This window comes from Streptomyces sp. NPDC044063 (assembly GCF_056434285.1).
Genome location: NZ_JBWKFM010000008.1, coordinates 172,938 through 230,608 on the forward strand (window position 1 = coordinate 172,938; position 57,671 = coordinate 230,608).

The 57,671-nt window shown below is 73.1% G+C and carries 43 protein-coding genes (1 of these 43 only partly in view); 18 read left to right on the forward strand and 25 right to left on the reverse strand.

Annotation, left to right across the window (positions count from 1 at the left end):
• Positions 1-315: 315 nt before the first annotated feature.
• Positions 316-1,446, forward strand: a complete 1,131-nt coding sequence (locus AC07BS_RS13170; RefSeq protein WP_478932034.1) for an acyltransferase family protein — start codon at positions 316-318, stop codon at positions 1,444-1,446.
• Positions 1,447-1,467: 21 nt separating this feature from the next.
• Here the strand turns inward: AC07BS_RS13170 and AC07BS_RS13175 are convergent, their stop codons facing one another.
• Genes AC07BS_RS13175 through ngcE form a run of 3 tightly spaced genes read right to left on the reverse strand, consistent with a single transcriptional unit; the run spans position 1,468 to position 4,827 of the window.
• Entirely contained in the window at positions 1,468-2,463 is a 996-nt protein-coding gene (locus tag AC07BS_RS13175) for a carbohydrate ABC transporter permease (RefSeq protein ID WP_478640651.1), read from the reverse strand.
• Positions 2,463-3,380: a carbohydrate ABC transporter permease gene (locus AC07BS_RS13180; RefSeq protein WP_478640654.1), complete on the reverse strand. Its 918-nt coding sequence runs from the start codon at positions 3,378-3,380 to the stop codon at positions 2,463-2,465. The genes AC07BS_RS13175 and AC07BS_RS13180 overlap by 1 nt, the downstream gene beginning before the upstream one ends.
• Positions 3,381-3,393: 13 nt before the next feature.
• Complete coding sequence (ngcE, locus tag AC07BS_RS13185) at positions 3,394-4,827, reverse strand: N-acetylglucosamine/diacetylchitobiose ABC transporter substrate-binding protein (protein WP_478640657.1); 1,434 nt, start codon at positions 4,825-4,827, stop codon at positions 3,394-3,396.
• A gap of 434 nt (positions 4,828-5,261) precedes the next feature.
• Between ngcE and AC07BS_RS13190 the strand changes: the two genes are divergently transcribed.
• The 4 genes from AC07BS_RS13190 to AC07BS_RS13205 all read left to right on the forward strand — a co-directional run bounded on the left by AC07BS_RS13190 (position 5,262) and on the right by AC07BS_RS13205 (position 11,569).
• The gene (locus AC07BS_RS13190) at positions 5,262-9,146 is read left to right on the forward strand and encodes a GH92 family glycosyl hydrolase (protein ID WP_478932037.1); all 3,885 of its coding nucleotides are present in this window, start codon (positions 5,262-5,264) and stop codon (positions 9,144-9,146) included.
• A 108-nt stretch (positions 9,147-9,254) separates the two neighbouring features.
• Positions 9,255-10,241 (forward strand): FG-GAP repeat domain-containing protein, encoded by a 987-nt coding sequence (locus AC07BS_RS13195; RefSeq protein WP_478932038.1) that lies wholly within the window; start codon positions 9,255-9,257, stop codon positions 10,239-10,241.
• A gap of 153 nt (positions 10,242-10,394) precedes the next feature.
• The gene (locus AC07BS_RS13200) at positions 10,395-11,228 is read left to right on the forward strand and encodes a helix-turn-helix domain-containing protein (protein WP_478932040.1); all 834 of its coding nucleotides are present in this window, start codon (positions 10,395-10,397) and stop codon (positions 11,226-11,228) included.
• Complete coding sequence (locus tag AC07BS_RS13205; protein WP_478932042.1) at positions 11,225-11,569, forward strand: DUF397 domain-containing protein; 345 nt, start codon at positions 11,225-11,227, stop codon at positions 11,567-11,569. Before AC07BS_RS13200 ends, AC07BS_RS13205 begins: the two co-directional genes overlap by 4 nt.
• On the opposite strand, the gene AC07BS_RS13210 is transcribed toward AC07BS_RS13205, so the two are convergent.
• The 4 genes from AC07BS_RS13210 to acnA form a co-directional block, all read right to left on the reverse strand.
• A complete protein-coding gene (locus AC07BS_RS13210) occupies positions 11,529-12,863 on the reverse strand; it encodes a hypothetical protein (RefSeq protein ID WP_478932044.1) in 1,335 nt (444 codons plus the stop codon). The genes AC07BS_RS13205 and AC07BS_RS13210 overlap by 41 nt on opposite strands.
• Positions 12,864-12,963: 100 nt before the next feature.
• Positions 12,964-13,296 carry a hypothetical protein gene (locus tag AC07BS_RS13215; protein WP_478640674.1) on the reverse strand — a complete coding sequence of 111 codons (333 nt, stop codon included), beginning with the start codon at positions 13,294-13,296 and terminating at the stop codon, positions 12,964-12,966.
• Between the two features lie 46 nt (positions 13,297-13,342).
• Positions 13,343-13,624, reverse strand: coding sequence for a hypothetical protein (locus tag AC07BS_RS13220; RefSeq protein WP_478640675.1), 282 nt, complete (start codon positions 13,622-13,624; stop codon positions 13,343-13,345).
• A gap of 252 nt (positions 13,625-13,876) precedes the next feature.
• Complete coding sequence (acnA, locus tag AC07BS_RS13225) at positions 13,877-16,591, reverse strand: aconitate hydratase AcnA (protein ID WP_478932047.1); 2,715 nt, start codon at positions 16,589-16,591, stop codon at positions 13,877-13,879.
• A gap of 344 nt (positions 16,592-16,935) precedes the next feature.
• On the opposite strand from acnA, the gene AC07BS_RS13230 reads away from it, so the two are divergent.
• Positions 16,936-18,054: a PP2C family protein-serine/threonine phosphatase gene (locus AC07BS_RS13230; protein WP_478932049.1), complete on the forward strand. Its 1,119-nt coding sequence runs from the start codon at positions 16,936-16,938 to the stop codon at positions 18,052-18,054.
• An 8-nt stretch (positions 18,055-18,062) separates the two neighbouring features.
• Here AC07BS_RS13230 and AC07BS_RS13235 read toward each other — a convergent pair whose 3' ends face one another.
• A complete protein-coding gene (locus AC07BS_RS13235) occupies positions 18,063-18,950 on the reverse strand; it encodes an alpha/beta fold hydrolase (protein ID WP_478640684.1) in 888 nt (295 codons plus the stop codon).
• 198 nt (positions 18,951-19,148) lie between these two features.
• Here AC07BS_RS13235 and AC07BS_RS13240 point away from each other — a divergent pair, with 198 nt between their 5' ends.
• The 3 genes from AC07BS_RS13240 to AC07BS_RS13250 all read left to right on the forward strand — a co-directional run bounded on the left by AC07BS_RS13240 (position 19,149) and on the right by AC07BS_RS13250 (position 22,710).
• Complete coding sequence (locus tag AC07BS_RS13240) at positions 19,149-19,703, forward strand: Uma2 family endonuclease (RefSeq protein WP_478932052.1); 555 nt, start codon at positions 19,149-19,151, stop codon at positions 19,701-19,703.
• Between the two features lie 100 nt (positions 19,704-19,803).
• A complete protein-coding gene (locus AC07BS_RS13245) occupies positions 19,804-21,333 on the forward strand; it encodes a helix-turn-helix domain-containing protein (RefSeq protein ID WP_478640689.1) in 1,530 nt (509 codons plus the stop codon).
• 150 nt (positions 21,334-21,483) lie between these two features.
• A complete protein-coding gene (locus AC07BS_RS13250; protein WP_478640692.1) occupies positions 21,484-22,710 on the forward strand; it encodes an FAD-dependent oxidoreductase in 1,227 nt (408 codons plus the stop codon).
• Positions 22,711-22,716: 6 nt separating this feature from the next.
• Here the strand turns inward: AC07BS_RS13250 and AC07BS_RS13255 are convergent, their stop codons facing one another.
• From AC07BS_RS13255 to AC07BS_RS13265, 3 genes are read right to left on the reverse strand one after another with little or no spacing between them, the layout of a single operon-like run.
• On the reverse strand, positions 22,717-23,352 hold the full coding sequence (locus AC07BS_RS13255; RefSeq protein ID WP_478640695.1) for a TetR/AcrR family transcriptional regulator: 636 nt from the start codon (positions 23,350-23,352) through the stop codon (positions 22,717-22,719).
• Between the two features lie 49 nt (positions 23,353-23,401).
• Complete coding sequence (locus tag AC07BS_RS13260) at positions 23,402-23,800, reverse strand: RidA family protein (RefSeq protein ID WP_478640698.1); 399 nt, start codon at positions 23,798-23,800, stop codon at positions 23,402-23,404.
• Positions 23,797-24,927 (reverse strand): acyl-CoA dehydrogenase family protein, encoded by a 1,131-nt coding sequence (locus AC07BS_RS13265; protein WP_478932055.1) that lies wholly within the window; start codon positions 24,925-24,927, stop codon positions 23,797-23,799. The genes AC07BS_RS13260 and AC07BS_RS13265 overlap by 4 nt, the downstream gene beginning before the upstream one ends.
• A gap of 154 nt (positions 24,928-25,081) precedes the next feature.
• Between AC07BS_RS13265 and AC07BS_RS13270 the strand changes: the two genes are divergently transcribed.
• Both AC07BS_RS13270 and AC07BS_RS13275 read left to right on the forward strand, forming a co-directional pair.
• Positions 25,082-26,734 carry an AMP-binding protein gene (locus AC07BS_RS13270; RefSeq protein WP_478932057.1) on the forward strand — a complete coding sequence of 551 codons (1,653 nt, stop codon included), beginning with the start codon at positions 25,082-25,084 and terminating at the stop codon, positions 26,732-26,734.
• Positions 26,727-27,566 carry a PaaX family transcriptional regulator gene (locus AC07BS_RS13275; protein WP_478640706.1) on the forward strand — a complete coding sequence of 280 codons (840 nt, stop codon included), beginning with the start codon at positions 26,727-26,729 and terminating at the stop codon, positions 27,564-27,566. Before AC07BS_RS13270 ends, AC07BS_RS13275 begins: the two co-directional genes overlap by 8 nt.
• Positions 27,567-27,579: 13 nt before the next feature.
• Here AC07BS_RS13275 and AC07BS_RS13280 read toward each other — a convergent pair whose 3' ends face one another.
• The 7 genes from AC07BS_RS13280 to mmuM all read right to left on the reverse strand — a co-directional run bounded on the left by AC07BS_RS13280 (position 27,580) and on the right by mmuM (position 38,475).
• Positions 27,580-29,856, reverse strand: a complete 2,277-nt coding sequence (locus AC07BS_RS13280; protein WP_478932059.1) for a bifunctional salicylyl-CoA 5-hydroxylase/oxidoreductase — start codon at positions 29,854-29,856, stop codon at positions 27,580-27,582.
• Positions 29,853-30,680, reverse strand: coding sequence for an enoyl-CoA hydratase family protein (locus tag AC07BS_RS13285; protein ID WP_478640712.1), 828 nt, complete (start codon positions 30,678-30,680; stop codon positions 29,853-29,855). The genes AC07BS_RS13280 and AC07BS_RS13285 overlap by 4 nt, the downstream gene beginning before the upstream one ends.
• A 211-nt stretch (positions 30,681-30,891) precedes the next feature.
• Positions 30,892-31,905: an ornithine carbamoyltransferase gene (gene argF / locus AC07BS_RS13290; RefSeq protein WP_478640715.1), complete on the reverse strand. Its 1,014-nt coding sequence runs from the start codon at positions 31,903-31,905 to the stop codon at positions 30,892-30,894.
• 83 nt (positions 31,906-31,988) lie between these two features.
• Positions 31,989-33,233: an arginine deiminase gene (locus tag AC07BS_RS13295; RefSeq protein WP_478640718.1), complete on the reverse strand. Its 1,245-nt coding sequence runs from the start codon at positions 33,231-33,233 to the stop codon at positions 31,989-31,991.
• Between the two features lie 109 nt (positions 33,234-33,342).
• Positions 33,343-35,967, reverse strand: coding sequence for a polynucleotide kinase-phosphatase (locus AC07BS_RS13300; RefSeq protein WP_478932062.1), 2,625 nt, complete (start codon positions 35,965-35,967; stop codon positions 33,343-33,345).
• Positions 35,964-37,484: a 3' terminal RNA ribose 2'-O-methyltransferase Hen1 gene (locus tag AC07BS_RS13305; protein WP_478932064.1), complete on the reverse strand. Its 1,521-nt coding sequence runs from the start codon at positions 37,482-37,484 to the stop codon at positions 35,964-35,966. The genes AC07BS_RS13300 and AC07BS_RS13305 overlap by 4 nt, the downstream gene beginning before the upstream one ends.
• A gap of 34 nt (positions 37,485-37,518) precedes the next feature.
• The gene (mmuM, locus tag AC07BS_RS13310; protein ID WP_478932065.1) at positions 37,519-38,475 is read right to left on the reverse strand and encodes a homocysteine S-methyltransferase; all 957 of its coding nucleotides are present in this window, start codon (positions 38,473-38,475) and stop codon (positions 37,519-37,521) included.
• A gap of 319 nt (positions 38,476-38,794) precedes the next feature.
• Here mmuM and AC07BS_RS13315 point away from each other — a divergent pair, with 319 nt between their 5' ends.
• A complete protein-coding gene (locus AC07BS_RS13315) occupies positions 38,795-39,001 on the forward strand; it encodes a hypothetical protein (RefSeq protein WP_478640728.1) in 207 nt (68 codons plus the stop codon).
• Positions 39,002-39,015: 14 nt separating this feature from the next.
• Here the strand turns inward: AC07BS_RS13315 and AC07BS_RS13320 are convergent, their stop codons facing one another.
• From AC07BS_RS13320 to AC07BS_RS13335, 4 genes are all read right to left on the reverse strand, one after another.
• Positions 39,016-39,474, reverse strand: a complete 459-nt coding sequence (locus AC07BS_RS13320; RefSeq protein ID WP_478640730.1) for a DUF6099 family protein — start codon at positions 39,472-39,474, stop codon at positions 39,016-39,018.
• A 120-nt stretch (positions 39,475-39,594) separates the two neighbouring features.
• Entirely contained in the window at positions 39,595-39,972 is a 378-nt protein-coding gene (locus tag AC07BS_RS13325) for a nucleotide pyrophosphohydrolase (protein WP_478640733.1), read from the reverse strand.
• Positions 39,969-41,117 (reverse strand): AAA family ATPase, encoded by a 1,149-nt coding sequence (locus AC07BS_RS13330; RefSeq protein WP_478640736.1) that lies wholly within the window; start codon positions 41,115-41,117, stop codon positions 39,969-39,971. Before AC07BS_RS13330 ends, AC07BS_RS13325 begins: the two co-directional genes overlap by 4 nt.
• 25 nt (positions 41,118-41,142) lie before the next feature.
• Positions 41,143-41,550 carry a cell division protein SepF gene (locus AC07BS_RS13335; RefSeq protein WP_478640738.1) on the reverse strand — a complete coding sequence of 136 codons (408 nt, stop codon included), beginning with the start codon at positions 41,548-41,550 and terminating at the stop codon, positions 41,143-41,145.
• A 236-nt stretch (positions 41,551-41,786) separates the two neighbouring features.
• Between AC07BS_RS13335 and AC07BS_RS13340 the strand changes: the two genes are divergently transcribed.
• The gene (locus AC07BS_RS13340) at positions 41,787-42,845 is read left to right on the forward strand and encodes a methyltransferase (RefSeq protein WP_478640741.1); all 1,059 of its coding nucleotides are present in this window, start codon (positions 41,787-41,789) and stop codon (positions 42,843-42,845) included.
• Between the two features lie 46 nt (positions 42,846-42,891).
• Here AC07BS_RS13340 and AC07BS_RS13345 read toward each other — a convergent pair whose 3' ends face one another.
• Entirely contained in the window at positions 42,892-48,345 is a 5,454-nt protein-coding gene (locus AC07BS_RS13345; protein WP_478932069.1) for a type I polyketide synthase, read from the reverse strand.
• A 309-nt stretch (positions 48,346-48,654) separates the two neighbouring features.
• Between AC07BS_RS13345 and AC07BS_RS13350 the strand changes: the two genes are divergently transcribed.
• From AC07BS_RS13350 to AC07BS_RS13370, 5 genes are all read left to right on the forward strand, one after another.
• The gene (locus tag AC07BS_RS13350; RefSeq protein ID WP_478932071.1) at positions 48,655-50,403 is read left to right on the forward strand and encodes a (2,3-dihydroxybenzoyl)adenylate synthase; all 1,749 of its coding nucleotides are present in this window, start codon (positions 48,655-48,657) and stop codon (positions 50,401-50,403) included.
• 73 nt (positions 50,404-50,476) lie between these two features.
• Positions 50,477-51,859, forward strand: coding sequence for a cation:proton antiporter (locus AC07BS_RS13355; RefSeq protein ID WP_478932073.1), 1,383 nt, complete (start codon positions 50,477-50,479; stop codon positions 51,857-51,859).
• A 77-nt stretch (positions 51,860-51,936) separates the two neighbouring features.
• Positions 51,937-52,494: a carboxymuconolactone decarboxylase family protein gene (locus AC07BS_RS13360; protein ID WP_478640751.1), complete on the forward strand. Its 558-nt coding sequence runs from the start codon at positions 51,937-51,939 to the stop codon at positions 52,492-52,494.
• A gap of 136 nt (positions 52,495-52,630) precedes the next feature.
• Positions 52,631-54,214: a tryptophan halogenase family protein gene (locus AC07BS_RS13365; protein ID WP_478932075.1), complete on the forward strand. Its 1,584-nt coding sequence runs from the start codon at positions 52,631-52,633 to the stop codon at positions 54,212-54,214.
• On the forward strand, positions 54,211-54,981 hold the full coding sequence (locus AC07BS_RS13370) for a class I SAM-dependent methyltransferase (protein WP_478640755.1): 771 nt from the start codon (positions 54,211-54,213) through the stop codon (positions 54,979-54,981). The genes AC07BS_RS13365 and AC07BS_RS13370 overlap by 4 nt, the downstream gene beginning before the upstream one ends.
• Positions 54,982-55,033: 52 nt before the next feature.
• On the opposite strand, the gene AC07BS_RS13375 is transcribed toward AC07BS_RS13370, so the two are convergent.
• Both AC07BS_RS13375 and AC07BS_RS13380 read right to left on the reverse strand, forming a co-directional pair.
• Positions 55,034-56,503, reverse strand: a complete 1,470-nt coding sequence (locus AC07BS_RS13375) for an MFS transporter (protein ID WP_478932078.1) — start codon at positions 56,501-56,503, stop codon at positions 55,034-55,036.
• A protein-coding gene (locus tag AC07BS_RS13380) for an FAD-dependent oxidoreductase (protein WP_478640759.1) crosses the window boundary here: on the reverse strand, positions 56,500-57,671 show its 3' portion. 244 nt of this gene lie beyond the right edge of the window; the window shows 1,172 of its 1,416 coding nt (coding positions 245-1,416); the start codon falls outside the window, past its right edge — the gene reads right to left on this strand; it ends in the stop codon at positions 56,500-56,502. Before AC07BS_RS13380 ends, AC07BS_RS13375 begins: the two co-directional genes overlap by 4 nt.

The window sequence follows — 57,671 nt, forward strand, 5'->3', positions numbered from 1 at the left end:
CATCAACGGCGACGGCAAAGCCGACTACCTCACCGTCCAGGACAACGGAGTAGTCAACGCCTGGATCAACAACGGCGGCAGCGGCCACGGCGGCTGGAGCGACTACGGCACCTTCGCCCCCAGCGTCGGCGAACCCGGAAGCAAGGTCCGGATCTAGCTTCCCCTCCGCTTCACAGTGATGCGGCTCGAAGGATCACCCCGGCGGGCCCTGGACCGCGCGCTCCGGCCCACGGCCCGTCACCGCTCTCTTCCGTAAGCCTCTGCCGACGTAATCGGCGTCGCAGAACTCTCCATGCCTTCCTTGGACAATCGACAGTGAGCCTGACACTCCCTTCCAGCTCCAAGCTGCCCGGAAGACCTTCCGCCGCAGCGGTTCGCCTGGACTCCCTCACAGGTCTCCGGTGGTACGCGGCTCTTTTCGTCGCCTGCTTCCACTTCGCCTACGAGGATTCCGCCTCCGGCACCTCGTTACATGTCAGCAGGCTGAAAGAAGTCGTCTACGCCGGCCCCTCGGCCGTGTCCTTCTTCTTCGTCCTCTCCGGATTCGTCCTCGCCTGGTCGGCACGGCCGCGGGACACCGTCACCGGGTTCTGGCGGCGCCGCTTCGCCCGTATCTATCCGAGCCATGCGGTGACGTTCTGCGTGGCCGCGGTCACGATGGTCTGGATGGGCAAGGCACTCGATCCCCGTATCGCGCTGGCCAACCTCAGCCTGACCCAGGCCTGGGCCCCGAACCGGAGCGAGTGGTGGTTCGGCTACAACGGTGCCTCCTGGTCGCTGAGCTGCGAACTCCTCTTCTATCTGTCGTTCCCCCTGGTGGTGGGGGTTCTCCGGCGTCTTTCCATCGGCGGTCTCCGGGCCGTGCTGGCCCTGGGGGCGCTGTGCGTCGTCCTGGCCCCGCTGGGTGTGGCGTCCCTCGGGCCGGCGACCGGGCTGGACTCCCGGTTCGTCCTCTACATCTTCCCGCCCATGCGACTGATCGAGTTCATGATCGGCATCGCGGTCGCCCTGCTCGTGAAGGCCGGCGCCTGGCGGGGTCCGGGGCTCGTCGCCAGTCTCGCCCTTTCCGTGCTGGTCGCCTTCGGGCCGGTCCACGTCATGCCCTACGACTTCAGCTGGAGCGCCGACACGATCGTCCCGTACACCTTCACCATCGCCGCCGCCGCACGCGCCGACATCCGCGGCGAGCCGTCGCCTTTCCGGAACCGTGCGAGCGTGTATCTGGGTGAGGTCTCCTTCGCCTTCTACCTCGTGCACGAGATCGTCATCTACAGCACGAATCACTTCCTCAAGACGCATCACCTCACCATCCCCCTGACCGTGCACTGGGGACTGGCCATGGCGATTTCGCTCACCGGTGCCGTGCTCCTCCACGAGTACGTGGAGAAGCCCTGCGTGAAGCTGCTGTCCCGGAGCCGGCGGAAGGCAGGGCCGGTCACGCCATGACCGGGTCCCCACCCACTCCTCCTACTTCAGCGCCCCCGCCGTCAGCCCCGCCTGGACCTGGCGCTGGAAGACGATGTACGCGGCCAGCACCGGCAGCATGGCCATCACCAGGCCCGCGAAGAGTCCCGACCAGTCGCCCTTGTAGCCCTGGCTGACCGCCAGGGCCACGAGGCCCTGGGGCAGGAGCTTCTTGTCGTCGTCGCCCACGTTCAGCACCGTCGGCAGCAGGTACTGGTTCCACTGGCCCAGGAAATTGAAGATCCCCACGCTGATCAGCCCTGGCCGGGCCATCGGCAGCATCACCTGGAAGAAAGTGCGGGAGTGCGAGGCCCCGTCGATCAGGGCCGCCTCCGCGACCGACGTCGGCAGGGTCCGGAAGAATCCACTGAGGAAGAAGATGGTGAACGGCAGCGAATAGGCGATGTAGACCAGGATCAGCCCGTGATAGGTGTTCAGCAACTGCATGTTCTCCATCACGAAGAACAGCGGCACGAGCGCCAGAATGATGGGGAAGCTCATTCCGGCGACGAAGAGGTAGTAGATGAAGCGGTTGCCGGGGAAGTCGAAGCGCGCCAGGACGTAGGCCGCCATCGAGCCCAGCAGCATCGTGCCGGCCAGCGAACCCGCCACCACGATCACCGAGTTGAGGAAGTACTGGCTCATGTGCGCCTGGGACCAGGCGCGGCCCCAGGCGTCGGCGTGGAGGCCGCTCGGGGGCGCCCACGGCGAGGTGAAGATCTCCTTGTCCGTCTTGAACGCGCTCATCACCGCCCACAGCAGCGGCAGGGTGACCATCAGCCCCCACAGCAGCAGCACGCCGTGCGAGAAGACGTTGAGGACGCCGCCCTCGCTGCCCATGCGGCTCCCGCGCGGGCCGGCCGCCGGCCCGGCCCCGCGCTGCGCCGGGATGCCGGAGCCGGTGCCGGAACCGGAACCGGTCCCGGAGCCGGTGCCGGAACCGGAGCCCCCGCCCCGCACGGACCGGGAGAACAGAGAACGGGTCGTGCGTACGCGCATCAGTACTCCAGTCGCTCGCGCCGGCCGAGCTTCATGACGATGCCCGCGAACACCAGCGTGACGACGAGCAGGGCGACCCCCAGCGTGGTCGCGTAGCCGGCCTGGCCGTCACGGAACGCCTTGCTGTAGAGGTAGAAGGAGAGCACTTCGGTGGAGTAGTCCGGTCCGCCCGGCCCGATGGTCATGATCTGCACCACGGCGAACGAGTCCAGCGCCATGATCCCCATGTAGACCCAGCCCGTCTGCACGGTGTCCCACAGCAGCGGGAGCGTGATGCGGAAGAAGGTCTGGGCGCGCCCCGCGCCGTCCAGCAGCGCGGCCTCGTAGAAGTCGCGGGGGATGGAGCTCATGCCGGCCGAGAACAGCACCACGTAGAAGCCGACGTTGCTCCAGACCATCACCGCCATCACGCACCACAGCGCCAGGTCCGGGTCGCCGAGCCACGAGGGGCGCACGGAGTCCAGGCCGACGGCGCTCAGGAAGGAGTTCAGGGCACCGCTGTTGGGGTTGTAGGCGAACTGGAAGAGCAGGGCGACGATGGCGATCGAGAGGACCTGCGGGAAGAAGTAGACGACCTTGTAGATGCCGGAGCCGCGTACTCCGGCGATCGCCGCGTTCTTCCTGCGCCGGCCGCCGACGTTGAGCATGAAGGCGAAGAACAGCCCGAGGCCGATCGTCACCAGTGGCAGCACCAGCAGCAGGAGGACGTTGTGCCCGACGGACGTCCAGAAGATGTCGTCGTTCCACAGCCGCCGGTAGTTGGCGAACCCGGTCATCCGGAAGTCCGGGCTCAGTCCGGTCCAGTCGGTGAAGGAGTAGTAGATGGCCTGGACGAACGGCGAGATGACGAAGACGCCGTAGAGCACCAGGGGAACGAGCAGGAACCCCGCGACGAAGCGGTACTTGCCGTGCTGCATGGGCCGCCACCGCTCACTTGTGCTTGTACTTCTTGACCGCGTCGTCCTTGGCGGTCTCGTCGGCGAAGCGCTGGATCTTGGTGATGGCCTCGTCCGGGGTGAGCCGGCCCGCCATCATCTCGCCGATCGCCGCGACGCCGATCTTCTCCTTCTGCAGGGCGACGTACCAGTCCTGGATCCGCGGGTTGACGACGTTCCTGCCGGCCTTGACGAGCGCCTCCTGCGAGGACGCCAGGCCCGGCGGCATGGTGAGGCCCTCGGTGCCGCCGTTGAGGGAGGTCAGCGACGAGACGGACCTGATGAAGTTCTGGGAGGACTTCTTGCCGAGCATGACGCGCAGCAGTTCCATGCCGCCCTGCGGGTTGCGGGCGTTGCGCGGCACGATGAAGGGCTCACCGCCGGAGGCCCAGAGGGTGCCGAACGGCATCTTGTCGTTCTTGTCGAGGCCCGAGGGGGCCCCGACGGCCATGTCGAAGTCCTTCGGCGTGGTTCCCTTCGACTCGTGCTCCACCCAGGAGCCGTTGGGGATGAACAGCGCCTTCCCCTGGTTCCAGGCGGTCTGCGAGTCGATGTGGGTCAGGCCCGGGGAGCCCTGGAGGATGTAGCCCTTGCGGTAGAGCTCGTAGTACGCCTCGAACGCGGCCTTGACGGCGGGGTCCTTCCAGGCGCCCGGCTCCAGGTCGTCGATTCTCCTGAGCACCTCGACACCGCCGATCTTGGCGATGAAGGGGTAGAGGCTGAACGGCACGTAGTACGGGTACTTGCCCGCGTACGTCCAGCCGGCGATGCCCTTCTTCTTGGCCGCCTCGCAGACCTTGAGCATCTCGTCCCAGGTCTCCGGGTACCGAGCGTCCAGCTTGGCGAGGTTGGTGCGCGAGTACCACACGCCGTAGACGGTGTAGGCGTAGTAGAGGATCCAGGTCTCCTTGCCCTCGAACTGCCCCATCTCCACCACGCCGGGGCGCAGGGTGTCGCGCACCTTCTTCGCCGGGTCGTCGTAGGAGGGCGCGTCCAGCAGGGCGTTGAGGTCGGTGAGCTGCTGCTTGCCGACGAGGGTGCCCATGTCCATCTGTTTGGCACCGGAGTTGTCGATGAGGTCCGGTGGGGTGCCGCCGTTGAAGCGGGGCTGGAGCTGGGTCTGGATCTCCTGGGTGGCGGAGTGCTTCACCTGGACCTCCGGGAAGGCCTTCTTGTACTCGGCCTCGGCGTCCTTGGCGTACTGCTGGCCGAAGCCGCCGTCGAAGATGACGACGTCGAGGGGCGCCTTCTCGTTGACGGCCAGCGGGTTCCGCTCGGTCTTCTTCCCCTTGTCCACCTGTTTGCCGCTCCCGCTGTCGCCGCCGCTCGCGCAGGCGCTGAGCGCGCCCACCGAGGGCGCCGCGAGCAGTCCGATCGCCGCCGCCCGCTTGATGAGGTCGCGCCGGCCGTATTCCGAGGTGGATCCCATGCTCAAGTCCTCGCCTTCTCCAGGACTCAGGCGGTGTGACGGTCTCCCCTTGGGCGTTCGCCGTGAACGAAGGTCCCGACACCGCGGGTCGTGTGCATCTGGATGTGCTGGGCGTACGGGACGTGCGGGAGGTGCGCCGGGGGGGAGGGGTGCCGCGGTGTGCTCGGGCCGGTTCCCCCGGGTCCGCGCGGCGGGCGCGGCGGCCCGCCCGGATGCCGACAGGTATAGTCCACTCCGATCAACTGGGCAAGATCGGGAGCGTCTTCCGCCGCGAGTCTTTCCCGAGTTGAGACCTCGCGCCGCCCTGTGCCGCGCCCCCGTCGCCCGGCCGGCGACACCAGCGCCGAGACCCTTGACACCACTGATGTCGCACGCCCTACTTAACACTGCGCGGCTTGTATGACAACGTTGTCGGCTTTCTGGAGAGGCTAGGGATGCGACACAGACTCGGGTACCTCCGATGGCGTACGCTCGCCCGCCCCACCGCTCTGTTCGCAGCCACCGTACTGATGACGACCGCTCAGGTCACGCAAGGCGCCGGGGGCGTGGCGGCGTCGCCCGCCGGCTCCCGGGGCGCCGCCACGGAGAGCTTCGCGTCCTCCTTCGAGGCGGGCGAGCCGCAGCCCGCCTGGCGCGACACCGTCGAGACCGACCGCGCGGGCCACCGCCGCTCCGCCGGGGTGGACGGCGACGACACCAGTGGCATCCCGGGCAATGTGACGGACAAGGTCACCGCCGTCCGCGCCAGCGGCGAGCACGCCGAGGCGGGCGAGGTCAAGGAGAACCTGATCGACGGTGAGAGCACCACCAAGTGGCTCGACTTCGAGCGGACCGCCTGGCTCGAGTTCGACCTGTCCGAGCCCGTCACGGCCGTACGGTACGCGCTGACCTCCGCCAACGACGCCCCCGGCCGTGACCCCCGGGACTGGACCCTCAAGGGCTCCGGCGACGGCAGGAGCTGGACGACCCTGGACACCCGGCACGACGAATCGTTCGAAAAGCGCCTCCAGACACGCGAGTTCGGCTTCGGCGGCACCACGGCCTTCCGGCACTTCCGGCTGGAGATAACCCGCAACAGCGGCGACACCATCCTCCAGCTCGCCGAGGTGCAGCTGGCCGTCGCCGGCACCGGCACTCCCCCGCCCGCCGACATGCGCAGCCGCGTCGACCGGGGCCCGACCGGCTCACCCACGGCCAAGGCCCGGGCGGGCTTCACCGGCGTCCGCGCCCTGCGCTACGGCGGCATGCACCGGGCGACCGGCCGGGGCTACTCGTACAACAAGATCTTCGAGGTGAACACCCGGGTCACCCGGCGCACCCGGCTGGCCTACAAGGTCTTCCCCGCCATGCCCGAGCCGGACGCCCGCTACCCCGCCACCCACGTCTCGCTCGACCTGGCGTTCACCGACGGCACCTATCTGAGCGACCTCGGCGCCGTCGACCAGCACGGCGCCCCCCTGACGCCCCAGGGCCAGGCCGCGTCGAAGACGCTGTACGTCAACCAGTGGAACGACCGGACGTCGGACATCGGCGCGGTGGCGGCCGGCAAGACCGTCGAGCGCGTCCTGATCGCCTACGACTCGCCGGTGGGCCCGGCGCGCTTCCGCGGCTGGGTGGACGACGTCTCCCTCGCCCCGGCCCCCGCCGAGCGGACGCCCGCGCACCCGGCGGACCGCGCGGTCACCACCCGCGGCACGAACTCCAGCTCGAACTTCTCCCGGGGCAACACCTTCCCCGCGACCGCCGTCCCGCACGGCTTCACCTTCTGGACCCCGGTGACCAACGCCGGCTCCACCGACTGGCTCTACCAGTACGCGGCCACCAACAACGCGGCCAACCTCCCCACCGTCCAGGCCTTCTCCGCCGGCCACCAGCCCAGCCCCTGGATGGGCGACCGGCAGACCTTCCAGGTCATGCCCTCGGCCGCCGCCGGCACCCCCGACGCCTCGCGCGGCGCCCGCGCCCTGCCCTTCCGGCACGAGCGCGAGACGGCACGGCCGCATTACTACGGCGTCTCCTTCGAGAACGGCCTCAGGGCCGAGCTGGCCCCCGCCGACCACGCCGCGATGATGCGCTTCACCTTCCCCGGCGACGACGCCTCCGTCGTCCTCGACAACGTCAGGAACCAGGGCGGCCTCACCCTCGACCCCGGCGGCCGGTCCTTCACCGCCTACTCCGACGTCCGCAGCGGCCTGTCGACGGGCGCCGGCCGGCTGTTCGTCTACGGCGTCTTCGACCGGCCGGTCACCGCGAGCGGCCGGCTCAAGGGCGACGGTCCCGGGAACGGCGAGGGCGTCACCGGCTATCTGCGCTTCGACGCCGGCCGGGACCGCACGGTCACCCTCCGCCTGGCGACCTCCCTCATCGGCACCGAGCAGGCCCGCGCCAACCTCGAGCAGGAGATCCCCGAGGACACCTCCTTCGATCGGGTCACGACCCGCGCCCGCGCCGCGTGGGACGAGGTCCTCGGCCGTGTCGAGGTCGAGGGCGCCACCCGCGACCAGCTCACCACGCTCTACTCCAGCCTCTACCGGCTCTACCTCTATCCCAACTCCGGATTCGAGAACACCGGCTCCCGCGGCCGGCCCCGCCCCCGCTACGCCAGCCCCTTCTCCCCGCCCGCCGGCCAGGACACCCCGACCACCACCGGCGCGAAGATCGTCGACGGCGAGGTGTACGTCAACAACGGCTTCTGGGACACCTACCGCACCAGCTGGCCGGCCTACGCCCTGCTCACGCCCCGGCGCGCCGGGCGGCTCGTCGACGGCTTCGTCCAGCAGTACAAGGACGGCGGCTGGATCTCCCGCTGGTCCTCCCCCGGCTACGCCGACCTCATGACCGGCACCAGCTCCGACGTCGCCTTCGCGGACGCCTACGCCAAGGGCGTCCCCTTCGACGCGGAGGCGGCGTACGAGGCCGCGCTGAAGAACGCCACCGTGGCCCCGGACAGCCCCGGCACCGGCCGCAAGGGCATGGACACCTCGGTCTTCCTCGGCTACACCAGCACGGCGACCCGTGAGGGCCTGTCCTGGGCGCTGGAGGGCTACCTCAACGACTTCGGGATCGCCCGCATGGCCCGCGGTCTCTACGAGCGGACACACAAGGCCCGCTACCGGGACGAGGCCGCCTACTTCCTCGACCGGGCCCGGAACTACGTGAAGCTCTTCGACTCCCGGATCGGCTTCTTCCAGGGCCGGGACGCGAGCGGCGCCTGGCGCCTCGCCCCCCATGCCTACGACCCGCGCGTATGGGGTCACGACTACACCGAGACCAACGGCTGGAACTTCGCCTTCACCGCCCCCCAGGACACCCGCGGCCTGGCCGCCCTCCACGGCGGCCGCGACGGCCTGGCGAAGAAGCTCGACGGCTACTTCACCACCCCCGAGACCGGCGCCCCGGAGTTCGCCGGCTCCTACGGCGGCGTCATCCACGAGATGACCGAGGCCCGGGACGTCCGCATGGGGATGTACGGGCACAGCAACCAGGTCTCGCACCACATCGCCTACCTCTACGACGCCGCCGGGCAGCCGTGGAAGACCCAGGAGAAGGTCCGCGAGGTCCTCTCCCGGCTCTACCTCGGCAGCGACATCGGCCAGGGCTACCCGGGCGACGAGGACAACGGCGAGATGTCCGCCTGGTACGTCTTCAGCGCCCTCGGCTTCTACCCGCTGGTGATGGGCCAGGGGGAGTACGCGATCGGCTCGCCCCTCTTCACCCGCGCCACCGTCCACCTGGAGAACGGCCGCGACCTCGTCGTGAAGGCCCCGCGCAACAGCGCCCGCAACGTCTACGTCCAGGACGTACGCGTCAACGGCCGGCCCTGGACCTCCACCGCCCTCCCGCACGCCCTGCTGGCGAAGGGCGGCACCGTGGAGTTCGCCATGGGCCCGCACCCCTCCGCGTGGGGCTCGGGCCCGAACGCCGGCCCCACCTCCATCACCCGCGACGACACGGTCCCCGTGCCCGCCTCCGACCAGACCGTGCCCGGCGCCACCGCCCTCACCGACAACAGCTCCCGCACCTCCGCGTCCTTCACCACCACCCCGCTGGAGGTCACCCCAGGCGCCCGGGTGGAGTCCTACACCCTCACCTCCGCCGACCGCGCCAAGGCCCCGCACGGCTGGGTCCTCGCCGGCTCCGACGACGGCTCCACCTGGCACACGGTCGACCGCCGGGCCGGCGAGTCCTTCGCCTGGGACCGGCAGACCCGCGTCTTCGGCCTGCGCTCCCCCGCCGCCTACCGCCACTACCGGCTGGAGGCTGCGGGCGGCGATTCGGTGCTGTCCGAAGTCGAACTGATGGGCCACCAAACCGGTTGACTTGTAAGGGTTATGTGAAAAGATCACGCTGATCGAGTGGTGTGCCCGTATTTATGCGGGCACACCCCGTTCTTTTCCGCATTTCCCCACATATCGATGGAGCACTACGTGGCCCTTTCCTCCGGCCGTTCGCGCGGGCGCGCCCTGTCGCACCTCGTCACCGCGGCGATAGCCGCAACCCTGGTCGGTACCACTGCCGGGACCGCCATGGCGGCCTCCCCGGCGAGCGGCTCCACCGCCGCCCGCGACGCCGCCCGCGGCCTGGCCAAGGTCGCCGCGGCCCCGGCGGCCCCGCAGAAGTCCGGCATCGCCAAGGCCGCCCCCGGCGTGGCCGCCCCGCGCGCCGTCGCCGCCCCCTCCGCCAAGGCCCCCGTCATGCCGCTCAGCGCGGTCAACGACGCCGGCGAGCTCTACTTCTACGGCCCCGACGGCAAGGGCGGCCTGACCTCCCGCGAGCTGATCGACACCGGCTGGGACAGCCTCCGCGCCGCCGCCCACGTCGACCACGACGGCAACGGCATCCCCGACGGCACGTACGTCCTGAGCAAGTCGGAGGAGGTCTGGTACTCCGACGGCGGCAACGGCAAGCGCGTCGCCGACGACTGGGGCCAGTACGACTCCTTCTTCTCCCCCGGCGACCTCGGCGGCTCGAAGCAGTCCGACATCCTCGTCCGCGACCGCTCCGGCGTGCTGTTCCTCTACACCGCCAACGCCGACGGCTCGCTGTCCGGCCGCAAGAAGGTCGGCCCGGGATGGGGCCAGTTCACCGAGCTCACCGGCCGCGGCGACCTCACGGGTGACGGCAAGACGGACATCGTCGCCCGCGACAAGGACGGCGTCCTCTGGCTCTACAAGGGCACCGGCGACGCCACCAAGCCCTTCGAGGCCCGCACCAAGATCGGCCCCGGCTGGAACCAGTTCAACGACCTGGTCGCCACCGGTGACGTCGACCTCGACGGCCGCGCCGACATGATCGCCCGCCACGAGGACGGCTCGCTGTGGCTGTACAAGGGCACGGGCAAGGCCTCGGCGCCCTTCCAGTCCCGCGTGAAGATCGGCAACTCGGGCTGGAACCAGTTCCGCTGGATGTTCTGATCCGGACTGTGTGACGACGCGAGGGCCGCGCTCCTGGAAGGGGGTGCGGCCCTTGTTCGTTCCCAATTACCTTAATTGCAGCAGGCGTTCGATGGTTCACGATCTCAAGTGATCATGGTTGGCGGGACGGCATCGAGGGCTACGCTTGGCCGGGTGACTCAGCCCAGGAACACGGACCCGTACGCCGACGCCCGCGCGTTCTACGGCTCCGAACTGCGCCGCCTGCGCGAGGAGGCCGGCCTTTCGCAGCGGGAGCTCGGAGATCGGATCTTCTGCTCCGGCACGTATATCGGCCAGTTCGAGGTAGCGCACCGGCGCCCGCAACTGGAGCTTTCAAAACTGTTGGACGAGGTGCTGGGCAGCGGCGAGCATTTGCAGCGCCTCTGCCGATTGAGCCGTGCGGCCAAGGGGGTGGCCAGCTACTTCGCAGACGCCGCAGATCTGGAGCTGCGTGCGAAGACGATCAGCGAGTACGCACCCGTGCTGATGCCGGGGCTGCTCCAGACAGAGGACTATGCTCGCGCCGTCGTCCGCGCGTCCAAGCCGTTCGCCTCGACGGAAACCGTCGAGCAGTACGTCCGGGCCCGCATGGATCGCCAGCAGCTTCTCAGCGACCCGTCACATCCCGTGATGTGGGTGGTCCTCCAGGAGTCGGTCCTGTGGTCGCACATCAGTGGCCCGGCCGGAATGCGGCAGCAGCTCCAGCACGTGATGGAGATGGCGCAACGGTCCCGGATCGTGGTGCAGGTGCTCCCCTTCACCGCCATGGCCGAGGCGTTCATGGACAGCATGGTGATGCTCATGGACTTCTGCGACGGTCCTCCGGTCGTCTACACCGAGGGAGCCAACAGCGGCCAGCTCATCGAGGACACGACGCTGGTGGAGAGCAGCTGGAAGTCCTACGATCTCGTCAGGGCAGCGGCCCTCTCACCGGGGGCGTCCCTCAGCCTTATCGAATCGACAGCGGAGGGGTACGGGTCACGATGAGTGCCTTACTCGACCCGACCGGACGGGCGTGGCGAAGTTCGTCGTACACCAACGGCTCCGGCGGCAACTGTGTCGAAGTCAGCGACTGGCGGAAGTCCTCGTACAGCGATGGCACGGGCGGCAGCTGCGTCGAGGTCGCCGACTGGCGCACGTCCTCCTACAGCAACGGAGACGGTGGCAGTTGCGTCGAAGTCGCTGACGGCATAGCAGACATCATCTCTGTCCGCGACACCAAGACCGCCCCCCACGGAACGGTCATCGTCTTCCCGGCCCCCGCCTGGGCCACCTTCGTCCGAGCCGTCAAGCACGGCTCGGACGCCCACTCGGACGTCGTCGCCTGACCAGCCTGACAAGCGACCGCACCGGCCGCACTAGGGCCACCGCCACGCCCGCCAACGGCAGCACCAGCAGCAGGATCTGGACGCAGGCGGCGGCCATCGCCACAACCTGATGGCCGGAGGTGCCCGCATTCCGGAGAAGCGCGGCGACGCGCTCCCCGTCGGCCGCCAGCAGCTGCGGCAGATTGACGAGCACCAGGCCCAGCTGAAGGCTCAGCACCGGCACCAGGAACAGCACCCACACCGCCACCACGACCTGCGGTCGACGCTTGAGGGCGCGGAGGCGCTCGTCCGGGGGACAGCGGAGGACTACGCGCTTGAGAATCGGGGCGATGTAGGTGAAGAGGTCGGGGATGCCGATGAGGTCGGCGACGATGTAGTAGCCGTCGAACCGCAGCGTGGGCAGGAGCTGCTGGAACATCTCCAGGTGGACGCTGAGGATCGCGACCAGCAGCGGCGCGAACCCCGTCGCCGCGTACAGCGCGCCCAGGCCGAGGACGAAGAGGGCGTTGAAGTAGACGCCGCCCAGGTCGGCTCGGAGGCGCCCGGTGCGGCCGAGCCGGTAGGAGCTGGTGATGTCGGTGTAGAAGGCGGGCCAGACGAGGTAGATGCCGCAGCCCATGGCGCCGGGGCGGACGCCGCCGTAGCGGCATGCGGCCCCGTGGCCGAGTTCGTGGAAGGCGCAGGAGGCGACGGCGAGGAGGACGACGAGGAGGACGTCGGGCGGGGACGTGAGGACGGCCCGGAGCGCGGCGCCGCTGTCGCTCGTCGTCCACAGCCAGGTCTCGCAGGCGACGAACGCGGCGAGGGCCAGCAGTACGAGCAGGGGCCGGAAGAGCCAGGCGAAGAGGCCGGAGAGGAACCAGGTGACGTGTTCCGGGACGACGGCCAGCCGGAAGCGGAAGGCGAGGAAGGGGTCGGGGCGGGGGACGGGCGGCGGTGGGGTGCCGTCGCTGTGGGTGGTGACGCCGAGAGGGGCGAGTTTCTCGTCGAGGAGGAAGGCGACGTGTGCCGCTGTGAACGCGCGGCCGTTCTCGCGGCTCAGCTCGGCGGCGACCGTGTCCAGGACCGGTCCGGGTGGTCGGCCCTGCTCCCGGCGCCCGTTCTCCAGGGCCCGTACGACCTGGTAGAGGAGGGCCGGGAGCCGGACGAGCCGCCCGTCGGGGCGGCAGACCAGGTGCGGCGGCTCACGGTATCCGGAGTCCTCGAACGCGCCGACCAGTTCGATACCGGCCACGAGCCGGGGCTCGCCGGTCCGGTTCGCCGCGTCGGCGCGCTGTGCGGATGGCGGTGACATGGGCGCTGCTCTCCATGGGATGGCCTGCGGGGGTCGCGGGGAGGGGCCGAGGGGCTCCCGGCCCCTCCCCGGCGCGTACGGCGGGCGGGCCGCTACGCGATCAGTGGCTGGAGACGGCCGCGGGGACGCAGGTCATGAACGCGGACGGCTGCCGGCCCAGGCCGACGACCTCGCCGAGCAGGCCCGGCGTGCCCTCGTGGCCGCCGGTCTGGCAGGCGGAGAGCATGGTGGTGCCGTGGTCGTGCGGCACGGGGGCGAAGACGCCGCCGCCCGAGGCCGCGGCGGAGCTGCTGGCGCCGGAGGCGGCGCCGGCACCCGGGTCGCCGGGGCCGGCGAGGCTGAGGGGCGTGGCCACGACGCCCATGACGGTCCGCTCGGGCAGCACCTCACCCGTGATGGCGTCGAGTTCGTCGAAGCTGATGGCGTTGTCCATGTTTCGTCCGTTTCCCTTCGTGTGCCTGGAGACGTGAAGGCGGCGATCAGCGGCTGGAGATGGCCGCGGGAACGCAGGTGGTGCTGTAGCCGGGAGAACTGGAGGCGAGTCCCAGTGCGACGAGGAGCGGGGGGCTGCCCGCGTGCTGCCGGTACTGGCAGGCGTAGGCGACCGTGGTGCCGTGCTCCGTTCTCACCAGGGTGGGAAACACCGGTTGTTCGGTTCCTGTCGTGCCCGCCGGCAGTGGCACGCTCGACAGGGCGATCCGGGGCGGAAGTTCTTCCCCGGACAGCCGGTCGAGTTCCCCGAAGGTGACGGGGGATCCCATCGCTCATTCCCTCCCTCAGGGGCGACGCCGTCGCGTCGTCCCGGGCGGGACACTAACCCGCATGGGCATGCGTAACACCTCATCAATCGCCCCATCACCCAGTCGTGTTGGGAGTTGCCCCGGGAGAGTGCAGGAGGGAACACAGACCCGGCGAACACCATGGAACGGGCGCAGAAACGCCGAAGGGCCGCACCCCGTCGGAACGGGGTGCGGCCCTTCAGTGGCCTACCGGCTCACCGGACCGGGCTGGTGTCAGCCGCGGATCAGGTTGCGCAGCACGTACTGCATGATGCCGCCGTTGCGGTAGTAGTCCGCCTCACCGGGGGTGTCGATGCGGACAACCGCGTCGAACTCGACACCGGTGTCGGTGGTGACCTTGACCGTGCTCGGGGTGGTGCCCTCGTTCAGCTCGGTGATGCCCGCGATGGAGAAGGTCTCCTCGCCGGTCAGGCCGAGCGAGTCGGCCGACTGGCCGGCCGGGAACTGGAGCGGCAGGACGCCCATGCCGATGAGGTTCGAGCGGTGGATGCGCTCGTACGACTCGGTGATGACGGCCTTGACGCCGAGGAGGGCCGTGCCCTTGGCCGCCCAGTCGCGGGACGAGCCGGAGCCGTACTCCTTGCCGCCCAGGATGACCAGCGGGATACCGGCGGCCTGGTAGTTCTGCGAGGCGTCGTAGATGAACGACACCGGCGCGTCGGCCTGGGTGAAGTCGCGGGTGAAGCCGCCCTCGGTGCCCGGCGCGATCTGGTTGCGCAGGCGGATGTTGGCGAACGTACCGCGGATCATGACCTCGTGGTTGCCTCGGCGGGAGCCGTAGGAGTTGAAGTCACGACGCTCGACACCGTGCTCGGTGAGGTACTTGCCGGCCGGGGTGTCGGCCTTGATGGCGCCGGCCGGGGAGATGTGGTCGGTGGTGACCGAGTCGCCCAGCTTGGCCAGGACGCGGGCGCCGGCGATGTCGGCGACCGGGGCCGGCTCCATCTGCATGCCCTCGAAGTACGGGGGCTTACGGACGTAGGTGGACTCGGCGTCCCACTCGAAGGTGTTGCCGGTCGGGATCGACAGGGCCTGCCACTGGGCGTCGCCCGCGAAGACGTCCTGGTAGGACTTGCTGAACATGTCCTCGCCGATGGCGGAGGCCACGACGTCGTTGACCTCGGCCTCGGTCGGCCAGATGTCCTTGAGGTAGACCGGGTTGCCGTCGGTGTCGGTGCCGAGGGCGTCCTTGGTGATGTCCACCTTCATGGAGCCCGCGATGGCGTACGCGACGACCAGCGGCGGGGAGGCCAGGTAGTTCATCTTGACGTCGGGGTTGATGCGGCCCTCGAAGTTGCGGTTGCCCGAGAGGACCGAGGTCACGGCCAGGTCGTGCTCGTTGACGGCCTTGGAGACCTCCTCCGGCAGCGGGCCGGAGTTGCCGATGCAGGTGGTGCAGCCGTAGCCGACGAGGTTGAAGCCGACCTTGTCGAGGTAGGGGGTCAGGCCCGCCTTGTCGAAGTAGTCGGTGACGACCTTGGAGCCCGGGGCGAGGGTGGTCTTGACCCACGGCTTGCGGGTCAGGCCCTTCTCGACCGCCTTCTTGGCCACGAGCGCGGCGGCGACCATGACGTAGGGGTTCGAGGTGTTGGTGCAGGAGGTGATCGCGGCGACGGTGACGGCGCCGTGGTCGATCTCGTAGGTGGAGCCGTCGGGGGCCGTGACCGTGGTCGGGCGGGACGGGACACCGTCGGAGGCGGCCGGGGCGTCGGAGGCCGGGAAGGACTCCACGCCCGCCTCGTCGGCGGTGGAGACGTAGTTGAGGACGTCGCGCTCGAACTGGGCCTTGGCGTCGGCCAGGACGATGCGGTCCTGCGGGCGCTTCGGGCCGGCGATGGAGGGGACGACCGTGGAGAGGTCGAGCTCGAGCTTCTCGGAGAAGTCGGGCTCGGCGGCCGGGTCGAGCCAGAGGCCCTGCTCCTTGGCGTAGGCCTCGACGAGCGCGACCTGCTGCTCGGAGCGGCCGGTGAGCTTGAGGTAGTTCAGGGTCTCGCCGTCGATCGGGAAGATCGCGGCGGTGGAGCCGAACTCGGGCGACATGTTGCCGATGGTGGCGCGGTTGGCCAGCGAGGTGGCGGCGACGCCCTCACCGTAGAACTCGACGAACTTGCCGACGACGCCGTGCTTGCGCAGCATCTCGGTGATCGTGAGGACGAGGTCGGTGGCGGTGGTGCCGGCCGGGAGCTCACCGGTCAGCTTGAAGCCGACGACGCGCGGGATGAGCATGGAGACCGGCTGGCCGAGCATCGCGGCCTCGGCCTCGATGCCGCCGACGCCCCAGCCGAGGACGCCGAGGCCGTTGACCATGGTGGTGTGCGAGTCGGTGCCGACCAGGGTGTCCGGGTAGGCCTGACCGTTGCGGACCATGACCGTACGGGCCAGGTGCTCGATGTTCACCTGGTGGACGATGCCGGTGCCCGGGGGGACGACCTTGAAGTCGTCGAACGCGGTCTGGCCCCAGCGCAGGAACTGGTAGCGCTCCTTGTTGCGGCCGTACTCCAGCTCGACGTTCTGGGCGAACGCGTCGTTGGTGCCGAACTTGTCGGCGATGACGGAGTGGTCGATGACCATCTCGGCCGGCGAGAGCGGGTTGATCTTCGCCGGGTCGCCGCCGAGGGCCGCGACGGCCTCACGCATGGTGGCGAGGTCGACGACACAGGGCACACCGGTGAAGTCCTGCATGATCACGCGGGCCGGCGTGAACTGGATCTCCTGGCTGGGCTGGGCCTGCGAGTCCCAGTTGCCCAGCGCGCGGATGTGGTCGGCGGTGATGTTCGCGCCGTCCTCCGTGCGGAGCAGGTTCTCCAGCAGCACCTTCAGGCTGTAGGGCAGGCGAGCGGAACCCTCGACCTTGTCCAGCCGGAAGATCTCGTACGACTCGTCGCCCACCTGCAGCGTGCTACGGGCGTCGAAGCTGTTCGCCGACACGACAGTCTCCTTCATGCATGAATTCGCGTACTGCGGCAATCCTGCCGCCCCGATGGCGCGCGCGTACGCTAAGGTGTGCCTAAGTTAGGTACGCCTTACTGGCGCGACAGCGGTACGCCTCTCGGCAGATATCTCGATGTCGAGATAACTCTAGTACATGGACGGGGTCCGGTCATGTCCGGATGGGCCGTCCGGTATGAAAAATGTGGCATTGGGTGACGTAACCCCACGGTCCGGCCCGAGTCCCCCCTGACCGGCCGCGATCCTGACCGGCAGCCGCGATCCTGACCGGCAGCCGCGATCCTGACTGGCAGCCGCGATCCCGCCCGAGGATGCTGGAACGCGTGAGGGCACGGAGCGCGGGACGCGGGGCCGTCGACGGCGCCAGGAGCGGATGCCTGAGCCACCTCGCCTGGCTGCCGGTCCTCCTGCTGGCCGGCGGCGCCGCGCTCGACTACAACACACCCCCGCACTTCAGCGCCGAGGCCTTCTACACGGCCGCGCCGATGACGGCCGCCGCCCTGCTGTCGCTGCCCGCGACGGTCCTGGCGGGCATCGGCGCGTGCGTCGCGGACGCGGCCCTGCTCGCCCACTTCGGCTTCCTCGACGACTCGGGCGGACGCAGCGAGCTGGCCACGGTCGCCACCGTCTCGGCCTTCGCCGTCGTCCTCAACCGGCTGATCCGCTACAGCGACGAGCGCCTGCGGTCCGCGCGCCGCGTCGCGCTCGCCGTGCAGCGCGCCGTGCTGCCCGAGCCACCGGCCGCGATCGGCGCCCTGCGGATCGCCGTGCGCTACCAGTCGGCCGTACGGGAGGCGCAGATCGGCGGCGACCTGTACGGCGTGCAGGACACCCCGTACGGCGTGCGGTGTGTCGTCGGGGACGTCCGGGGCAAGGGCATGGAGGCGGTCAAGGCCGTGGACGTGGCGCTGGGCGCGTTCCGGGAGGCGGAGGAGGAGCCGGCGCTCGCCGGCGTCGCCGCGCGGCTGGACCGGTCACTGGTCCGGGAGGCGGAGCGGCGGGCGGGCATCGAGAAGGTGGAGGGCTTCGTCACCGCCGTGCTGGCCGAGTTCCCGCACACCGGCGACGAGCTGCGGCTGATCAACCGCGGCCACCCGCCGCCGCTCGTGCTCCACGGCGGGACCGTGCGGCCGGTGTGGCCGTCCGAACCGGCCCTCCCCCTGGCGCTGGCGGTCCTGGCCGGCGGCGAGGACCGGACGGACACGGTGCCGTTCCCGCCGGGGGCGACCCTGCTGCTCTACACCGACGGCCTCACCGAGGCGCGGGACCACGACGGCGTCTTCTACGACCCCGTCGCCGCCCTGACGGGCCACGTCTTCGGCGGACCGGAGGCGCTGCTGGACAACCTGCTCACGGGGGTGGCCCGCCACACGGACGGGCGCATCACGGACGACATGGCGCTGCTGGCGGTGACGCGGGTGGAGAGCGGCGGCGGGGCCTGACGGGCCCCTCAGGCCCGCGCGTCCACCTCGCGCAGGAACTCCGGCACGCGGCGGTTCACCAGGGCCACCGGCATGCCGTGACCGGCGCCGGGGACGACCTCGACCCGGGCGTCGGGCAGGAGCCGGCGGGCCCGGTCCGCGGCACGCCGGGCGTCGAGCACTCCGCTGGCCCCGCCGAGCAGGACGAGGGCGGGAACGGTGACGGAGCGCAGCTCCTCGTCGCCCACGGGCTGCGGCGGCAGGAGCCGTACGCGGAAGCCGCGCAGGGCCTCCAGCGTGAAGCGGGCCTGGGCGTCCTCCTCGGCCGCCGGGACGCCCGTACCGCCGATCATGCCGTCCAGCAGGCGGCGCCGGAGGCGGGCGGAGGGGGCGAGCAACAGGCCGACGGACGCGAGAGCGAAACCGGGCTTGAGGGGCGCGAGGGCGCGCGGCGGGTCGTACACGGCCACCGACGCGACACGCCCGGGAGCGCGCACGGCCTGATTGAGCGCCACCCAGCCGCCGTACGAGTGCCCCACGAGATGGGCCCGCTCGATCCCGAGCCCGGCGAGGACCTCCTCCAGCCAGGCGGCCATGTCCTCCCCGGTGCGCAGGGGCGCGGTCTGCGGGCTGTACCCCGGCTCCCCCACCCGGTCGACGGCGAACACCGGCCGCCCGTCGGCCAGCGCGGCCACGTGCGGCCCCCACTCGCCGGGCCCGGCGCTCTGCCCGTGGAGGAGGACGACGGGGGTGCCGTCGCCACCGGAGTTGAAGGTGTGGACCCGGGTGGTGCCGAAGCGGGTACGGACATCACGCTGCTCACGCGGTTGCGGCCAGTACGCCATGACGTCGTCGTAGGCGGCGAGTACGCGTATCCGCGCGTCGTCGCCGGTGAACGAACCGATGTGAGTGCCCATGAGGCCCCCTCCCCCGTACGGGCGGCCGGTGCGGCCACCGTCGCGCCGATCCTCGCAGCCGGGCCGGCCTGGCCGGGCAGCGGGGGTGGTTCACCAGTTCGGAGGAACGCTGGGCCGAACGGGCGGGATGCCAGGACGGATTGCTGTAGACCGTGGACAGTCGTCATGCTGCCGTCACCATGTCCCCGGGAGGACCCGATGAGCGCGCAACCTCACACCTACGCAGCCGACGACCCCGAGAAGGCGTTGAAGTATGCGATCCAGCACATCGAGGGGGATCGAGTGCAGATCGTGGAGGGGGTTATCACCATGATGTCACCGAGCTGGGGTCACGAATCGGCCGCCGACTCGATCCGCCGGCAGATCGAACCCACGGTGAGAAAGCTGAGCTGCATCACGGGTTCGGGCGATCTCGATCTGCCCGGTACCCCCAATTGGTACATCCCTGATGTCGCCGTCGTTCCAAAGGACTTGGCGAAGGGGGCGGGGGCCCTGCTCCCCGACCAGACCCTCTTGATCGTCGAAGTCACCTCCGATTCCAACGGCGACACCGACCGGGTGGTGAAGCGCCGCCGCTACGCCGAGTTCGGCGCCCCCCTGTACCTGCTCGTGGATCGCCAGGAACGCACCTGCACGCTCTTCGGTGAGCCGAGTCGCCTCGGCTACACCAGCACGGACGGCCCCCACCCCTTCGGCACGCCACTCCCTCTCCCCACCCCCTTCGACCTGGAGCTCGACACGTCGGACTTCTGAGGTCCATGCCGCCATCCGATTGTTCGGATAGGCGAAAGAGCACGTGGAGAGGCCATGGCGCGCGATGAAGGAATCTCATATCTGAGATACCGTCTATCCCATGACAGACGCGTACCTCGGCCGCATCGGCAAGCTCATCCGTGACGCCCGGCAGCACCGTGGCTGGACACAGTCCCAGCTCGCGGACGCTCTCGGGACGAGCCAGAGCGCGGTCAACCGCATTGAGCGGGGAAATCAGAACATCAGTCTTGATATGATCGCCCGCATCGGGGAGGCGCTCGACAGCGAGATCGTCTCGCTCGGGTACGCCGGGCCCATGCACCTGCGCGTCGTCGGCGGGCGCCGCCTGTCCGGCGCGATCGACGTCAAGACCAGCAAGAACGCCTGTGTCGCGCTGCTGTGTGCCACGCTCCTCAACGCCGGCCGCACGACGCTGCGCAGGGTCGCGCGGATCGAGGAGGTCTACCGCATCCTCGAGGTGCTCGCCAGCATCGGCGTCCGGCACCGCTGGATCAACGACGGCAACGACCTCGAGATCGTGCCGCCCGCCGAACTCGACCTGGCCGCGATGGACACCGAGGCGGCGCGCCGCACCCGCAGCGTCATCATGTTCCTGGGTCCGCTGCTCCACCGCATGGACCACTTCAAGATCCCGTACGCCGGCGGCTGCGACCTCGGCACCCGGACCGTCCAGCCGCACATGACGGCACTGCGCCACTTCGGCCTGGAGATCACGGCCACCGACGGCACATACCACGCCCAGGTGGATCGTTCCGTCTCCCCCACCCGCGCCATCGTCCTGACCGAGCGCGGGGACACGGTCACCGAGAACGCCCTGCTCGCCGCCGCCCGCCACGCCGGTGTCACGGTCATCCGCAACGCCAGCTCCAACTACATGGTCCAGGACCTCTGCTTCTTCCTGGAGGAGCTCGGCGTACGCGTCGAGGGCATCGGCACGACCACCCTCACCGTGCACGGCGTGGCCCGGATCGACCGCGACGTGGACTACGCCCCGTCCGAGGACCCGGTCGAGGCCATGAGCCTGCTGGCCGCCGCGGTCGTCACGGAGTCGGAGCTGACGATCCGCCGGGTCCCGGTGGAGTTCATGGAGATCGAGCTCGCCGTCCTGGAGGAGATGGGCCTCGACCACGAGCGCAGCGCCGAGTACCGCGCCGACAACGGCCGCACCCGCCTGCTCGACCTGACCGTGCGCCCCTCCAAGCTCTGCGCGCCGATCGACAAGATCCACCCGATGCCGTTCCCCGGCCTCAACATCGACAACGTGCCCTTCTTCGCGGCCATCGCCGCGTTCGCCCAGGGCCAGACCCTCATCCACGACTGGGTCTACGACAACCGCGCCATCTACCTCACCGACCTCAATCGCCTCGGCGCGGACGTCAAGCTCCTCGACCCCCACCGCGTCCTGGTCGAGGGCCCCACCCGCTGGCGCTCCGCCGAGATGATGTGCCCCCCGGCCCTGCGCCCCGCCGTGGTCGTCCTCCTCGCCATGATGGCCGCCGAGGGCACCTCGGTCCTCCGCAACGTCTACGTCATCAACCGCGGCTACGAGGACCTGGCCGAGCGCCTCAACTCGATCGGCGCCCAGATCGAGACGTTCCGGGACATCTGACAGGTCGTCCGGCTGCTTCCCGCGGCTGTCGTGAACGGCCCCTTCCGCCGCTGCGGGAGGGGCCGTTCATGCGTTGCGGCCGGGTTCGCTGTAGTCTGACCGCTCGGTCAGGATGCTGACCGCTCGGTCAGACGACGGAGGGGGACCATCATGGAGCGCACCACCTGTTGCATCGTCGGGGGCGGGCCCGCCGGGCTGATGCTGGGGTTGCTGCTGGCGCGGGGCGGGGTCGGGGTGACCGTGCTGGAGAAGCACGGGGACTTCCTGCGGGACTTCCGGGGGGACACCGTGCACCCCTCCACGCTGCGGCTGCTGGACGAGCTCGGACTCGGGGAGCGGTTCGCCGGGCTGCCGGCGCGGCGGCTCGAGGAGGTGCTCATGCACATCGGCGACATCGAGGTGCCGCTCTCCGATCTGCGGCGGATACCCGGGCGCCACAAGTACATCGCCATGGTCCCGCAGTGGGACTTCCTCGACCTGCTGGCCGGCGCGGCGGCCGAGGAGCCCGCCTTCGACCTGCGCATGCGCACCGCCGTCACCGGTCTGATGACCGACGGCGGACGCGTGACGGGAGTGCGGTACAAGGGGCCCGACGGCAAGCGGGGGGAGATCGCCGCCGGGCTCGTCGTCGCCTGCGACGGGCGGGGCTCCGTCGTGCGCGCGGCCGCCGGGATGCGGCCGGAGTACGTCGACGTGCCCATGGACGTGTGGAACGTCCGGGTGCCGGCCCAGGACGACAGTTCCAAGGACGGCCGCGTCTTCATGCGGAGTCTCGGTGACCGGTTCGCCGTGACCATGGACCGCGGCGACTACTACCAGACCTCCTACCTCATCAGGAAGGGCGCGGACGACGAGCTGCGCGCCCAGGGCATCGAGTGGTTCCGCGAGCGGATCGGCGAACTCTTCGGCTGGGGGCAGGAGGTGACGGATGCCATCGGGTCCTGGGACGACGTGAAGCTGCTGGAGGTGACGATGGGGCGGCTGCGGCGCTGGTACCGGCCGGGGCTGCTGTGCATCGGCGACGCGGCGCACATCATGTCGCCGACGGGCGGGGTCGGCGTCAACCTCGCCGTCCAGGACGCCGTGGCGACCGCCCGCCTCCTCGCCGGGCCGCTCCTGCGGGACGGGACCGCGACCGTCCGCGACCTCGCCCGCGTACAGCGCCGGCGCGAGCTGCCCGTGGCCGTGGTGCAGCGGACCCAGCGGAGCGAGCACGAGGCGCTGCTGCGGCCGGCCCTCGCCGGGACGCTCGACCCCGGGCGGCTGCCGCTGCCGTTCCGGCTGCTGCGGCGCGTACCGGCGCTGCGCACCGCCACCGGCTACCTCGGCGGGATCGGGGTGCGGCCGGAGCGGATCCCCGCCTTCGCCCGGGGCTGAGAGGCCTCAGCCCTCGCGGCCGATCGCGCGGAGCGTGAAGGCCACCAGTTCCTCCGCCGCCGCTCCGAGGTCGTACTCGGGGTGGACCAGCCAGTACGCGATCACGTTGTCGATCGCCCCGCCGATGGCCAGGGCCGTGGTGCGGGTGTCCAACGCGCGGAAGGCGCCCGTCTCCTGGCCCTCGGCCAGCAGGCGGGCGAGCTTCTGCCAGCGGTCGTGGGTGTCGTGGGAGCCCGGGGTCTTGAGGCGGGTGCCGCCGTGGTCGTCGAGGAGCATCTCGGTGATCACGCGGACGTGCCGGGGGTTCTCCCCCTGGTAGGAGATCATCGCGCGGACGTAGGCGACGAGCGCCGCCGCCGGGTCCGTCTCCCGCTCGACGCGCTCGGTCACGTACGCGGAGAACCGCTCCAGCACATGGTCCAGCGTGGCGCGGGTGAGGTTGTCCTTGGACGTGAAGTGGTAGAGGACCGCGCCCTTCGAGATGCCGGCCCGCTCGGCGATCGCGGCGAGCGACGTCGCGGGGTGGCCCCGGGTCGCGATCAGGTCGATCGTGCACTCGACGATCTGCCGGCGGCGGGCGCGCTCGGTGAACGTGCCGTCCTCGGGGCCGGCATCCGCACTCCGACGTGGGGTCACGGACACGCCTGCCTTTCCTCGCGCGGACCGGCCTCCCACCGTATCCCGCCCGCGGCTACGGCAGCACGGCGACCCCGTCCAGCTCCACCAGTGCCTGTTCGTCCCAGAGCCGGGTGGTGCCGACGACCGCCATCGCGGGGTAGTCGCGCCCAGCGAGGCGGCGCCAGACGGCGCCGAGCGCGCGGGCGTGCGCGCGGTAGGCGCCGACGTCGGTGGCGTAGACGGTGACCCGGGCCAGGTCGGCCGGGGTGCCCCCGGCGGCGCGCAGGGCGGCCAGGAGGTTGGCCAGGGCCCGCTCGAACTGCTCGGGCAGGCCGCCGGGGACGATCCCGCCGTCCGCGTCGAGCGCGGTCTGGCCGGCGAGGAGGACCAGGCGGCTGCCGGTGGCCGTGACGGCGTGGCTGAAGCCGGTGGGCGGAGAGAGCTCGGGCGGATTGTGGCGGTGCAGGGTCATCGGTAGAGCTCCTTGGCGATGATGGCGCGCTGGACCTCGGTGGCGCCCTCGTAGACGCGCGGGGCCCGGACCTCGCGGTAGAGGTGTTCGAGGAGGTGGCCGCGGCGCAGGGCGCGGGCGCCGTGGATCTGCACGGCGGCGTCGACGACGTACTGCGCGGTCTCGGTCGCGAAGAGCTTGGCCATCGCCGCGCGGCGGGCGATGCCCGGCTCGCCCGCGTCGTGGGCCGCGGCGGCCGCGAGGACGAGCAGGGCCGCGGCCTCGGTGCGGGTGGCCATCTCGGCGAGCTGGTGGGAGACGGCCTGGAGGTTCCGCAGCGGGCCGCCGAAGGCCTGGCGTTCATCCGCGTGGAGCAGAGCCGCGGCCAGGGCGGCGCGGGCCATGCCGACGGCGAAGGCACCGACGCTGGGGCGGAAGAGGTCGAGGGTACGCAGGGCGACGCCGAAGCCGCCGCCCACCTCGCCGAGGACGTCGTCCGGGCCGACGGGGACACCGTCGAAGGCGAGGGTGCCGACGGGGTGGGGGCTCAGCATCTCCAGGGAGGTGCCGGTGAGGCCGGGGCGGTCGCCGGGGACGAGGAAGGCGGTGATGCCGGCGGCGCCGGGGGCCGGGCCGGTCCGGGCGAAGACGGTGTAGAGGTCGGCCTCGGGGGCGTTGGAGATCCAGCACTTCTCGCCGGTGAGCCGCCAGCCGTCCCCTTTTCCGTCCGATTCCGCCCGCAGTCGCAGCGCCGCCGCGTCCGAGCCCGCCTCCGGCTCGCTCAGCGCGAAGGCGGCGATCAGCCGGCCGCCGACGACGCCGGGCAGCCAGCGTGCGCGCTGGGCCTCGGTGCCGGCGCTGAGGACGGGGTGGGCTCCCAGCCCCTGGAGGGCGAGGGCGGTCTCGGCCTCGGTGCACTCCTGGGCGAGCGACTCGCGCAGCAGGCACAGGTCCATGGCGCTCGTGGGGCCCTCGCCCGGCAACACCCGGCCGATCAGGCCGAGTTCGCCGAGCGCCACGACGAGCGGGCGGTTGACGCGGCCGGGGTCGCCCTGCGCCGCCAGAGGGCGCAGGCGCTCGGCGGCGAGCGCGCGGAGCTCGTCGCACCACGCCCGTCGCGCCTTGTCCAGTGTGAACGGAGTGGTCACCGGGTCCACCCTTCTGTCCGCCGCAGCGACGCGGAGAGTTATCGCGCTCTGTTGACTGCCGTCACCAACTCGCTACGCTGACAGCGGATTCGTATCGCTGGCAAGACCCCCGTTCACCTCCATCTTCTTCTCGGCGCGAGGGGGCGCATCCGCGATGGAGCTCAACCCGTCGGCTCACGCCGACACCTTTGCCCGCGACCACCTCCCGCCCGCCGAGCAGTGGCCGGACCTCCGCTTCGACCTCGCGGGGCCGGACGCGCTGTCCTATCCGGACCGCCTCAACTGCGGTGCGGAGCTGCTGGACGCGACGGTGGCCCGGCTGGGCCCGGACCGGCCGGCGGTGCGGGACGCGTCGGGGCTCGTGTGGTCGTACGGCGAACTCGCCGCCCATGTCGCCCGGATCGCCCATGTGCTCACCGAGGACCTGGGGGTGCGACCGGGCGAGCGCGTGCTGCTGCGCGGTCCCACCACCCCCTGGCTGGCGGCCTGCTGGCTCGCGGTGATGAGGGCGGGGGCCGTGGCCGTGACCGTCCTCGCCGCCCAGCGCCGGCACGAACTCGCCACCATCTGCCGCCTGGCACGCGTCCGGTACGCGCTGTGCGACACCCGATCGGCCGACGACCTGCTCGCCGCGAAGGTGCCACACTTACGGATTGCGCTGTACGACGGCGCGGGAGGCGGCACGGGACCCGACGACCTTCTGCGGCTGGCGGCAAATAAACCCACATCCTATGTGGCGTGCGACACTTCCGCCGACGACGTCGCCCTCATCGCCTTCACCTCCGGCACCACCGGCAGCCCCAAGGGCTGCGCCCACTTCCACCGCGACGTCCTCGCCATCGCCGACACCTTCTCCGCCCGCGTACTGCGCCCCCGGCCCGACGACGTCTTCGCGGGCAGCCCGCCCCTCGGCTTCACCTTCGGCCTCGGCGGCCTCGTCGTCTTCCCCCTCCGCGCGGGCGCCCAGACCCTGCTCGCCGACTGGGGCGGCCCCGAGCGCCTGCTCGCCGACGTCCAACGCCACCGCGTCAGCGTGCTGTTCACCGCCCCCACCGCCTACCGCGCCATGCTCGGCCGGCTCGGCGCGTACGACGTCTCCTCGCTGCGCCGCTGCGTCTCGGCGGGCGAGCACCTGCCGGCCGACCTCTGGCACGACTGGCACCGCGCCACCGGCCTGCGCGTCATCAACGGCATCGGGGCCACCGAGATGCTGCACATCTTCATCTCCGCCGCCGACGACCTCATACGCCCCGGCACCACCGGGCTCCCCGTCCCCGGCTACGAGGCACGCGTCGTGGACGCGGCCGGGCACCCCGTGCCCGACGGCGAGCCGGGGCTGCTCGCCGTACGCGGCCCCACCGGCTGCCGCTACCTGGCCGACGAGCGCCAGAGGCGGTACGTGCGCGACGGCTGGAACCTCACCGGCGACACCTACGTCCGCGAGCCGGACGGCCACTTCCGCTACGTGGCCCGCGCCGACGACATGATCGTCTCGGCGGGCTACAACATCGCGGGACCCGAGGTCGAGGAGGCCCTCCTGCGCCACCCCGACGTCGTGGAGGCGGCCGTCACCGGAAGACCGGACGACCGGCGCGGCCAGATCGTCGTCGCCCACGTGGTGCTGCGGCCGGGTGTACCGCGCACCGAGGAAACCGTCGCGGCGCTGCGGGAGTTCACCAAAAAGGAGATCGTGCCGTACAAGTGCCCTCGCGAGATCGAGTTCCTCGACGCCCTCCCCCGCACGCCCACCGGCAAACTGCAGCGATTCCGGCTGCGCACGGGCGCTTTACAGTTTCCCCGTGACTGACCACCAGCAACCGCTCCACACCCCTCGGTCCCTCATCGTCACCTTCTACGGCGCGTACGGACGCGGGAGTGCCGAGGCCCCCGCCGGGCCCGTGCCGATCGCGGCCCTGATCCGGCTGCTGGGCGCGGTGGGCGTGGACTCGCCGTCGGTGCGGTCGGCCGTCTCCCGGCTCAAGCGGCGCGGGCTGCTCGTCGCCGGCCGCTCGGCGGACGGGGCGGCGGGCTACGGGCTGTCGGACGCCGCGCGGCAACTGCTCGACGACGGCGACCGGCGCATCTACGGCCGCCCCACGGCACGGCCCGGCCAGGGCTGGCTGATGGCCGTCTTCTCGGTGCCCGAACACGAGCGGCACAAGCGGCACCTGCTCCGCTCACGGCTGTCCCGGCTGGGCTTCGGCACGGCGGCGCCGGGCGTGTGGATCGCCCCGGCGCATGTGCAGGAGGAGACCCGGCACACCCTGGAACGCCTCCACCTGGTCTCCTACGTCGACCTGTTCAAGGGCTCCCACCTGGGCTTCGAGCCCACCGCCGAGGCCGTGGCCCGCTGGTGGGACCTGGACGCGCTGGCCCGCCAGCACCGGGCGTTCCTCGACACCCACGAACCCGTCCTCCACCGCTGGTCACGCCGCCGGCCCGTACCGGCCGAGGCCGCCTACCGCGACTACCTGCTGGCCCTGGACTCCTGGCGGCGCCTGCCGTACGCCGACCCGGGCCTGCCGGCGGCACTGCTTCCGGCCGACTGGCCGGGCGGGCGGGCGGCCCGGGTCTTCACCGCCCTCCACACCCGGCTGCGCGACGCCGGGGCACGCTTCGTGGCGACGGAGCTGGTCTGATCCCGGGCGGGACCTAAACACTGCGGCCCGTCGGCGGTTTGCGGCTGCCCGCGCGGTAGGGCGCGGGCCAGGGCGCGCCGGGGCCGGTGTAGCCCTGGTCGGCGGCCGCGTGGAGGGTCCAGTTCGGGTCGTAGAGGTGCGGGCGGGCCAGGGCGCACAGGTCGGTACGGCCCGCCAGGATCAGCGAGTTGACGTCGTCCCACGAGGAGATGGCGCCGACGGCGATGACGGGGACGCCCACCTCGTGCCGGATGCGGTCGGCGAACGGCACCTGGTACGAGCGTCCGTAGGCGGGCCGCTCGTGGGGGACGACCTGGCCGGTGGACACGTCGACGGCGTCGGCGCCGTGCTCGGCGAAGGCGCGCGCGACGACGACGGCCTCGTCGGCGCCGTTGCCGCCGTCCGCCCAGTCGGTGGCGGAGATGCGTACGGTCATCGGCTTGTGGGCGGGCCAGACGGCGCGGACGGCGTCGAAGACCTCCAGGGGGTAGCGCAGGCGGCCGGCCAGGTCGCCGCCGTAGGCGTCGTCGCGGTGGTTGGTGAGCGGCGACAGGAAGCCGGAGAGCAGGTAGCCGTGCGCGCAGTGCAGTTCGAGGAGGTCGAAGCCGGCGCGGTCGGCGGCCTCGGCGGAGCGGGTGAAGTCGTCGCGGATCGCGGCGAGCCCGGCGGCGTTCAGGGCCTTTGGCGTCTGGCTGACGCCGGGCAGGTAGGGCAGGGGTGAGGCGGCGACCAGGGGCCAGTTGCCGTCGGGCAGCGGCTGGTCGATGCCCTCCCACATGAGGCGGGTGGAGCCCTTGCGGCCGGAGTGGCCGAGCTGGACGCCGATGGCGGTGCCGGGGGCCCGTTCGTGGACGAAGCCGGTGATCCGGCGCCAGGCCTCCTCGTGACCGGGCGCGTACAGGCCGGCGCAGCCGGGGGTGATGCGGCCCCGGTCGCTGACGCAGACCATCTCGGTCATCACGAGCCCGGCGCCGCCGAGGGCGCGGGCGCCGAGGTGGACGAGGTGGAAGTCGCCGGGGGTGCCGTCGGTGGCGGCGTACATGTCCATCGGGGAGACCACGACGCGGTTGCGCAGGGTCAGGCCGCGCAGCCGGAAGGGGGTGAACATGGGGGGCGTGCCGGGTGGGACGCCCGCCTCGGCCTCGACGGCGGCGACGAAGCCGGCGTCGCGCAGGCGGAGGTTGTCGTGGGTGACGCGGCGGCTGCGGGTGAGCAGGTCGAAGGCGAAACGGTACGGCGGGCGGTCGACGTGGCCCGCCAGGCCCTCGAACCACTCCAGGCTGGCGCGGGCCGCCCGCTGGGTGGACTCGACGACCGGGCGGCGCAGCTCCTCGTAGGTACGCAGGGCGCGGGGCAGGTCCGGGTCGTCGCGCAGGCAGTCGGCCAGGGCGAGGGCGTCCTCGACGGCGAGCTTGGTGCCCGAGCCGATGGAGAAGTGCGCGGTGTGCGCGGCGTCGCCGAGGAGCACCGTGGTCCCGTGCGACCAGCGTTCGTTGACGACGGTACGGAACGCGGTCCACGCCGAGCGGTTGGAGCGCAGCGGGTGGCCGTCGAGGAAGTCGCCGAAGTATTTCGCGCACCGCTCGGCGGTCTCCTTCTCGCCGCCGCGGTCGAAGCCGGCGCGGCGCCACACGTCCTCGCGCATCTCGACGATGACGGTGCACGCGCCGGCCCCGTAGGGGTAGGCGTGCAGCTGCATCACGCCGTGCTCGGTCTCGGCGATCTCGAAGCGGAAGGCGTCGAGGGGGAGGTCGGCGGCGAGCCAGATGTAACGGCAGCGGTGGGTGGTGAGGACGGGCCGGAAGGCGTCGCGATGGCCGTCGCGGGTGCGGCTGTGCACGCCGTCGGCGGCGACGACGAGGTCGTGGGCGCCGGCGAGTTCGGCGGCGGGCGGTGCCTCCGTACGGAAGCGGAGCCGGACGCCGAGGGAGCGGCAGCGTTCGTGGAGGAGGGCGAGGAGCCGGTGGCGGCCGAGGGCGGCGAAGCCGTGGCCGCCGGAGCGCAGGGTGGTGCCGCGGTGGACGACGTCGATGTCGTCCCAGCGGACCAGCTCGCGCCGCAGCGCGGCGTGGACCTCGGGGTCGGCCGTCGCGATGCCGCCGAGGGTCTCGTCGGAGAGGACGACGCCGAAACCGAAGGTGTCGTCGGGGGCGTTGCGCTCCCAGAGGGTGACCTCGCGGGCGGGGTCGTGGCGTTTGAGGAGCGCGGCGGCGTAGAGGCCGCCGGGGCCGCCGCCGATGACGGCGACCCGGCGGAGCGTGGTGGCGGGGGCGGGGGCGGCTGCGGTCATCGTCCCTGCCACCTGGGGGGCCGCCGGGCGGTGAAGGCCGCGTGGAACTCGGCGTAGTCGGCGCTGTTCATGAGCAGGGCCTGGGTGGCGGCGTCGAGTTCGACGGCCGCCGCGAGCGGCATGTCGAGCTCGGCGGTGAGCAGGGCCTTGGTCTGGGCGTGGGCGAGCGCCGGGCCGTCGGCGAGCCGGCGGGCGAGCTCGCTCGCGGCGGCCGGCGCTCCGCCCTCCTCGGTCAACCGGCTGATCAGGCCGATGCGTTCGGCCTCGGCCGCGGGGACGGGATCGCCGAGCATGAGCAGCCGGGTGGCGTGCCCGAGGCCGACGACGCGCGGCAGGAGGTAGGCGGCGCCCATGTCGCCGCCGGACAGGCCGACCCGGGTGAAGAGGAAGGCGAAGCGCGCGGTGGGGTCGGCGACGCGGAAGTCGGCGGCGAGCGCGAGGACGGCGCCGGCGCCCGCCGCGACCCCGTGTACGGCGGCGATCACGGGGAACGGGCACTCGCGGAGCGCGCGGACCACCTGGCCGGTCATGCGGTTGAAGTCCAGCAACCGGCCGGTGTCCATGGCCAGGGTGGCGCCGATGATCTCGTCGACGTCGCCGCCGGAGCAGAAGCCGCGGCCCTCGCCGCCGAGCACCAGGGCCCGTACGGAGCCGTCGCGGGCCAGCTCGGGCAGCAGGTCGCGCAGGTCGGCGTAGGCGCCGAAGGTGAGGGCGTTGAGCTTGCCGGGGCGGTCGAGGGTGACGGTGGCGACGCCGGAGTCGAGGGTCAGGCGCAGGTGCCGCCAGGTCTCGGTGCGGTTCGCGGAGCCGGTGAAGGGACTCATGGAGCACGGCCTCCTACGGCGGGAGGGTCTGGTGCCTGCCCCGTGAAGCTATCACCGTTGCGTGACTGTCGTCACGAGTACGCGATACCGGCATCGCGATACCGGCATCTTCCCTCGGCACGGCGAAGGGGCGGCGGGCCGTGAGCCCGCCGCCCCTTCGCCGCCGGTGGTCGCCGGGGCGTCGCCGGGGGCGTCGCCGGGGGCGTCGCCGCTACTGCCGGCCCCAGCCCGCCAGGGTCGCCACCAGCACGGCCTTGATGGTGTGCATCCGGTTCTCGGCCTCGTCGAAGACGACGGAGTGCGCCGACTCGAAGACCTCGTCGGTGACCTCCAGCGAGGTCAGGCCGTGGCGCTCGTAGATCTCCCGGGCGACCGTGGTGCCCAGGTCGTGGAAGGCCGGCAGGCAGTGGAGGAATTTCACGGCGGGGTTGCCGGTGGCGCGCAGCACGTCCATGGTCACGGCGTAGGGGGAGAGCAGGGCGATACGGGCGTCCCAGACCTCCTTGGGCTCCCCCATCGACACCCAGACGTCCGTGGCGACGAAGTCCGCGCCGCGCACGCCCTCGGTCACGTCGGCGGTGAGGGTGATCCGGGCGCCGCTGTCCTCGGCGAGCCGCTTGGCCCGTTCGATCACCTCGGCCGCCGGCCAGAGCTCCTCGGGGGCCACGATGCGCACGTCCATGCCGAGGAGGGCGCCGGTGATCAGGTAGGAGTTGCCCATGTTGTACCGGGCGTCGCCCAGATAGGCGTAGGCGACCTTCTCCAGCGGCTTGGAGGTGTGCTCGGTCATGGTGAGCACGTCGGCCAGCATCTGGGTGGGGTGCCACTCGTCGGTCAGGCCGTTGTAGACGGGCACGTCGGCGTAGGCGGCGAGCTCCTCGACGATGTGCTGGCCATGGCCGCGGTACTGGATGGCATCGAACATCCGGCCGAGCACCCGGGCGGTGTCGCGGACCGACTCCTTGTGACCGACCTGGGAGCCGGCGGGGTCGAGGTAGGTCGTCCGGGCGCCCTGGTCGGCCGCGGCGACCTCGAAGGCGCAGCGGGTGCGGGTGGAGGTCTTCTCGAAGACGAGCGCGATGTGGCGCCCCCGCAGCCGGGGCTCCTCGACACCCGTACGCTTGGCGGCCTTCAGCTCGGCGGCCAGTTCGACCAGCCCGCGGAACTCCTCGGCGGTGAGATCCGTCTCCTTGAGGAAGTGGCGGCCTGTGAGGTCCGTCGCCATGGGGGGCTCCTACGTCGTCAACACTGCGGGACAGCTGCAACTATATACGTTAATCAACATTATTATGCGGACCCTCCTTGTGGCTAGGCACCTGGTACGGGGTCCCGCTCGACCGGACAGCTCATGCAGCGCGGCCCGCCCCTGCCGCGCCCCAGCTCGCTGCCCGGAATGGTGATGACCTCGATCCCGTGCTTACGGAGGAAAGTATTCGTCGTCGCGTTCCGCTCGTACGCGACCACCACGCCCGGCTCTATCGCCAGCACGTTGCACCCGTCGTCCCACTGCTCGCGCTCGGCCGCGTGGACGTCCTGCCGGGCGGTCAGCACCCTGATCGAGTCCAGGCCCAGCGCGGCGGCGATCGCCCGGTGCATGTGCTCCGGCGGATGGTCGGTGACCTTGAGCTCGCCTCCGCCCTCGCCCTCACCGGTCCCGGGCTCGATGGTGTACGAGCGGAGCATGCCCAGGCCCGCGTACTGGGTGAAGGTGTCGCCGTCGACCATCGTCATGACGGTGTCCAGGTGCATGAACGCCCGGCCCTTGGGCATGTCCAGCGCCACGATCGTCCGGGCGGAGCCGGCGGCGAACAGCCCGCGCGCCAGCATCTCCACGGCCTGCGGGGTGGTGCGCTCGCTCATCCCGATCAGCACCGCGCCCCGGCCGATGACCAGCACGTCGCCGCCCTCGATCGTCGAGGGATAGGCCGCCTGCCCCTCGCTCCAGAAGTGGAAGCCGCCCTGCGCGAACATCGGGTGGTGCCGGTAGACGGCCTCGTAGTGCACCGTCTCGTGCCAACGGGCGGGCCAGCGCATCGCGTTGACGCTCACCCCGTCGTAGATCCAGGCGGAGGTGTCCCGGGTGAAGAGGTGGTTGGGCAGCGGCTTGATCAGGAAGTCGTCCAGGTCCATGACGTGGAAGCGGACCGAGACCGGCTCCGCGTACCCCGCCAGGAACTCGCGCTTCGTCATACCGCCGACCAGCAGGGAGGCCAGCTCCGGCACCGGCATCCGGTCGAACGCGGCTCTCAGATGGCCGGTGGCCAGCGGCCCGTACTCCTTCTCGTCGAACACCCGGTCAAGCACCAGCGCCCGCGCGGCCGGCACCCGGAGGCTCTCCTCCAGCAGGTCCTGGAAGAGGTGCACCTCCACACCGCGCTCGCGCAGCACGTCGGCGAACCCGTCGTGCTCGGCGCGGGCGCGGCGCACCCACAGCACGTCGTCGAAGAGCAGAGCGTCCTTGTTGGACGGTGTGAGCCGCTTCAGCTCCAGGTCGGGGCGGTGGAGGATGACACGGCGCAGCCGCCCGGCCTCGGAATCGACATGGAATCCCATCCCCCCATCCTCACCTGAACGTGCCGTGATCACTCGGCACGCGCGGCACGGAGTGCCGGACGGTGGTGCCGGAGGGGCCGGACGGCCCCGCCGGCACCACCCGACAGCCCTACAGCCGCGGGTCGACCGGCTCGGACTCCAGGGCCAGGGTCGCGAAGACGGCCTCGTGGACGCGCCACAGCGGCTCGCCCTCCGCCAGCCGGTCCAGGGCCTCCAGGCCGAGCGCGTACTCGCGCAGGGCGAGGGAGCGCTTGTGGCCGAGGTGGCGCACCCGCAGCCGGGCGAGGTTGTCCGGGCGGGTGTACTCCGGGCCGTAGACCACGCGCAGATACTCCCGGCCGCGGCACTTGACGCCCGGCTGGACGAGCCGGCCGTCGGGCCTGCGGACCAGGGCCGCGAGCGGCTTGACGACCATGCCCTCGCCGCCCTCCCCGGTCAGCTCCAGCCACCACCGGACGCCCTCGGCGACGGAGGCCTCGTCCCCGGTGTCGACGACCAGGCGCCGGGTGGGGGCGAGCAGGCCCGAGCCGCCGCCGTCCGCCGCGACCACGCGGTCGATCAGGGCCAGCTGCTCGTCGTGCGGGAGCGCGGCGAGGCTGCGCCCCTGGACGGCCAGGATCTGGAACGGGGCGAGCCGCACCCCGGCCACCGGGTCGCTCTCACCACCCTCGGCGCCCTCGGCGCCCTCGCCGACGGGCCAGCAGTACCGGCCGTACGCCTCGGTGAAGGCCTCCGCGTCGGCGGCGCGCTCGCGCTGCCGGGCGAGCAGGGCGGAGACGTCCACACCGCGGGCCGCGGCGGACTCCAGCGCCGCGAGGGCCGCCGGGAAGGCCGTACGGGAGGCGGCGCCGACGGCCGCGTACTGCTCCCGCAGCAGCCCGGCCGCCTTCAGCGACCACGGCATCAGCTCGGCGTCCAGCAACAGCCAGTCCGTGCCGAACTCCTCCCACAGCCCGGCCTCGCCGACGGCCCGGCCCAGCCGCCCGAGGACCCGCGCGGTCAGGTCGGCGTCGTCGAAGAACGGCCGTCCCGTCCGGGTGTACACCGCGCCGGGCGCGCCGTCGGCGACCGCGAAGCGCGCGCGGGCGACGTCGGCGTCCCGGCAGACGAGGACCACCGCGCGGGAGCCCATGTGCTTCTCCTCGCAGATCACCCGGCGCACGCCGTCCGCCCGGTAGGCGGCGAAGGCCTCGGCCGGGTGCTCCAGGTAGCCCTCCTCGGCGGAGGTGGCGCAGGGGGCCATGGTCGGCGGGAGGTAGACGATCTGCCGGGGGTCGGCGGCGAAGCGGCTCATGACCTCCAGGGCCGCGGCGGCGTTCTCCTCCTTGACCGCGACCCGGCCCAGGTGGCGGGTCTCCACGACCCGGCGGCCGGTGACGTCCGTCAGGTCGAGCGGGCGGCCGTCGGCGCCGCCGGGCGCCTCGGAGGCCAGCGGCCGCGTGGGCTCGTACCAGACGCGCTCGGCCGGAACGTCCACCAGCTCGCGCTCGGGCCAGCGCAGGGCCGTCAGCTTGCCGCCGAAGACGGCGCCGGTGTCCAGGCAGATGGTGTTGTTCAGCCAGGTGGCCGTCGGGGTGGGGGTGTGGCCGTAGACCACGGCGGCGCGGCCCCGGTAGTCCTCCGCCCACGGGTAGCGCACCGGCAGACCGAACTCGTCGGTCTCGCCGGTCGTGTCGCCGAAGAGCGCGTGCGAGCGGACCCGGCCGGAGTTGCGGCCGTGGTACTTCTCGGGCAGACCGGCGTGGCAGACGACCAGCTTCCCGCCGTCGAGGACGTAGTGGCTGACCAGCGAGCGGATGAACTCGCGCGTCCGCTCGCGGAACTCCGGGTCCTCGCGCTCCAGCTGTTCGACGGTCTCGACGATGCCGTGCGCCATGGTGACCTGGTGACCGGCGAGGTGGCGGGAGAGCTTGTGCTCGTGGTTGCCGGGGACGCACAGGGCGTGCCCGGCGGCGACCATGCCCATGGCCAGGCGCAGCACGCCGGGGCTGTCGGGGCCGCGGTCGACGAGGTCGCCGACGAGGACGACGGTGCGGCCTTCGGGGTGCGTGGCGTCGACGGGCCGGCCGGCCGCGTCGCGGACGAGGACGTAGCCGAGCGCGGTGAGGAGGCTCTCCAGCTCCGAGCGGCAGCCGTGGATGTCGCCGATGATGTCGAAGGGGCCCCTAAGGTGGCGCAGGTCGTTGTACCGGCGCTCGCGTACGATCTCCACGGCCTCCACCTGGGCGGTGCCGCGCAGGACATGCACCGTGCGGAAGCCCTCGCGCTCCAGGTTCTTGAGGGAGCGGCGCAGTTCGCGCTGGTGGCGCTGGATCACGCGGCGGGCGACACCGGCCCGCTCGGGACGGGAGGCGTTGCGCTCGGCGCAGACGTCCTCGGGGACGTCCAGGACGACGGCGACGGGCAGCACGTCGTACTCGCGGGCCAGCGCGACGAGCTCCTTGCGGGCCTCGGGCTGGACGTTGGTGGCGTCGACGACCGTCAGTCGGCCCGCCGCCAGCCGCTTGCCGACGATGTAGTGGAGGACCTCGAAGGCGTCCTTACTGGCCGCCTGGTCGTTCTCGTCGTCGCTGACCAGGGCCCGGCAGACGTCGGAGGAGACGGTCTCGGTCGGCTTGAAGTGGCGTGCGGCGAAGGTGGACTTGCCGGAGCCGGTGGCGCCGACGAGGACCACGAGGCACAGGTCGGGCACGGCGAGGGGCGTGCACGCGGTGGTGCTGCCGGTGGCGGTCATGCGGCCTGCGCCTCCTTCGTGGTCTCGTTCGGGGTCTCGTCCGTGGTGGTCGTGGTGGTGGTCCGGCGCCGGGGGTCGGAGTCGAGCTTGCGGAAGACGGCCATCTGGGTCGGCGGGCCCACCTCGGGGTCGTCGGGTCCCACGGGCACGAAGCCGACCTCGTACCAGTGCTGCTCGGCGACCTTGGCGGCCCAGGCGCGGAACTCCTCCCGGGTCCACTCGAAGCGGTGGTCGCCATGGCGGACCCGGCCGGGGGGCAGCGACTCCCAGCGGACGTTGTACTCCGCGTTGGGGGTGGTCACCACGACCGTGCCCGGCCGGGCCGCGGCGAAGACCGCGTGCTCCAGGGCGGGCAGCCGCGGCGGGTCCACATGCTCGACGACCTCGCTGAGCACGGCGGCGTCGTACCCCGCCAGGCGGCGGTCGGTGTACGCGAGGGAGCCCTGGAGCAGGGCCACGCGGGCGGCCTGGCGCTCGGTCATCCGCTCCAGCCGCAGCCGGCGCGCGGCCTCGCGCAGAGCCCGCGCCGACACGTCGACGCCGACGACCTCGGTGAAGCGCGTGTCCTTGAGCAGCTCGCCCACCAGCTGCCCCTGGCCGCAGCCGAGGTCGAGCACGCGGGCGGCCCCGGACCGGCGCAGGACGCCCAGGATCGCCAGGCGGCGCTGGACGGCCAGCGGCACGGGCCGCTCGGCGGTGTCCTCGCGCTCGTCCACGGCGTTGTCGAGCTCCTCGGCCTCGGTGTCGTCGGACTCGGCGAGGCGGGCGAGGGCCAGCCGGTCGAGCGCGTCGCGGGTCAGGCCCCGGTCGCGGGCGAGGTAGCGGCCGGCGATCAGGCGCTGCTCCGGGTGGCCCTCCAGCCAGCCCTCGCCGGCCCGCAGCAGCTTCTCGACCTCGTCGGGCGTGACCCAGTAGTGCTTGGCGTCGTCGAGCACGGGCAGCAGGACGTACAGGTGCCGCAGGGCGTCGGCCAGCCGCAGCTCGCCGTCGAGCGTCAGCGAGACATACCGCGAGTCGCCCCACTCGGGGAACCGCTCGTCCAGCGCCACCGGCCGGGCCGTCACCGTCCAGCCCAGCGGCGCGAACAGCCGCTCCACCAGGGCGGCTCCGCCCCGCGCCGGCAGCACCGGAACCTCGACGCGCAGCGGCAGGGCGAGCTCCGGCAGCTCCGGCCGGGCCTCGCACCGGCCCTTCAGCGCGCTGGAGAAGACCCCGCCGATGGCCACGGCCAGCAGTGAGGAGGCGGCGTACGGGCGGTCGTTGACGTACTGGGCCAGGGCGGAGTCCGGTGTGCCGCCGCGCCCCCGGTCCTTCCCCCGGCGCACCAGCGCCACGGGGTCGACCTCCAGCAGCAGGGCCGCCGTGCACCGCTCCTCGCTCGCCTCCGGGTAGAGCACATGGGCCGTGCCGTAGGAGGTGGAGAACCGCTGCGCCTTCTCCGGATGCTTGTGCAGGAGGAAGCCGAGGTCGGTCGCGGGGCGCCCGGCGACGCCGGACGTACTGATCGTCAGGAACACACGGCCGATTATCCCCGGCCCGGCGGCCCGCTTCCTATCGCTTTTCCCCGTCCTCCACCCCCTCGCCCACTCCGTCGTCCGCCCTCTCGCCCTCCACCACCTCCGCCAGCCGCGCGATCGCGTCCGGGCCGACGCGGCAGCAGCCGCCGACCAGGCGGGCGCCGGCGTCGCACCAGGCCCGGGCCCGGCCGGGGTCGAACGTGGGCCGGCCCCGCCACCCGCGGGCCGCCGCGTCCCACCCCTCGCCGCTGTTGGGATAGACGACGACCGGCTTGCCGGTGACGCGCGCGGCCAGGGCGACGGCGTGGTCCACGTCGGCCGGCTCGCAGCAGTTGACCCCCACCGCGACGACCTGCTCGTCGGCGGCGGCCAGGGCGAAGGCCTCGGCCAGCGGCCGGCCCGCCCGCGTCCGGCCGCCCGCCGCGTTGTACGACAGCCAGACGGGCACCCCGCAACCACGCGCCGCCGCGAGCAGGGCACGGGCCTCGTCCACGTCGGGCACCGTCTCCAGGGCGAGCACATCCGGGCCGGCGGCGGCCAGCGCCTCGATCCGGGGGCGGTGGAACCGCTCCAGCTCCGCCACGCTCAGCCCGTACCGGCCGCGGTACTCGCTGCCGTCCGCGAGCATCGCGCCGTAGGGGCCGACGGACGCGGCCACCCACACCGGGCGCTCGGCCCCGGCCGCCGCCGCGCGGGCCAGCTCCACGCTGCGCCGCAGCAGCCCCTCCGTCTCCTCGCGCCCCATGCCGCGCCGGGCGAAGCCCTCGAACGTTGCCTGATAGCTCGCGGTGATGAGGACCCGCGCGCCGGCCCGGACGTAGGCCGCGTGGGCCGCCTCGATCTGCTCGGGCGCGTCGGCCAGCAGGCGGGCCGACCACAAGGCGTCGGACAGATCGCAGCCCTGCGCCGCGAGCTGGTTGGACAGCCCGCCGTCGAGGACGAGCGGGCCGCGCGCGAGGGCGGTGGCGAGCGGGACGGCGGGGGCTGACATGGCGGGGCTCCTCCTCGGTACTCCGGGGTACTCCGGCCCGGTCCTCCGGCCTGCCGGACCACCTCCATCCTCCACGTCCGTCACGCCCGCTCGAACACCCGTCAACCCGCGGCGACCCCGGCATCCCGACTCACTCCGGCCGGGTGAATTCCCCCGCCCGGGCGGGGCCGGGGAGTGGATGCCAGTGTCCGGCACGCCCGGTGATCGTTGGCTCGGGCGGAGCCGGACCGCCCGGCCCACGCACCGGTGTTCGAGGCCGGAGGCGACGATCGCGAAGCCGCCCGCCCGGACCGGGAGGGCGAGGGCCGAGGAGGCCACCATGACTCAGGAAGCCGCGCCCGAAGAGGCAGTGCCCGGCCGGGCCGCTTCCCCGCGGCAGGGCGCGCCCAAGGGCCTGCTGCAGCAGATGGAGGAGCTGATGGCGGCGCTGAACGCCGATCTGACACAGCTCGACGCCGACCTTCAGCAGTCGGGCCAGCAGACCGCCGGCCTGCCCCCGGCCCAGGACGGCACCGGCACGGACTGACGGGACCGAGCGGCTCACGCGGCACCTCCCCGCTCCCGCAGGGCGAGCCGTCTGAGGAGGCCGCCGACGCGGTCGCTCGTCTCGTCGGCGGCGTCGATCGCCTCGATGCACAGCCAGTACACGGTGTCCTCCTCGCAGACGCAGGCGACGCCCACCAGGGCTATGCCCACCTCGCCGAGGAGCTCGCCGAGGGCCGTCAACGCCGCCCAGGGGTCGCGCAGTTCGCTGAGCTGCGCGGCCCGTAACCCCCCGGCGTGCGGCACGAGCCAGCGCAGCGCGCCGGCGGCCCGCCCCCCGGCCTCGCTCAGGGCCCGGGCCGCCGCACGGGCCTCGTACGGTCCCAGGGACGCGAGCCGGGCGCCGACGGCCTCCGCCAGCGCCTGCGCCTGGCGCACCTCGGCGACGATGTCCGGCATCCCCCTTGCCCGCCCCAACGCGTGCCTCGTGATCTCGATCAGCCGCGCTGCGTCCATGGCCGTTCCCCCATGCTTCCCGCTCCACCCACTCGCACTACCCAGAGTGATGACTAACCGCCGGAAACGCCAGGGGAATTCAGAAATCTGTGGATACCAAACGCGCTGTGGACAACTCAATCACTCCGGAGAGTGACGATCTTCCCCATCGGTGCCCCGCTCCGGCCCGCCCGGCAGCGGGAACCGCCGCTCGTTGCGGTCGATCTTCGCCGACAGCGCGGCCAGCACGTCGATCCCCAGCACGTCGCAGAACTGGAGCAGATAGGCCAGCACGTCCGCGACCTCGTCCTCGACCCGCGCCGCCGTCTCCGCGTCCGCCATCACCCGGTCCGACTGCTCGGGGGTCAGCCACTGGAAGATCTCGACCAGTTCGGACGCCTCCACGCTGAGCGCGCTGGCGAGGTTCTTGGGGGTGTGGAAGGGCCGCCAGTCGCGCGCCGCCGCGAAGTCGGCCAGCCGGCGCCGGAGGGTCTCGATGTCCAGGTTCTCGTCGCTCACTCCCCCAGGTCTACCACCGACGCCCCTTTAGCCTCGCCGGCCGCTTCCCCTCCCTCCAGCCCCACCGCACCCACCAGCCTGATGTGCCCCCGCTCGCACATCCGTGACGCGAGCCCCAGCAGTTCCCGTGTCTGCCGCGCGTCGAGGCAGCGGTCGAGGCCGTCGGCCAGGACGGTCAGCACCTGCCGGGCCTGGAGCACCTCGGCGGCGGGATCCACCGCCAGCACCCCGGGCCCCGTCAGCAGCACCAGGCACAGGGCCAGATAGCGCAGCTCACCGTCGCCCAGCCGCTCCAGCGGCGTCACCGCGCCCGCCCGCCCCGCCAGCACGGCCCGGACCAGGCCGCCCTCCAGGCCCTGCACGGCGAGCCCCTCCACCGACCCCCGGCACCCCGCCTCGGCCGCCGCGACCAGCAGGGAGTGCCGGGTGCCGCACTCGTCGCGGGTGCGCCCCAGCACCGCGGCGACGTTGTCGCACGCGCCGCGCAGCCGCCCGTCGCGCACGGCGGCCGGGCCCCGCATCAGCTCCGGGCGCGGATCACAGGGGAAGACCGAGCGCAGGGCGACGACGACCTGTTCGGCGGCGTCGAGGACCATGCGCTGCCCGGCCGTCTTGCCGGCGACCCGCAGCGGCAGCAGCGCGGTGCCCAGGCGGTCGTCGGGCAGCGGGGCGCGGGTGACGGGCACGGAGCCGGCGGTGTGCCAGGCGGCCTCGACACGGGGCCGGCCCGGGTCGCGCAGCGCGGTGGACAGCAGCGTGCGGCCCGAGCCGGTCAGCCGTTCGCCGACGACCCGCAGCTCGGGCTCGGCCTGCACGGCGACATCCAGCAGGACCGGGCCGGCCGGCCCGTCCACGGTGCAGCCGATGCGGAACCCGCGCCGCCCCTGGGCGTCGGGCCGCGCGGTGTGCGGGACGCAGGCCGCGGCGCCGCCGGCCACCGGGGTCAGTGCCTCGTGGAGGCTGTCGCCGCCCGCGAGCCGGGCGAGCGCCGCGTAGGCCTGAAGGGCGCTGGACTTGCCGCTCCCGCTCGCGCCCCGGAAGAGGGTCATGGGACCGAGCGGGAAGACGGCGTTGCGGTGCGACTTGAAGGCGGAGAGCCGCAGCTCGGTCACGGTGGGGCGCTGGGGTCGGGTGGCGGCGTCCATGCCGGCGACCGTATGCGCCGCCCGGTCAACCGAACCGTTTCAGCTGATCACTCTTCCTACGATCGGGGTATCCCGCGGCCACCTCCGTCCCTTCGGGCGCGAGCAGGAAGACGTTGGTGTCGACCCGGTGCATGCCGCTGCCCAGGCCGAAGACGACACCGCTGGAGAAGTCCAGGATGCGCTTGGCGACGTCGGAGTCGGCGCTCGTGAGGTCCAGCAGCACCGGGGTCCGCGCGATCAGGTGCTCGGCGACCTCGCGCGCGTCCGCGAAGACCTGGACGCGCAGCACGACCATCCGCCGGCGGTTCTCCTTGGGCTTCTCCTCGGGAAGGGCCCGGTGATCGGGCCAGGACGGCCATGTCTGGTGCCCGCGCAGCGGGACGACCTCGGCCAGTCCCTCCCACTGCTCGTCGGTGGCCTCGGACCGGTTCACCGGATCACCCCTCCGGGGAACGTGCTGGCTATGTACATCCCACGATTCTAGGGACAAACACCCCCGTTAGGCCGAATGACACGCCCCGTCCGGCCCACCCGGACCGCGCCCCCGAGGGGTCGTCCCGCCCGACTCCCCTACCCGGGCGGCCTCTTCAGCATGTACGAAGAAATGTCCGGGGCCCCGTCGGCCTACCCTCGCAGCGGACCCTCGCACCGGACGAAGGGAGAGCGCGGATGACGGAGGACGGGCGGACGGCGGGGAGCGGAGGGGGAGGCGGGGAGCGGCGGCCCGGCCTGAGGGCGCTGGCCGACCTCGCCACACCGATGGCGGTACGGGTGGCGGCCACGCTCCGGGTGGCCGACCACATCGCCTCCGGGCGGCGTACCGCCAGGGAGGTCGCCGAGGCCACCGGGACCCACCCCGACGCGCTGGAGCGGTTGCTGCGCCACTTGGTGACGGTCGGTCTGCTCAGCAGGGACGACGCGGGCGACTACAGGGTGACGGAGTACGGGCAGCGGCTGCGCGACGACCACCCGGCGAGCCGGCGCCGATGGCTGGACATGGACGGCGCGATCGGCCGGGGCGACCTCAGCTTCGTCGAGCTGGCCCACAGCGTACGGACCGGCGAGGCCGCCTATCCGGTGCGCTACGGCACACCCTTCTGGGACGACCTCGCCGGCGCCCCCGCGCTCTCGGCGTCCTTCGACGCGCTGATGGGGCATCACATCGAGCTGGACCACGCCGGGGTCGCCGAGGCCTACGACTGGGCGGCCCTCAAGGAGGTCGTCGACGTCGGCGGCGGCAGCGGCGGCCTCGTCCGCGCGCTCCTGGCGGCCCACCCCGGGCTGCGCGGCACCGTCGTCGACCTGCCGGGTCCGGCCGACTCGGCGCGGCGGGCGTTCGCCGAGGACGGGCTGTCCGGGCGCGCCCGGGCCGTCGAGGGCAGCTTCTTCGACCCGCTGCCGGCCGGGGCGGGCGGCTACGTGCTCTCCGCCGTCCTCCACGACTGGAGCGACGAACCCGCGACGGCGATCCTGCGGCGCTGCGCCGAGGCGGCCGGCACCACGGGCGTCGTGCTCGTCGTCGAGGCCCTCGGCGCCGACGGCGAGTCGCCCAGCACGGCGATGGACCTGCGCATGCTCGCCTACAACGGCGGCCGGGAGCGCGGCCTCGGAGAGCTCCGCGCCCTCGCGGCGCGGGCGGGCCTCGCGGTGCGCGCCGTACGCCCGGCCGGCCATGTGTCGGTCATCGAGCTGGCCGCCGGGCCGGGCGCCTCCGCCACCGCCGGCTGACCGCCGGGACGGGCGCCCCGCCGCCGGGAACGGGGCGCCCGGGCCGTCAGCGGCCGGCGCCGGCCGGGACCGCCAGGTCGCCGGGGCCCGCCGCTTCCTCCGCCTCCGGTTCCGGGACCGGGCGGAGGCTGTCGTGGACGTGGCCGGCCAGCGTGGCCACGGTCGGCTTGGCCCACAGGATCGTCGGCGGCAGGTCGAGCGCGTACCGGCGCTGCAACCGCACGCGGAGCGCGACGGTCATCACGGAGTCGACGCCGAGCTCGACCAGCGGCCGCTTCACCTCGACCGCCTCGACGTCGAGATTGAGCTCCGCCGCCACCTGCTCGCGCACGTCGGCGGTGACGAGGGCGCGCGACTCCTCCTCCGCGAGGTCCGCGAGGTCGGCGGCGAAGAGACCGCCGCCGCCCGTGGCCGTCCCCGTCCCGTCGGAGACGGCCAGCTCCCGGAACATCGGCAGCCGCGGGGTGTGCGCGGGGGTCGGTACGACGCGCAGGACGGCCTGGTAGTCGGACCGGAACCGGTCGCCGAAGGCCCACGCGCGCAGCGCCTCCGCCGCCGAGACGGCCTCCAGGCCGCGGGAGTTGGCCTCGAACATGGTGGTGTCGATGTCCGCCGACATGCCCAGGCCGCGCCACGCCGTCCAGCCGAGGCTGACGGTGTCGCCGTACCCCGCGGCGTTGCGGTGCGCGGCCAGCGCGTCCAGGAAGGAGTTGGCCGCCGCGTAGGCCGCCTGCCCGGAGAGCCGGGCGAACTGGCCGCACGAGGAGAACAGCACGAAGAAGTCGAGGCTCCCGGGCGGGAAGAGCCGGTGGAGCACCAGCGCCCCGCCCGCCTTGGGGGCGAACACCTCGCGCAGCCCGTCCGGTTCGACCTTGTCGACCAGGGCGTTGCGCACCACGCCGGCGGCATGCACGATCCCGCGCACCGGCGGCAGCCCGAGCGCGCCCGGGGCCAGCGCCGCCGCCACCTGCCGGGCGTCGGTGATGTCGAGTTCGAGCACGGTCACCGTCACGCCCAGCGCCTCCAGGGCGAGCACGCCGTCGATACGGCGCCGGGTCTCCGGGTCGTGGACGGCGTCCCACTCCGCGCGGTCGGGCAGTCCCCGCCGGCCGACGAGCAGCAGCCGGCGAGCGCCCCGGTCGGCCAGCCACCGGGCGGCCTCCAGGCCGAGCGCCCCCAGCCCTCCCGTGATCAGGACGGTGCCCGAGGGCGAGCAGCGCAGCGGCGGCTTGTCGGCGCTGCGCTCGATCCGGGTCAGCCGGGCGGCCAGCGGGCCTTCCGGGGCGAGCGCGACGACGTCCTCCCGGCCCGCGGCGCCGCGCAGGACCTCCAGCAGCCGGTGCCCGGTGGACTCGTCGAGCCCGTCGCCGGGCAGGTCGACGGCACCGCCCCACAGTTCGGGGTGGTCGCCCGCGATGATGCGGGAGGCGCCCCACAGCGGTCCGTGCGCGACGGACCGCTCCTCGCGGGCCGCGCGGACGCCTCGGGTCAGGCACCACACCCGCTGCGGGGCGAGCCCGCCGCCGGCGTTGGCCTGGATCTCGGCGACGCGTTGCACGACACGGATCAGCTCCCAGGACGCCCGCTGGGCCGCCTCGTCCAGCGGTTCGCCGGGCCGGGGCGGCGCGGGGACGACGAGGATCGCGCCGGGGCGGTCGAGCAGCTCCGGCCGCAGCCCGGTGTCCGGCTCGGCGCCCGTACGGACGCAGGGCACCCCGGCGGCCTCGAGCACCTCCGCCGGCGGCGCGGTCTCCGCCGCGTCGCCGACGAGGAGGACGCGCTCCACGACGGCGGCAGCGGCCCCGGCTCCGGAGGCGTCACCACTGTCCTCACCGGTCAGCGGCCTCCAGACCACCTCGTGCACCAGGTCCCTGGGCAGTACGGCGGAGCCGAGGTGCTCGACGGCGGCGAAGCGCAGCCCGGTGACCTCGCAGACGACGTCGCCGTGCTCGTCCGCGACCCGGACGTCGACCGTGTCGTGCGGCGAACGGGGCGAGCGCGAGCTGTGCACGACGATCCTGGCGGGCGGTTCGCCGTGCCAGGCCACCCGCTCGATGGAGCTGGACATCCACAGGACGGAGGCGTCACCGGGGGCGACCACCATGGCGCTGATGGTCAGCGCGCCGTCGACGACGTGTGCCCAGCTGGCGGCCCGCCGGGCGGGCGCCGGCTCGATGGTCAGGACGGCGAGCTGCTCGTGCTCGTCGTGGCGCAGCTCGTCGAGGTCCCAGGGGAAGGCGTAGCCCTCCACACCCATGCGCGCGAACATCTCGTCGGCCCCGGTCAGCGAGCCCTCGGGCAGGCGCGCGCGGAGCGCCGTGAGGTCGACGCGGCCGGCCGGCGGCGGGGCGCCCGGGTCGAGGGAGGCGGTGGTGTGGGTGATCCACTCGTCGCCGTCGTCCGCCGCGCCGTCGTCGGCGATGCGGGTGGCGAGCGCGAGCGACCTGCCCTCGCGGACCACCTGCACCACGCGGGGCGGCTCGACGGCGAGCGGCGTGCGGAGCACGATGCCGGTCAGCGCGGCCGGCCCGTCGTCGCCGGAGGCCTCGGCGAAGGTGTTGATGATGGAGGCCGCCGGGGTGACCTCCACGCCGACGAGGCCGTGGCTCTGCGGGTACGGCCGGGTGGCCATGTCGAGGCGGGTCTGCCAGACCTGGCGGGCCGGCGAGCCGCTGACGCTCATCCGGCCGCCGAGCAGGCTGTGGCGCTCGGGGTCGTGCCCGCCGCCGGGACCCGCGTTCCCGCCCTCCTCCGGGAAGATCCAGTACGGGCGGTGCTGCCAGACGGTGGCGGGCAGCGGGAGGACGTCCCCGGCGCCGTGGTCGCGCGTCCAGTCGACGGCCGCGCCGTGGCAGTGGAGTTCGGCCAGCGCGCCCAGCAGGGTCGCGACGTCGCCGGCACCCCTGCGGAGGGTGCCGGTGACGACAGAGTCGTCGATACCGGCGTGCAGAAACGTTTCACGGATCGAGTGGGCCACCACAGGGTGCGAGGAGAGCTCCAGGAACAGCCGGTGGCCGTCCTCCAGCGCCGCCCCGACCGCCCGGTCGAACCGCACCGGGCGGCGCAGGTTCGCCACCCAGTAGGCCCCGTCACGGGCGGCGTCCGACCGGGGGTCGTCCAGCGCGGTGGTGTAGAGGGGGACGGCCGGCGGGCGCGGGACGAGCCGGTGCGCGGCGGCCCCGACCTCGCCGGCCACCTCGTCCACGTGCCGGCTGTGGAAGGCCACGTCGGAGTCGACGGCCCGGGTCCAGATCCCCGCCTCCTCCCACTCGGCCGCGATCCGGCCGACGGCCTCCCGGTCGCCGGAGACGACCGTCGCGCCCGGGTCCGCCGCGATCGCCGCCTCGACACCGGGCACCCCCGCCAGCCGGCGCCGGGCCTCCTCGAACGGCAGGCCGGCCATCGCCATGGCGCCCCGCCCCTCCAGGCGTTGCAGCGCGGCCGCCCTGCGGCACGCGAACCGGGCGGCCTCCTCGCGGTCGAGCGCGCCGGCGGCCACGGCGGCGGCGATCTCGCCGACGGAGTGCCCTATGACCGCCGCGGGCTCCAGGCCGTGGGCGCGCCACGCGGCGTCCAGGCCGGTCTGGACGGCGAAGGTCAGCGCCTGGACGTGGGCCGCCGTCCAGGGGCCACCGGTGGTCAGCGCCTCGCGCGGCGTCCAGCCGAGCTCCTCGCGGAAGACGCCGGCGAGCGCGTCGATCGCCGCCGCGAACGCCGGCTCGTCCGCCAGCAGTTCCCGCCCCATGCCGGACCACTGGGCGCCGTGCCCGGAGAAGACCCATACGACCCCGTGCTCCGCGCCGGGCCCGGTCCGCCCGGTGGCGACGCCGGCCCCGGTCCGCCCCTCGGCGAGGTCGCGCAGCCGCGCGGTCAGCTCCCCCGCGTCGGCGGCGACGACCGCGGCGCGCTGCGCGAGGTGGGAACGGCGCAGGGCCAGGGTGTGCCCGACGGAATCCAGGTCGACGGAATCCAGGTCGACGGAGTCCGGGCCGGCCGAGCCCATGCCGCCGGAGTCCAGGCCGGCCGAGTGCAGGTCGACGGCGTCCAGGTCGACGGACCCCGGTTCGGTGCCGGTGCGGCCGGCCAGCGCGTCCGCCAGCGCCCGTAGTCCGGCCTCCGACGCGGCGGACAGTGGGAACACCCGGGGGGTACGGGCCCGGGCGGCGTCCCGTGCGGGCGCCGGCCGCCGGGGGCCGGCCGGGGCCTCCTCCAGCACGACGTGGGCGATGGTGCCGCCGACGCCGTAGCTGGAGACGCCGGCCCGGCGGGTCCGGCCGCCGGCCGGCCACGGGAGCGGCGCGTCGACGAGACGGAGGCCGCGGGTGGTGCCGCCGAGGTCCGGGAGCGGGTCCTCGTGGAGGCTGGGCGGCAGCTGTTCGTGCCGCAGGGCGAGGACGGTCTTGATGACGCCGGCGATCCCCGAACCGCCCTCCACGTGGCCGATGTTCGGCTTCACCGAGCCGATCAGGCAGGGGCGCTCCGGCGGGCGGCCGGCGCCGAAGACCGCGGCCAGCGCGGCGATCTCCTCGCCGTCGCCGACGGGGGTGCCGGTGCCGTGCGCCTCGACGTAGTCGACGCCGGCGGGGTCGATGCCGGCCCGCTCGTAGACCTGGCGCAGCATGTGCTCCTGCGCGGCCCCGTTGGGTGCCATCATGCCGTCGGACCGGCCGTCCTGGAACAGGCCGCTGCCGCGTACGACCGCCTGGACGGGGTCGTGCGCGCGGAGCGCGTCGGAGAGGCGTTTGAGGACGACGACTCCGGCGCCCTCCCCCCGGCCGTATCCGTCGGCGCTCCGGTCGAAGGCCTTGCTCCGGCCGTCGGGGGACATCGCCCCGGCACCGTGGAGGGCGACGTTCAGCGCGGGGGTGGACATGATGTTGAGGCCGCCCACGATCGCCAGCGGGGTCTCCCCCTCCAGCAGGCCGCGGCTCGCGAGGTGCAGGGCGGTCAGAGAGCCCGCGCAGGCGGTGTCGACGGCCATGCTGGGGCCGCGCAGGTCGAGGAAGTAGGAGACGCGGTTGGCGATGCCGTAGAAGGTGGTGCCGTTGACCGCGTAGGCGCCGGTGAGGGGGATGTCCTCCAGGAGCCGGCGGCCGTAGTCGTTGGAGTTCGCGGCGACGTAGACGCCCGTGTCGGTGCCGCGCAGGGAGAGCGGCGGGATGCCGGCGTCGGCCAGGGCCTCCCAGGCGAGTTCGAGCATGAACCGCTGCTGGGGGTCGAGGAAGTCGGCCTCCCGCGGGGAGATCCCGAAGAACTCCGCGTCGAAGCCCTCGATGTCGTCGAGGAAGGAGCCGCGCCGGACGGTCGACCGCAGGACGGCGGTGGCCCGCGGGCCGGCCGAGGCGTAGGGCCGCCAGCGCTTCTCCGGCATGTCGCCGACCGTGCTCCTGCCCTCGGCGAGGAACGTCCAGAACGCCGCCGGTGAGGAGAGGTCGGGGGCGAACCGGCAACTGGTGCCGATGATGGCGATTGCTTCGTCGGATGCTGCTTTGTCCGTCAAGTCCTCGCTCCTGTTCGGTTCACCGGGCGGCACGGCGCGCACCGGGCCGGCGTTCGCCTGCTCCGGCGGCCGTGTCCGCGGCGGCGTCCGGCCCCTGGCCGTACGTCGTGTCCGTACGCCGTAAGGGCTCTCGCGAGGGCGGGCCGCCCCACTGAGCGACAGGTTCGGCTTCCCGGGGACCGTCTGACAACTTCCGCCGTGCGGCTTCACCGGGCGCTCGGCGATAGAGCAATCGCCGAGACGACGGGGGCGGGCGGCGTCCCTACGCTGCCGGGGGACCGCGTCCCGTCACCGTCAGGAGCTCACGCCATGCCCGAGTCAGCGGTAACTCCCCCGCGTCCCCCCGCCGTTCCCGAGCGGGCGCCCGGCGTCGTGCCCTGGCCGGCCGACGCGGCGGCCCGGTACGTCGCGAAGGGCTACTGGGAGGGGCGGTCGCCGGGGTCGCACCTGGCCGATGTCGCGCGCCGGACGCCGGACGCGGAGTGCCTCGTCGACGGCGACCTCCGGCTGACCTTCCGCGAGCTCATGTCCCGCGCCGACGGGGCGGCGACGCGGCTGGCCGCGCTGGGCGTCGGCCCGGGCGACCGCGTCGTCGTCCAGCTGCCGAACCGCTGGGAGCACGTGGTCCTCTCGGTCGCCTGCTTCCGGCTGGGCGCCGTGCCGGTGTGGACGCTGCCGCAGCACCGCCATCACGAGCTGTCCGGCGTCGTGGCGCACGCGCGGGCGAAGGTCCTCGTCGTGCCGGGCGTCCTCAAGGGGTTCGACCACCAGGCGATGGCCCACGCGATCGCCGGGGCGGCCGGCGGGGGCGTGCGTGTCGTCGTGGCGGGCCCGGACGTGAAACCGGGCGGCATCCGGCTGGACGGGCTGTGCGCGCCCGCCGAGGACCCCGCGGCCGCGGCCGCCGCGCTCGACGCCCTCGCGCCCGGGGACGGCGGCGGGATCGCGACGCTCCTGCTGTCCGGCGGGACGACCGGGCTGCCCAAGCTGGTCGCCCGCGGCCACGACGACTTCGTCTACATGATCAAACGGGCGGCGGAGATCTGCGCGTTCGGCCCGGACACCGTCTATCTCGCCGTGCTCCCGCTCGGCCACGGCTTCGCCAACGCCGGCCCCGGCGTGCTGGGCGCCCTGCTGTCCGGGGGCCGGGTGGTCGTCGCGGACTCCCCGGCCCCCGCGGCGGCGTTCGCGCTCGTCGAGCGGGAGCGGGTGACCGCGACGTCCGCCGTCCCGGCGGTCGTCCTGCGCTGGCTGGCGCACCGCGAGGAGCACCCGGACGCCGATCTCGGCTCGCTGCGGCTCCTCCAGGCCGGTGCCGCGCGCCTCGCGCCCGAGGCGGCGCGGCGGGTCCGCCCGGTCCTGGGCTGCGCCCTCCAGCAGGTCTTCGGGATGGGCGAGGGGCTGCTGTGCCTCACCCGCCTCGACGACCCGGACGAGGTGGTCCACCACACGCAGGGCCGGCCCATATCGCCGGACGACGAGATCCGCGTCGTCGGCCCGGACGGCGAGCCGGTGCCGCCCGGGGAGCCGGGCCTGCTGCTCGCCCGGGGCCCGTACACCGTCCGCGGCTACTACGACTCCCCCGCCGTGGACGCGGTGGCGTTCACGCCCGACGGCTGGTACCGCACGGGCGATGTCGTGCGCGTGGGACCGGGCGGCAATCTGATCGTGGTGGGCCGGGAGAAGGACGTCATCAACCGCGGCGGCGAGAAGATCACCGCCGAGGAGCTGGAGGACCTCGCGCTGCGCGCCGAGGGGGTGGCGCAGGCCGCGGCGGTGGCGATGCCGGACCCCGAACTGGGGGAGCGCGTCTGCTTCTTCGTCGTACCGTCCGGCGCCGGCGGGGCGACCCTGGCGGACGTGCGGGAGGTGATGCTCGCCGCCGACGTGGCCGCGTTCAAGCTGCCGGAACGGCTCTTCATGGTGCCGTCGCTGCCGCTGACGCCGATCGGCAAGGTCGACAAGAAGGCACTGCGGGCCGAGGCAGCCCGGCGGCTGGCGGAGGAGGGGGCGGAATCAGCGGCGGCGGACGGTGAGCACGCAGAGACCGGACGGTGAGCACGTATAGAGATGTGGCTGCCGGTCCGGGCGACGCAGAATCGTCCGCACGCGCGCGGAGAGGGGTCGGAGCATGAACGTTCCTCCGCACGGGACGGACCTCGCGACGCCGGTGGCCCCCCTGTCGTCGCACGCCGTGCTGGTCTTCCTCGGCGCGACCCTGCTGCTCCTGGGGCTGGCCCGGCTGCTGGGGTCGCTCGCCCGGCGGGCGGGCCTGCCCGCCCTCACCGGCGAGCTGGCCACCGGGGTGCTGCTGGGCCCTAGCCTGCTCGGGCACCTGGCGCCCGGGGTCGCCACCGGCTTCCTGCCCGGCCCGGCCGAGCAGACCCACCTCCTGGACGCCGTCGGCCAACTCGCCGTGCTGCTGCTGGTCGGCGTCACCGGCACCCATCTCGACGTCCGCGTGCTGCGCGCCCGGGCCAAGGCGGCGACCCTGGTGAGCCTGTTCGGGCTGACGATCCCGCTGGGGATGGGCGTGGCCCTCGGCCTGCTGCTGCCCCTCCCCCGGGCGGACGGGCCGGACCGCTGGGTGTTCGCCCTGTTCCTGGGGGTGGCCATGGGTGTCACGGCCATCCCGGTCATCGCCAAGACCCTCACCGACCTGCGCATGGTGCACCGCACCATCGGGCAGCTCACGCTGGGCGCCGGGCTGATCGACGACGCGGTGGGCTGGCTGCTGCTGTCGGTGGTGTCGGCCGCGGCGACGTCCGGTGTCACCGGCGGCGGCGTGGGCCGGTCGGTGCTCCTCCTCGCCGCCTTCGCCGGCTTCTCCGCCACCGCCGGACGGGCCCTGGTGCGCCGCGTCATGGAGCGCGCCGCGCGGCATCCGGAGCCGGGCACGGCCGTGGCCACCGCCGTCGTCCTGGTGCTGGCCGGCGGCACGCTGACCCACTGGCTCGGCATGGAGCCGATCCTGGGCGCGTTCACGGCCGGCATCCTCATCACCGGGGCCCCATCGGCGCAGCCCCTGCTCGCGCCGCTGCGCACGGTCGTGCTGTCCGTGCTCGCCCCGCTGTTCCTCGCCACCGCCGGGCTGCGTACGGACCTCACCGAGCTGGCCCACCCGCCGACGGCGCTCGCCGCCTGCGCGCTGCTCGCCGTCGCCGTGCTGGGCAAGTTCGCGGGCGCCTACCTGGGCGCGCGGCTGGGCGGGCTGGACCACTGGGAGGGCCTGGCCCTGGGCGCCGGCATGAACTCCCGCGGCGTGGTCGAGGTGATCATCGCGATGACCGGGCTGCGCCTGGGGGTGCTGGGCACCGCCGAGTACACCATGGTCGTCCTGGTCGCCGTCGCCACCTCGCTGATGGCCCCGCCACTGCTCCGGCTGACCATGCGTCATGTGGCCCGTACGGAGGAGGAACGGCTGCGCCTGCTCGACCACGAGTCGTGGCTCGGGCGGCCGGCCGGGCCCCGTACGGCGGACCGGGCGGCCCCGCGTCCGGGCGGCGGGGCATGAGCAACCTGGAGTATGGATTCCGCGGTACCGCAGCGCGGACGATCGGCTGACCGACGTCAATCGTGGAGGACGCACCCATGCCACACATCGCGGTGGATCCCGAGAAGCCCGGCATCATCGGCCTGTTCGCCTTCCGGCCGGAGACCGCGAAGCCGCTGGGCGAGCTGGTGGAAACGCTGCTGCGCGGCCCCAACTCGCTCAGCCGCGGAGAGCGGGAACTGATCGGCTCCGTGGTGTCGCGGAGCAACGACTGCGCGTTCTGCGCCCAGGCGCACGGGGCGTTCGCCGCCGCGCAGCTGGAGGGCGGCCAGGACCTGGTGGCGCAGGCCCACAAGGACATCGAGAGCGCCCCGGTCTCCGACAAGCTCCGGGCGCTGCTCCGGATCGCGCTGGCCACCCGGGACGGCGGCAAGTCCGTGAGCGCCGAGCTGATCGAGGGCGCCCGCGCCACCGGCGCCACCGAGACCGAGATCCACGACACCGTGCTGATCGCGGCCGTCTTCTCCCTCTTCACCCGCTACGTCGACGGGCTGGCCACCGTGGCCCCGGACGCGCCGGAGTGGTACGCCGGCGCCGCGCAGCAGCTGATCCAGCTCGGCTACCCCGGCCTGGCGGGTGGCCCCGGGGGCCGGTGACCTCACAGGGAGCACCACCGCCGGGGGCACGGCATCCGGCCGTGCCCCCGGCGCCCCGGCTCACCGTTCACGCCACCCTCCCGCTCATGCCACCCGCCGCTCACGCCGTCCGCCGCCCGTGAAGGAGACCCGTTCCGTGGCACGCCCCATCGAGAAGATCGTGATCGTCGGCGGGGGGACGGCCGGCTGGCTGTCCGCCGCCTATCTGAACCGCGCCTTCGGGAGGAGGGTGGAGATAACCCTCGTCGAGTCGCCCCGGATCGGGCGGATCGGGGTGGGCGAGGCCACGGTGCCCACCCTGCGGACGACGTTCGCCTTCCTCGGCATGAAGGAGGAGGACTGGATGCCGCGGTGCAACGCGGCCTTCAAGTCCGCGGTCCGCTTCAACGACTGGCGCAAGCCCGGCCCGGACGGCCGCCGGCACACGTACTACCACCCCTTCTTCACCGTCCCCGAACCGCCGGTCCCCAGCTACGAGCAGCCCTTCCACAAGCGCTTCGGCCGGGGCGTGTCCCTGGCCCACTTCTGGCTGAAGCTGCGGCTGGCGGGCGACCCGCGGGTCCGGGACACCTTCGGCGACGCCGGCATGGCCCTCCAGCGGCTGTGCGAGCTGGGCAAGGCCCCCAAGCCCCTGCCGGGCAGCGGGGCGCCCGACCCCGGCTTCCGCTACGCCTACCACTTCGACGCCGCGCTCATCGCCGAGTACCTCAGGGACCTGGCCACCGGCCGGGGCGTGCGCCACGTCCTGGCCGACGTCAGGGAGGTCACGGTCGACCCCCGCGGGCACGTCGAGAAGGTCGTCACCGACACCGGGGCCGAGCTCCGCGCCGACCTCTTCCTCGACTGCTCCGGCTTCCGCGGACTGCTCCTCAACCAGGCCCTGCGCGAGCCCTTCATCAGCGCGAACGACGCCCTGCTGTGCGACTCCGCGGTCGCCCTGCCGGCCGACCACCAGCCCGGCGGGCTACGGCCCTACACCACCGCCAACGCCCGCGGCGACGGCTGGATCTGGGAGATCCCGCTCCACCACCGCGACGGCACCGGCTACGTCTACTCCAGCCGCACCACCACCCCGGACAAGGCCGAGCGGGAGCTGCGCGACTTCCTCGGCCCGCGGGCGCACGACGTCGAGGGCAACCACATCAGGATGCGGGTCGGTCACAACCGCCGGTCATGGGTGAACAACTGTGTCGCCGTGGGCCTGTCCAGCTGCTTCGTCGAACCGCTGGAGTCCACCACCATCGCCCTGATCGAGTACCAGCTCGCGCTGCTCGTCCTCCACTTCCCCGACGCCGACCTCGACGAGCGCCGCAGGGACCGCTACAACGAGCTGATGACGAGCGCCTTCGAGGACCTGCGCGACTTCATCGTCATGCACTACTGCCTGACCGACCGCGACGACACCGAGTTCTGGCGCGCGGTCCGCGAGACGCCGCTCCCGGCCAGTCTGGAGGAGAAGCTCACCGAGTACGCGCAGAGCGTCATCATCCCCGACGGCAGCCAGCTGCGCCTGTTCGAGACCCGCAGCCTGTGGGCGATCCTGTCCGGGATGGACTTCCCGTTCACCAAGGCCCCGCCCTCGGTGGAGCTGATGGACGACGCGGCCGCGTGGGAGATGTTCGAGCGGATCGACAAGGAACGCGAGCTCTACGCCGGCGCCCTGCCCGATCACCGCGAGTACCTCAAGGCCGTGCACGCGGCCCACGGGGAGCGCCGATGACCGCCCGGCCCGACGCCGTGGAGACGGACGGGAACTGGTACGAGAACGACGTCCTGTGGTCGGGGTTCGCCGAGTTCATGTTCTCGCCGCGCCGGGCGGCCGAGGCCGCGGAGAACGTCGCCGCCTCGCCCCTGCTGGCCTTCCCGGCCGGCTCCCGGGTGCTCGACCTGTGCTGCGGGCCCGGCCTGTACCTGCTGCCGCTCGCGCGGCGCGGGCACCCGGTCACCGGGGTCGACCTCAGCCCCGCCGTCCTGGAGCGGGCCGGGAAGGCCTGCGCCGCCGCCGGGGTGTCCGCCGAGCTGGTCCGCGCCGACATGGCCGCGTTCGTCCGGCCGGGCGCCTTCGACGTGGTGATCAACATGTACACGTCGTTCGGGTACTTCGCCGATCCCGCGGCGAACCTCCAGGTCCTGCGCAACGCGTTCACGAGCCTGGCGCCGGGCGGCCGGCTGCTGGTCGACGTGCTCGGCAAGGAGGTCCTCGCCCGGCGCGTCGGCCGGCCCCAGGTGGTCGAGCTGCCCGGGGCGACCGTCCTGCTGCGCGACACCGTCCTCGACGACTGGACGCGGCTGCGGACCGACTGGACGCTGATCCGCGACGGGGAGTCCCGCTCCGCCTCCCTCATCTCCTACGTCTACAGCGCGGCCGAACTGCGCGCGATGTACGAGGAGGCGGGCTTCACACGGGTCGAGTGCTTCGGCGGGTTCGACGGCCGCCCGTACGACCCCCGCGCCCGGCGGCTGATCGTGCGCGGCGTGCGGGAGTGACGCCCTCCCGCTCCGCCACGCCGCCCGGTGCCCTTCGGCGCCGGGCGGCGCGTCACGTACGGGGGCCGGGGGCCGTACGGCGCTCGCGGTCCGTACGGCGCTCGCGGTCCGTGCGGCGCTCGCGGTCCGTGCGGCGCGGCAGCGCGAGGGCCGCCGGGAGCCCGAGGGCCGCGGCGGCGGCGCAGGCGGCGAAGCCGGCGCGGAGGCCGGCCGTGAGCTCCTCGGGGCCGCCCGGGGCCGCGGTGTACGCGGTGACCGCCGAGGTGACCACCGCGACGCCGAGCGCGCCGCCGATCTGGAGCGAGGCGACGTTGAGGCCGGAGGCGACGCCGCTGGCGTGCCCGGGCACGCGGTCCAGCGCGGCCACCGACGCCGCCGCCGTGCCGGCGCCCAGGCCCGGGCCGAAGAGGACCAGGGCGGCGAGCACGTCACGGGCGTAGGTGCCGTCCGCGGGGACGCGGCACAGCAGCAGGGCGCCCGCGACGAGCAGCAGGGAGCACGCCGTCACGACCGGGCGGACCCCCACGCGGCCGACCGCCCACTGCCCGGCGTAGGCGCCGGCGAAGGCCGTGGTCGGCATGACGGACTGCAGCAGGCCGAACTCCAGCGGCCCGTGGCCGAGCACGACCTGCCCGTACTGCGAGCAGGCGACCGACAGGCCGAACGCGGCCATGCCCATGGTCACGGTGGCGAGGTTGCCGGCGGCCAGGGCGGGACGGCGCGCGAGCGCGGGCGGCAGGAGCGGGGCCGCCGATCGTCGCTCGACGGCGACGAAGGCCGCGCCGAGCGCTACGGCCGCGGCCAGCAGCCCTGTGGTGCGCGGGCTCCCCCAGCCGTCGGCGGGTGCCCGGATGACGGCGAGGGTGAAGGCGAAGAGCGCCGCGGTGCCGGTCAGGGCGCCCGGGACGCCGTACGGGCCCGGCCGGCCGGTGTCGCGGCTCTCCGCCAGCAGGGCGGGGGTGAGCGCCAGCACCAGCAGGCCGACCGGGACGTTGATGAAGAACACCCAGGTCCAGCCCAGTTCCTGGGTCAGCACGCCGCCGACGAGCAGGCCGGCCGTGGCGCCCATGCCGCCGATGCCGGCCCAGCCCGCGAGGGCGGTGTTGCGGCTCCTGCCCTCCGGGAAGGTGTTCACGAGGAGGGACAGGGCGGTGGGCACCATCAGGGCGGCCGCCACCCCGCCCACCGCCCGGGCGCCGATCAGCACCGGGCCGTTCGGCGCCAGCCCGCTCGCCGCCGACCCGGCGACGAACAGCGCGGTGCCCGTCATGAAGACACGGCGGCGACCGAGCCGGTCGGCGGTGCGCCCGCCGAGCAGCAGCAGTCCGCCGAAGGTCAGCAGCTTGGCGCTGAGCACCCACTGGGCGTCGCCGGCGGGCATCCCGAGGTCGGCGGAGAGCCGGGGCAGGGCCAGGATGACGCTCTGCGAGTCCAGCAGGATCGCGAAGTTGGCGACGCAGAGCAGGACCAGCGCGCCCCAGCGGAAGCGCGCGGCGGGGACGCCGTCGGCGACCGCCGTCACCGGAAGGCCGCCGGGAGGCCCTCCGGCAGCGCGCCGCGGGTACGGGCCCCGGGGCCGAACAGCACGCGGCCGAGCAGCGCCGGGCGCATGAGCGCCTGCGGCGGGTCGACCAGCGAGATGGTGCGGATGAACTGCCGGGCGACGACGGGGTCGACGACGGCCGCCGCCTGCACCCGGGGCATGAGGACGTTGGCCATGCGGGTGGCGGCCGTCCGCCGGCCCCGCACCCGCGGGTAGCCGAGGTCGGCGGCGGCGGACATGCTCCAGGGCGCGTCGATGACGCGCGCGAGGTCGCGGAAGTAGGCGCCGGCCCTCGGCTCGGCCCCGGTGGCCAGCTGGCCGGCCAGCACGGTCGCGCCGAGCGCCGCCACGGTCATGCCCTGGGCGTAGACGGGGTTGAAGACGCATGCCGCGTCGCCGATGACCAGGTAGCCGGCCGGGAAGCGGTCCAGGCGCTCGTAGCGGCGCCGGACGCTGGCGGGGAAGCGGAAACTGCCCGCCGGGCCGCGCTGTTCGGCGTCCCGGACCGCCGCGTGGACCTGCGTGACGGGCAGCGTCCCGGCGTAGGCGAGGAAGCCCTCGCGGTCGGTGGGGGCGCGGTCGCCGTTGATGCCGGTGAGCGTGAGCGCGTACCGGTCGGCCAGCCGCGCGAAGATCGCGCCGCGTGGGAAGGCGGGCGTCGCGGTCGGCACCAGCGCGATGTCCTCCCCCAGTGGGTCCTCGGGCAGCGGGCCGGTGAAGTCCATGGTGGTGTACGTCAGGTCCATGTGGACCTTCTCCTCGGGCGGCGGCGCGTAGCCGAGCTCCGCCAGCCAGCGCGGGGTGCGCGAGGCGCGGCCGGTGGCGTCGACGACCAGGTCGGCCTCCAGGACCTCGGCCGCGCCGGCGGGCGCTTCGCCGTCCGGGCCGGCGTCCGCGTCCGCGGCGTCCCGGGAGTGGACCAGGACCCCGGTGATCCGGGTGTTCCCGGCGGAGGCCCGCAGGCCGGCGATGTCGGTGCGCTCGCGCAGGACGACGCCGGGGAGGGCGGCGACGCGGGTGCGGAGGAAGTGTTCGAGCACCGGCCGGTTGGCGGCCACGCAGGCCATCCCGGTCTCGGTCTCCGCGAGCATCCGGCCGTTGAAGTAGTAGTGGCAGGTCGTCCCGTAGTCGCCGACCGGGACGCCGA

Excerpts from the sequence above, each read along its gene's own strand:
- AC07BS_RS13360 (WP_478640751.1), top strand. The coding sequence starts at position 51,937 with ATGCCACACATCGCGGTGGATCCCGAGAAGCCCGGCATCATCGGCCTG.
- mmuM (WP_478932065.1), bottom strand. The coding sequence starts at position 38,475 with ATGTCAGCCCCCGCCGTCCCGCTCGCCACCGCCCTCGCGCGCGGCCCG.
- AC07BS_RS13280 (WP_478932059.1), bottom strand. The coding sequence starts at position 29,856 with ATGACCGCAGCCGCCCCCGCCCCCGCCACCACGCTCCGCCGGGTCGCC.
- AC07BS_RS13240 (WP_478932052.1), top strand. The coding sequence starts at position 19,149 with ATGAGCGCGCAACCTCACACCTACGCAGCCGACGACCCCGAGAAGGCG.
- AC07BS_RS13355 (WP_478932073.1), top strand. The coding sequence starts at position 50,477 with ATGAACGTTCCTCCGCACGGGACGGACCTCGCGACGCCGGTGGCCCCC.
- AC07BS_RS13190 (WP_478932037.1), top strand. The coding sequence starts at position 5,262 with ATGCGACACAGACTCGGGTACCTCCGATGGCGTACGCTCGCCCGCCCC.
- argF (WP_478640715.1), bottom strand. The coding sequence starts at position 31,905 with ATGGCGACGGACCTCACAGGCCGCCACTTCCTCAAGGAGACGGATCTC.
- AC07BS_RS13370 (WP_478640755.1), top strand. The coding sequence starts at position 54,211 with ATGACCGCCCGGCCCGACGCCGTGGAGACGGACGGGAACTGGTACGAG.
- AC07BS_RS13235 (WP_478640684.1), bottom strand. The coding sequence starts at position 18,950 with ATGGGCACTCACATCGGTTCGTTCACCGGCGACGACGCGCGGATACGC.
- AC07BS_RS13205 (WP_478932042.1), top strand. The coding sequence starts at position 11,225 with ATGAGTGCCTTACTCGACCCGACCGGACGGGCGTGGCGAAGTTCGTCG.
- AC07BS_RS13250 (WP_478640692.1), top strand. The coding sequence starts at position 21,484 with ATGGAGCGCACCACCTGTTGCATCGTCGGGGGCGGGCCCGCCGGGCTG.
- AC07BS_RS13320 (WP_478640730.1), bottom strand. The coding sequence starts at position 39,474 with ATGGACGCAGCGCGGCTGATCGAGATCACGAGGCACGCGTTGGGGCGG.
- AC07BS_RS13260 (WP_478640698.1), bottom strand. The coding sequence starts at position 23,800 with ATGACCCTGCACCGCCACAATCCGCCCGAGCTCTCTCCGCCCACCGGC.
- AC07BS_RS13285 (WP_478640712.1), bottom strand. The coding sequence starts at position 30,680 with ATGAGTCCCTTCACCGGCTCCGCGAACCGCACCGAGACCTGGCGGCAC.
- AC07BS_RS13220 (WP_478640675.1), bottom strand. The coding sequence starts at position 13,624 with ATGGGATCCCCCGTCACCTTCGGGGAACTCGACCGGCTGTCCGGGGAA.
- AC07BS_RS13295 (WP_478640718.1), bottom strand. The coding sequence starts at position 33,233 with ATGGGATTCCATGTCGATTCCGAGGCCGGGCGGCTGCGCCGTGTCATC.
- AC07BS_RS13180 (WP_478640654.1), bottom strand. The coding sequence starts at position 3,380 with ATGCAGCACGGCAAGTACCGCTTCGTCGCGGGGTTCCTGCTCGTTCCC.
- AC07BS_RS13300 (WP_478932062.1), bottom strand. The coding sequence starts at position 35,967 with ATGACCGCCACCGGCAGCACCACCGCGTGCACGCCCCTCGCCGTGCCC.
- AC07BS_RS13175 (WP_478640651.1), bottom strand. The coding sequence starts at position 2,463 with ATGCGCGTACGCACGACCCGTTCTCTGTTCTCCCGGTCCGTGCGGGGC.
- AC07BS_RS13330 (WP_478640736.1), bottom strand. The coding sequence starts at position 41,117 with ATGGACGCCGCCACCCGACCCCAGCGCCCCACCGTGACCGAGCTGCGG.
- AC07BS_RS13270 (WP_478932057.1), top strand. The coding sequence starts at position 25,082 with ATGGAGCTCAACCCGTCGGCTCACGCCGACACCTTTGCCCGCGACCAC.
- AC07BS_RS13245 (WP_478640689.1), top strand. The coding sequence starts at position 19,804 with ATGACAGACGCGTACCTCGGCCGCATCGGCAAGCTCATCCGTGACGCC.
- AC07BS_RS13210 (WP_478932044.1), bottom strand. The coding sequence starts at position 12,863 with ATGTCACCGCCATCCGCACAGCGCGCCGACGCGGCGAACCGGACCGGC.
- AC07BS_RS13215 (WP_478640674.1), bottom strand. The coding sequence starts at position 13,296 with ATGGACAACGCCATCAGCTTCGACGAACTCGACGCCATCACGGGTGAG.
- AC07BS_RS13350 (WP_478932071.1), top strand. The coding sequence starts at position 48,655 with ATGCCCGAGTCAGCGGTAACTCCCCCGCGTCCCCCCGCCGTTCCCGAG.
- ngcE (WP_478640657.1), bottom strand. The coding sequence starts at position 4,827 with ATGGGATCCACCTCGGAATACGGCCGGCGCGACCTCATCAAGCGGGCG.
- AC07BS_RS13340 (WP_478640741.1), top strand. The coding sequence starts at position 41,787 with ATGACGGAGGACGGGCGGACGGCGGGGAGCGGAGGGGGAGGCGGGGAG.
- AC07BS_RS13315 (WP_478640728.1), top strand. The coding sequence starts at position 38,795 with ATGACTCAGGAAGCCGCGCCCGAAGAGGCAGTGCCCGGCCGGGCCGCT.